Source organism: Fervidobacterium riparium, assembly GCF_025370035.1.
GTDB lineage: Bacteria > Thermotogota > Thermotogae > Thermotogales > Fervidobacteriaceae > Fervidobacterium > Fervidobacterium gondwanense.
Genome location: NZ_CP009277.1, coordinates 403700 through 461370 on the forward strand (window position 1 = coordinate 403700; position 57671 = coordinate 461370).

The 57671-nt window shown below is 41.9% G+C and carries 51 protein-coding genes and 1 pseudogene (2 of these 52 running past the window's edge); 33 read left to right on the forward strand and 19 right to left on the reverse strand.

Annotated features, from left to right (window positions below; genetic code table 11):
• The 6 genes in view from IB67_RS01805 to IB67_RS01830 are tightly spaced (at most 34 nt apart) and all read left to right on the forward strand, a layout consistent with a single transcriptional unit that may run on beyond the window.
• A protein-coding gene (locus IB67_RS01805) for an ABC transporter ATP-binding protein (RefSeq protein WP_072757171.1) crosses the window boundary here: on the forward strand, positions 1–483 show its end. 516 nt of this gene lie to the left of the window's left edge; 483 of the gene's 999 nt are visible here — the last part of the coding sequence; its start codon lies beyond the left edge, outside the window; its stop codon occupies positions 481–483.
• Positions 480–1433, forward strand: coding sequence for an ABC transporter ATP-binding protein (locus IB67_RS01810; RefSeq protein ID WP_072757169.1), 954 nt, complete (start codon positions 480–482; stop codon positions 1431–1433). Before IB67_RS01805 ends, IB67_RS01810 begins: the two co-directional genes overlap by 4 nt.
• A gap of 27 nt (positions 1434–1460) precedes the next feature.
• Positions 1461–3788, forward strand: a complete 2328-nt coding sequence (locus IB67_RS01815; RefSeq protein ID WP_072757167.1) for a glycoside hydrolase family 3 N-terminal domain-containing protein — start codon at positions 1461–1463, stop codon at positions 3786–3788.
• Between the two features lie 34 nt (positions 3789–3822).
• Entirely contained in the window at positions 3823–5124 is a 1302-nt protein-coding gene (xylA, locus tag IB67_RS01820) for a xylose isomerase (RefSeq protein WP_072757164.1), read from the forward strand.
• Positions 5125–5128: 4 nt separating this feature from the next.
• Positions 5129–6625 (forward strand): xylulokinase, encoded by a 1497-nt coding sequence (gene xylB / locus IB67_RS01825; protein ID WP_245789392.1) that lies wholly within the window; start codon positions 5129–5131, stop codon positions 6623–6625.
• Between the two features lie 31 nt (positions 6626–6656).
• Entirely contained in the window at positions 6657–7799 is a 1143-nt protein-coding gene (locus tag IB67_RS01830; RefSeq protein ID WP_084634268.1) for an ROK family transcriptional regulator, read from the forward strand.
• Between the two features lie 14 nt (positions 7800–7813).
• On the opposite strand, the gene IB67_RS01835 is transcribed toward IB67_RS01830, so the two are convergent.
• The 8 genes from IB67_RS01835 to IB67_RS01870 form a co-directional block, all read right to left on the reverse strand.
• Positions 7814–8560, reverse strand: a complete 747-nt coding sequence (locus tag IB67_RS01835) for a hypothetical protein (RefSeq protein ID WP_339745990.1) — start codon at positions 8558–8560, stop codon at positions 7814–7816.
• Positions 8487–9290, reverse strand: coding sequence for a Cof-type HAD-IIB family hydrolase (locus IB67_RS01840; protein WP_072757157.1), 804 nt, complete (start codon positions 9288–9290; stop codon positions 8487–8489). Before IB67_RS01840 ends, IB67_RS01835 begins: the two co-directional genes overlap by 74 nt.
• 25 nt (positions 9291–9315) lie before the next feature.
• A complete protein-coding gene (rsmA, locus tag IB67_RS01845) occupies positions 9316–10110 on the reverse strand; it encodes a 16S rRNA (adenine(1518)-N(6)/adenine(1519)-N(6))-dimethyltransferase RsmA (RefSeq protein WP_339745994.1) in 795 nt (264 codons plus the stop codon).
• Positions 10111–10128: 18 nt separating this feature from the next.
• Positions 10129–10767 (reverse strand): hypothetical protein, encoded by a 639-nt coding sequence (locus IB67_RS01850; RefSeq protein WP_498875395.1) that lies wholly within the window; start codon positions 10765–10767, stop codon positions 10129–10131.
• 46 nt (positions 10768–10813) lie between these two features.
• Positions 10814–12109, reverse strand: a complete 1296-nt coding sequence (gene miaB, locus IB67_RS01855; protein WP_498875396.1) for a tRNA (N6-isopentenyl adenosine(37)-C2)-methylthiotransferase MiaB — start codon at positions 12107–12109, stop codon at positions 10814–10816.
• A gap of 167 nt (positions 12110–12276) precedes the next feature.
• Positions 12277–12882 (reverse strand): uridine kinase, encoded by a 606-nt coding sequence (gene udk, locus IB67_RS01860; protein ID WP_339746003.1) that lies wholly within the window; start codon positions 12880–12882, stop codon positions 12277–12279.
• Between the two features lie 29 nt (positions 12883–12911).
• Positions 12912–14027 carry an ROK family transcriptional regulator gene (locus IB67_RS01865; protein ID WP_498875397.1) on the reverse strand — a complete coding sequence of 372 codons (1116 nt, stop codon included), beginning with the start codon at positions 14025–14027 and terminating at the stop codon, positions 12912–12914.
• Between the two features lie 71 nt (positions 14028–14098).
• Positions 14099–15319, reverse strand: a complete 1221-nt coding sequence (locus tag IB67_RS01870; RefSeq protein ID WP_339746009.1) for a glycosyltransferase — start codon at positions 15317–15319, stop codon at positions 14099–14101.
• A gap of 302 nt (positions 15320–15621) precedes the next feature.
• Here IB67_RS01870 and IB67_RS01875 point away from each other — a divergent pair, with 302 nt between their 5' ends.
• The 9 genes and pseudogenes from IB67_RS01875 to IB67_RS01915 form a co-directional block, all read left to right on the forward strand.
• A complete protein-coding gene (locus IB67_RS01875; protein ID WP_339746012.1) occupies positions 15622–16866 on the forward strand; it encodes an ABC transporter substrate-binding protein in 1245 nt (414 codons plus the stop codon).
• Positions 16867–17037: 171 nt separating this feature from the next.
• Positions 17038–17886, forward strand: coding sequence for a carbohydrate ABC transporter permease (locus IB67_RS01880; RefSeq protein ID WP_339746175.1), 849 nt, complete (start codon positions 17038–17040; stop codon positions 17884–17886).
• A 27-nt stretch (positions 17887–17913) separates the two neighbouring features.
• Positions 17914–18759: a carbohydrate ABC transporter permease gene (locus tag IB67_RS01885; protein WP_498875398.1), complete on the forward strand. Its 846-nt coding sequence runs from the start codon at positions 17914–17916 to the stop codon at positions 18757–18759.
• Positions 18760–18804: 45 nt separating this feature from the next.
• Positions 18805–19761, forward strand: a complete 957-nt coding sequence (locus IB67_RS01890) for a carbohydrate kinase family protein (protein WP_498875399.1) — start codon at positions 18805–18807, stop codon at positions 19759–19761.
• Entirely contained in the window at positions 19754–21160 is a 1407-nt protein-coding gene (locus IB67_RS01895) for a glycosyltransferase (protein WP_498875400.1), read from the forward strand. Before IB67_RS01890 ends, IB67_RS01895 begins: the two co-directional genes overlap by 8 nt.
• Before the next feature lie 146 nt (positions 21161–21306).
• Positions 21307–22800, forward strand: a complete 1494-nt coding sequence (locus IB67_RS01900) for a UDP-N-acetylmuramoyl-L-alanyl-D-glutamate--2,6-diaminopimelate ligase (RefSeq protein ID WP_498875401.1) — start codon at positions 21307–21309, stop codon at positions 22798–22800.
• A gap of 5 nt (positions 22801–22805) precedes the next feature.
• A complete protein-coding gene (locus tag IB67_RS01905) occupies positions 22806–24071 on the forward strand; it encodes a UDP-N-acetylmuramoyl-tripeptide--D-alanyl-D-alanine ligase (RefSeq protein ID WP_498875507.1) in 1266 nt (421 codons plus the stop codon).
• Positions 24072–24073: 2 nt separating this feature from the next.
• A complete protein-coding gene (gene mraY / locus IB67_RS01910) occupies positions 24074–24994 on the forward strand; it encodes a phospho-N-acetylmuramoyl-pentapeptide-transferase (RefSeq protein WP_424695369.1) in 921 nt (306 codons plus the stop codon).
• A gap of 50 nt (positions 24995–25044) precedes the next feature.
• A pseudogene (locus tag IB67_RS01915) lies at positions 25045–25593 on the forward strand (undecaprenyl/decaprenyl-phosphate alpha-N-acetylglucosaminyl 1-phosphate transferase); the annotation flags it as partial.
• Positions 25594–25824: 231 nt separating this feature from the next.
• Here IB67_RS01915 and IB67_RS01920 read toward each other — a convergent pair.
• The 3 genes from IB67_RS01920 to IB67_RS01930 form a co-directional block, all read right to left on the reverse strand.
• Positions 25825–26748: a DUF1385 domain-containing protein gene (locus IB67_RS01920; RefSeq protein ID WP_072757129.1), complete on the reverse strand. Its 924-nt coding sequence runs from the start codon at positions 26746–26748 to the stop codon at positions 25825–25827.
• A gap of 62 nt (positions 26749–26810) precedes the next feature.
• Entirely contained in the window at positions 26811–27068 is a 258-nt protein-coding gene (locus IB67_RS01925; RefSeq protein ID WP_072757127.1) for a hypothetical protein, read from the reverse strand.
• Between the two features lie 26 nt (positions 27069–27094).
• Positions 27095–27358, reverse strand: a complete 264-nt coding sequence (locus IB67_RS01930; RefSeq protein ID WP_072757125.1) for a stage V sporulation protein S — start codon at positions 27356–27358, stop codon at positions 27095–27097.
• A gap of 306 nt (positions 27359–27664) precedes the next feature.
• Between IB67_RS01930 and rplU the strand changes: the two genes are divergently transcribed.
• From rplU to IB67_RS01995, 13 genes are all read left to right on the forward strand, one after another.
• Entirely contained in the window at positions 27665–27982 is a 318-nt protein-coding gene (gene rplU / locus IB67_RS01935; protein ID WP_072757123.1) for a 50S ribosomal protein L21, read from the forward strand.
• A gap of 9 nt (positions 27983–27991) precedes the next feature.
• The gene (locus IB67_RS01940; RefSeq protein ID WP_072757798.1) at positions 27992–28315 is read left to right on the forward strand and encodes a ribosomal-processing cysteine protease Prp; all 324 of its coding nucleotides are present in this window, start codon (positions 27992–27994) and stop codon (positions 28313–28315) included.
• Positions 28305–28571, forward strand: a complete 267-nt coding sequence (gene rpmA / locus IB67_RS01945) for a 50S ribosomal protein L27 (protein ID WP_072757121.1) — start codon at positions 28305–28307, stop codon at positions 28569–28571. Before IB67_RS01940 ends, rpmA begins: the two co-directional genes overlap by 11 nt.
• Positions 28572–28621: 50 nt before the next feature.
• Positions 28622–29143, forward strand: coding sequence for an ECF transporter S component (locus tag IB67_RS01950; RefSeq protein ID WP_072757119.1), 522 nt, complete (start codon positions 28622–28624; stop codon positions 29141–29143).
• Between the two features lie 39 nt (positions 29144–29182).
• Entirely contained in the window at positions 29183–29626 is a 444-nt protein-coding gene (gene rplM, locus IB67_RS01955; protein WP_072757117.1) for a 50S ribosomal protein L13, read from the forward strand.
• 15 nt (positions 29627–29641) lie between these two features.
• A complete protein-coding gene (gene rpsI / locus IB67_RS01960) occupies positions 29642–30040 on the forward strand; it encodes a 30S ribosomal protein S9 (protein WP_072757115.1) in 399 nt (132 codons plus the stop codon).
• Positions 30041–30246: 206 nt separating this feature from the next.
• The gene (gene dnaG, locus IB67_RS01965; RefSeq protein ID WP_498875402.1) at positions 30247–31971 is read left to right on the forward strand and encodes a DNA primase; all 1725 of its coding nucleotides are present in this window, start codon (positions 30247–30249) and stop codon (positions 31969–31971) included.
• Between the two features lie 16 nt (positions 31972–31987).
• Positions 31988–33106 (forward strand): RNA polymerase sigma factor RpoD, encoded by a 1119-nt coding sequence (rpoD, locus tag IB67_RS01970; RefSeq protein ID WP_498875403.1) that lies wholly within the window; start codon positions 31988–31990, stop codon positions 33104–33106.
• Positions 33103–35808, forward strand: coding sequence for an ABC transporter permease (locus IB67_RS01975; protein ID WP_498875404.1), 2706 nt, complete (start codon positions 33103–33105; stop codon positions 35806–35808). Before rpoD ends, IB67_RS01975 begins: the two co-directional genes overlap by 4 nt.
• 176 nt (positions 35809–35984) lie before the next feature.
• Positions 35985–36389: a GntR family transcriptional regulator gene (locus IB67_RS01980; RefSeq protein WP_339746042.1), complete on the forward strand. Its 405-nt coding sequence runs from the start codon at positions 35985–35987 to the stop codon at positions 36387–36389.
• Entirely contained in the window at positions 36370–37224 is an 855-nt protein-coding gene (locus IB67_RS01985) for an ABC transporter ATP-binding protein (protein WP_339746045.1), read from the forward strand. Before IB67_RS01980 ends, IB67_RS01985 begins: the two co-directional genes overlap by 20 nt.
• 14 nt (positions 37225–37238) lie before the next feature.
• On the forward strand, positions 37239–38000 hold the full coding sequence (locus IB67_RS01990; protein ID WP_339746048.1) for a DUF2705 family protein: 762 nt from the start codon (positions 37239–37241) through the stop codon (positions 37998–38000).
• A 17-nt stretch (positions 38001–38017) separates the two neighbouring features.
• Positions 38018–38341, forward strand: a complete 324-nt coding sequence (locus tag IB67_RS01995) for a YbjQ family protein (RefSeq protein WP_339746051.1) — start codon at positions 38018–38020, stop codon at positions 38339–38341.
• 69 nt (positions 38342–38410) lie between these two features.
• On the opposite strand, the gene IB67_RS02000 is transcribed toward IB67_RS01995, so the two are convergent.
• The gene (locus IB67_RS02000) at positions 38411–39679 is read right to left on the reverse strand and encodes an SLC45 family MFS transporter (protein WP_339746054.1); all 1269 of its coding nucleotides are present in this window, start codon (positions 39677–39679) and stop codon (positions 38411–38413) included.
• A gap of 186 nt (positions 39680–39865) precedes the next feature.
• Between IB67_RS02000 and lpdA the strand changes: the two genes are divergently transcribed.
• A complete protein-coding gene (gene lpdA / locus IB67_RS02005; protein ID WP_339746057.1) occupies positions 39866–41233 on the forward strand; it encodes a dihydrolipoyl dehydrogenase in 1368 nt (455 codons plus the stop codon).
• A 32-nt stretch (positions 41234–41265) separates the two neighbouring features.
• Here the strand turns inward: lpdA and uvrB are convergent, their stop codons facing one another.
• The 7 genes from uvrB to IB67_RS02040 form a co-directional block, all read right to left on the reverse strand.
• On the reverse strand, positions 41266–43254 hold the full coding sequence (gene uvrB / locus IB67_RS02010; protein ID WP_339746060.1) for an excinuclease ABC subunit UvrB: 1989 nt from the start codon (positions 43252–43254) through the stop codon (positions 41266–41268).
• A 36-nt stretch (positions 43255–43290) separates the two neighbouring features.
• Positions 43291–44964 (reverse strand): Rqc2 family fibronectin-binding protein, encoded by a 1674-nt coding sequence (locus tag IB67_RS02015; RefSeq protein WP_072757096.1) that lies wholly within the window; start codon positions 44962–44964, stop codon positions 43291–43293.
• 33 nt (positions 44965–44997) lie between these two features.
• Complete coding sequence (locus IB67_RS02020; RefSeq protein ID WP_072757094.1) at positions 44998–45978, reverse strand: 2-hydroxyacid dehydrogenase; 981 nt, start codon at positions 45976–45978, stop codon at positions 44998–45000.
• A gap of 177 nt (positions 45979–46155) precedes the next feature.
• A complete protein-coding gene (locus tag IB67_RS02025; protein WP_339746067.1) occupies positions 46156–47364 on the reverse strand; it encodes an inorganic phosphate transporter in 1209 nt (402 codons plus the stop codon).
• Between the two features lie 119 nt (positions 47365–47483).
• On the reverse strand, positions 47484–48158 hold the full coding sequence (locus tag IB67_RS02030; RefSeq protein ID WP_072757090.1) for a DUF47 domain-containing protein: 675 nt from the start codon (positions 48156–48158) through the stop codon (positions 47484–47486).
• Between the two features lie 87 nt (positions 48159–48245).
• The gene (locus IB67_RS02035) at positions 48246–48968 is read right to left on the reverse strand and encodes an alpha/beta hydrolase (RefSeq protein WP_072757088.1); all 723 of its coding nucleotides are present in this window, start codon (positions 48966–48968) and stop codon (positions 48246–48248) included.
• A 5-nt stretch (positions 48969–48973) separates the two neighbouring features.
• Complete coding sequence (locus tag IB67_RS02040; protein WP_072757086.1) at positions 48974–51091, reverse strand: beta-galactosidase; 2118 nt, start codon at positions 51089–51091, stop codon at positions 48974–48976.
• 251 nt (positions 51092–51342) lie between these two features.
• On the opposite strand from IB67_RS02040, the gene IB67_RS02045 reads away from it, so the two are divergent.
• The 4 genes from IB67_RS02045 to IB67_RS02060 form a co-directional block, all read left to right on the forward strand.
• A complete protein-coding gene (locus IB67_RS02045; RefSeq protein WP_072757084.1) occupies positions 51343–52347 on the forward strand; it encodes a LacI family DNA-binding transcriptional regulator in 1005 nt (334 codons plus the stop codon).
• A gap of 199 nt (positions 52348–52546) precedes the next feature.
• Positions 52547–54631: a beta-galactosidase gene (locus tag IB67_RS02050; RefSeq protein WP_072757082.1), complete on the forward strand. Its 2085-nt coding sequence runs from the start codon at positions 52547–52549 to the stop codon at positions 54629–54631.
• A gap of 63 nt (positions 54632–54694) precedes the next feature.
• Positions 54695–57064 carry a glycoside hydrolase family 94 protein gene (locus IB67_RS02055; RefSeq protein ID WP_072757080.1) on the forward strand — a complete coding sequence of 790 codons (2370 nt, stop codon included), beginning with the start codon at positions 54695–54697 and terminating at the stop codon, positions 57062–57064.
• A gap of 37 nt (positions 57065–57101) precedes the next feature.
• Positions 57102–57671, forward strand: partial view of an ABC transporter substrate-binding protein gene (locus IB67_RS02060; RefSeq protein ID WP_072757078.1) — the beginning only. It continues 735 nt past the right edge of the window; 570 of the gene's 1305 nt are visible here — the first part of the coding sequence; its start codon is at positions 57102–57104; the stop codon falls past the right edge of the window.

The window sequence follows — 57671 nt, forward strand, 5'->3', positions numbered from 1 at the left end:
ACGATAGCCTTGGCGACGATACTCGCTCCGAAGATAATTGTTGCGGATGAACCGACTACCGCACTGGATGTCGTTACCCAGAGAGGTGTAATACAAGTTTTGAAAGATGTTCAAGCGAAGTACAAAAATACTATTGTGTTAGTGACGCACGATATGGGTGTTCACGCTAACATGACTGACAGAATAGGCATAATGTACGCCGGCAAGATCGTCGAAGAAGGAAAAACGGAAGAGATATTTGAAAAGCCGCTCCATCCGTACACGAAGTTCCTTATCGAATCTCTCCCTCAATTTGGTGAAAAGAGAAAAAGGGAGAGCGCACCAGGTTCACCGCCATCTTTGGCATCTCTGCCTTCAGGTTGCGCATTTCATACCAGATGCCCGTTTGCAATGCAGCAGTGTAGAGATTCGGTACCGCAGCTTGCAGAGGTTGAACGTGGACAAAAAGTGGCATGCTGGTTGCATTCGGGGGTGAAGGTATGAGCAACAGTCTTTTGAGGATTGAACACCTAACGAAGGTCTACAGGATAGGCAGTATAATAGGCGGAACGAAGATAACAGCTGTAGATGATGTTTCTTTTGAAATAAACGGAAGTGAGATCTTTACATTAGCCGGCGAGAGTGGCTGTGGAAAAACTACTATAGCAAAGATAGTCTTGGGTTTTGAAGATGTTACTCGCGGTGAAGTGTATTATTCTGGAAAGAGGATAGACAACCTCAAGAAAAGAAGTGAGATTTTTGAGGAGATACAGGCTGTTTTCCAAAATCCGTTCACAACGTTTAATCCGCTCAGGAGAGTTGAGAGCTATTTCTACGATACGCTGAAGAATTTTGAGATTTCAAAAAGCAAGGAAGAAGCGACTGCGATAATAACAGAGAAGTTGAAAACGGTGGGCATCGAGTTCGACGAATTTTACCACAAGTATCCAAGCGAATTTTCCGGTGGACAGCTGCAGCGAATTTCGATAGCCAAGAGCTTGCTTACAAACCCAAAGTTGTTAGTTGCCGATGAACCGGTGTCGATGGTCGATGCTTCTTTGAGAATGTCGATCGTTAATTTATTTAAGAAACTCGAAGAGCTCGGAATAAGCATCCTCTACATCACTCACGACTTAATGACGGCTTATTACCTCGGTGGCAGGATAGCCATCATGTTCAGGGGCAACATAGTGGAGACGGGTAGTACAGAGCGAGTGCTGTCTGAACCAAAACATCCGTACACGCAACTGCTAAAGGAGTCGATACCTCAGCCAGACCCAAAGAAAAAGTGGAGCACGAGGATAAAGCTCTCAGATTTAGAAGAGGTTGAGTACGTTTCGACTGGATGCAAGTTTGCGGGAAGATGCCCGTACGCAATGGACATATGCAGAAAAGAAAGACCGCCTTATTTTGATGTAAATGGTAGTAAGGTTATGTGCTATCTTTACAAATGATTTTGATAAAGATTGGGGGAGAGCGCTATGGAGATATATAAGGATTCTTCTAAGCCTATTGAATTGAGAGTTGAGGACCTGCTTTCGAGAATGACGCTGGAAGAAAAGGTTAGCCAGCTCGGTTCTGTTTGGAGTTATCAATTACTCGACGAGAACGGGAATTTCGATGAAGGGAAAGCATTTGAGCTGTTGAAGGACGGCATAGGTCAAATCTCAAGACCGGGTGGAGCAACAAACTTTCAACCCGAAGAAGTTGCTCAATTCGACAATAAAGTACAGAAATTCTTGATAGAAAATACGAGACTTGGAATACCAGCATTAATGCACGAAGAATGCCTAACTGGATATATGGGACTCAACGGTTCGAATTTTCCTGTGCCTATCGCGATGGCGAGTACGTGGGAGCCTGAACTGGTAAAGGAAGTTACGAAAGTGATAAGGCAAGAGATGAGGAATATGGGAATTCACCAAGGGCTCGCTCCTGTACTTGACGTTGCAAGGGACCCAAGATGGGGAAGGGTTGAGGAAACATTCGGAGAGTCGCCTTATCTTGTCGCAAGTATGGGGTGTGCTTATGTCGAAGGTCTGCAGGGAGAAGACTTGAAAGACGGAGTCATTGCCACTACAAAGCACTTTGTCGGTTACAGCGCGTCTGAAGGAGGGCGGAACTGGGCTCCAACTAACATTCCGCCACGCGAGTTGAGAGAGATCTTCATGTTCCCATTCGAAGCTGCCGTGAAAGTAGCGAAGGTTGGTTCTGTTATGAATTCGTACAGCGAGATAGACGGAGTGCCTCTTGCCGCTTCCAGAGAGCTTTTAACAGATGTGCTGAGGAAAGAATGGGGATTTGATGGACTCGTTGTCTCTGATTATTTCTCGGTGAAGTTGATCCACGAACATCACAAATTAGCAAGGGATAAAGCCGAAGCAGCAAAATACGCCCTTGAAGCGGGAATAGATGTGGAATTACCAAATACCGATTGCTATGCACATGTCTTAGACCTGGTGAAAAGCGGGGTTATTCCGGAAAAGTTGTTAGATCAAACTGTTAGAAGGATTTTGAAGATGAAATTTAAATTGGGCTTGTTCGATAAGCCGTACGTAGAACCTTCAAAAGCGAAGGTTGTAAAAAACACAGAGCTTGCTCTTGAAGTTGCAAGAAAGTCAATAGTGCTCCTTAAGAACGACGGTATCTTGCCATTGAAAAAAGATATGAAAGTAGCACTCATAGGACCAAATGCGGCGGATGTCAGGAACATGCTCGGTGATTACATGTACTTAGCACATATAAAAATAATGCTCGAGAACGTTAACTTGGCTTTTGATGCGCCTAAGTTCAATCTTTCAAGCGTGAAGAAATCGGTTGAGGAGAGCATGAACAAGATCAAGAGTATAGAGATGTTGCTCAAAGAAGAAAGTGTTCAATTCACATACGCGAAAGGTTGCGATGTCTTGGGAGATTCGAAAGAAGGGTTCAACGAGGCGCTCAAAGCAGTCGAGAATAGCGATGTGGCGATAGTTGTAGTTGGTGATAGGTCAGGTTTGACCATGGATTGCACAACGGGTGAGTCGAGGGACAGCGCGAATTTGAAGTTGCCCGGAGTTCAGGAAGAACTTATCATTGAGGTTTCAAAGGTTGGCAAGCCTGTGGTGCTCGCTTTGCTGAATGGCAGACCTTATTCTTTAACCAGGGTTGTAGACAAGGTTTCTGCTATTGTTGAGGCGTGGTTGCCAGGTGAGATTGGTGCAAAGGCAATAGTCGATGTGCTTTACGGCAAAGTCAATCCATCCGGTAAACTTCCAATGACTTTCCCGAGAAGTGCTGGTCAGATTCCGCTCTTCCACTACTTCAAACCGTCTGGCGGAAGGTCCAGTTGGCATGGTGACTACGTTGACGAGAGTGTCAAACCACTATTCCCGTTCGGTCACGGACTTTCGTATACTAATTTCGATTACAGCGGGTTAGAAATCTCTCCATCAAAAGTGCCAATGGCAGGAAGCGTCGAAATTTCACTTTATGTGGAGAACACTGGTGAAGTTGAAGGCGAAGAGGTTGTGCAGCTTTACATCGGAAGAGAATGTGCCTCAGTAACTCGGCCAGTTAAGGAACTGAAAGGTTTTGCGAAGGTGAATTTGAAACCTGGCGAAAAGAGGAAAGTTTTGTTCAATCTCCACACGGACGTGCTCGCGTTCTACGGACGCGATATGAAGCTCTGCGTTGAGCCTGGGGTTTACAACGTCATGATTGGAAGTTCTTCGGATGATATAAGGCTTAAAGGAAGTTTTGAGGTAGATGGAATGAGAAGAGAGGTATTTGAAGATAGAGTATTCTTTACAAAAGTTTACACTTTCTAATTATTTTTGATCATATCTATTGGAGGTGAAGTGTATGTACTTCAATGTTGAAAAAGTTGTCTACGAAGGTCCAAGTTCAAAGAATCTTTTAGCTTACAAATTTTACAATCCAGAGGAAGAAATCGCTGGCAAGAAGATGAGAGATTGGTTCAGGTTCGCAGTCGCTTATTGGCATACATTCAACAGCAGGGGAGAAGACCCATTCGGTTCTGCAACGTTTGAAAGACCCTGGTTTAAGAAAGATCCGATGGACACTGCGTTTGCAAAGGTAGATGCCTTGTTCGAGTTCTGCGAAAAGACGGGCGTCGAGTATTTCACGTTTCACGATAGGGACTTGGCGCACGAAGGTTTAACTCTAAGAGAATCTAACAAGATTCTCGACAAGGTCGTTGAGAAGATAAAAGAATATATGAAATCGAGCAACGTAAAGTTGTTGTGGGGTACTGCGAATCTTTTCTCGCATCCACGCTATGCGCAGGGAGCAGCAACTTCGCCAAATCCTCTTGTATTTTCGTATGCAGCAAGTCAGGTGAAAAAGATGCTCGATGTGACAAAGGAATTGGGAGGTCTTGGATATGTTCTGTGGGGCGGCAGAGAAGGGTACGACAATTTGTTGCTTACAGATAGTGCGTTAGAGGAAAAGCTGTTTGCAAGGTTCTTGGAGATGGTTGTTGAGTATAAAGAAAGGATAGGATTCAATGGAGTTCTTATGATAGAACCAAAGCCGAAAGAACCGACAAAGCACCAGTACGATTTCGATGCATCAACTGTTCTGTATTTCTTGAAAAAGCACAATTTGTTCGAGCATTTCAAGCTGAACATAGAGGCTAACCACGCAACACTTGCAGGGCATACTTTTGCCCATGAACTTAGAGTTGCAAGGCTGAATGGGAAACTCGGCAGTATAGATGCTAACCGCGGAGATTTGCTGCTTGGCTGGGATACAGATCAGTTCCCAACTGATGTGTACGAAACAACTTTTGCAATGTATGAAGTTCTTGAAAACAACGGTTTGGATTGCGGATTCAATTTCGATGCAAAGGTAAGGCGCGCTTCCATTGATCCGGAAGACATCGTTTACGCACACGTTAGCAGCATGGATGCGTTTGCACTCGGTTTAAAGCTTGCAGTGAAATTGAGAGAAAAGGTAAAACCGATGATAGAAGAGAGGTATTCGGAGTATAATTCTGAAATCGGAATGAAGATTCTGGAAGGCAAAACAACTCTTGATGAGCTGTCTTCCTACGTTGAGGATTTAACCGATGTGAGAGTCAAATCTCTCAAGCAAGAATTGCTTGAGATGGTAATTAACGATGTCATATTCGGCGGGAGGTAATACTGTGAGCAAGATATGCGTCGTTGGGCTTGATGTCGGCACCACCGCAATTAAGGGAATCTTGGTAGATGAAGACGGTAATATATTGACTAAATCAGATTACCCTCTGAAGCTGATATCTCCAAAACCAGGTTGGGCAGAAGAAGATCCGAACGAGTGGTGGAATGGTGTTAAGGTTGTATTGAAAAGCCTCTCGACATATGCCAGAGAGCACGGCATTAGAATCAGTGCGATTTCCACAAGTGGGCAGATGCACAGCCTCGTTGCGGTGGATAAATCGGGCGAGCCGCTCTTTAATTCGATACTCTGGTGCGATCAGAGAACAGGTAAAGAGTGCGATGAGATAACACAAAAGCTTGGCGGGGAGCACAAGGCTATAGAGATTACAGGCAACCCTATATTGACAGGATTCACAGCTGGGAAGATATTGTGGCTCTCGAGAAATTACCCGGAGGTTTTTACAAAATCACACATGTTCATGCTTCCGAAGGATTTTATAAATTTCAAATTGACGAATGTGTATTCAACTGAGCATTCCGATGCCTCCGGAACGGCGATATACGATATAAGAAAAAGGGAATGGAATAATGAGATTTTGGAGATTCTTAACTTAAAAGTAGAACAGCTTCCTGAAATCAAGAAATCAAACAGTATCGTTGGCAAGATTACGCCTGAAACAGCCTATGAGTTGGGGTTGGATGAAGAGATTATAGTAGTGCCAGGTGGTGCAGACAACGCTTGTGCAGCGCTGGGTGTAGGTGTTACGGATTATGATACGGCGATGGTGAGTGTTGGAACTTCTGGAACTGTGCTTGTTCCAACACCTACGGCAAAGCCGGATGAAGAAGGTAGGGTTCACGTCTTTGCACACGTAGTCGATGGTGTCAATTACTACATGGGAGTTATGCTGTCTGCTACGAATTCCTTAGACTGGTTCAACGATATCACAGATTTCAGAGATTATGATATTATTAATAGTGAGGTTGATAGAGTGCCCGCCGGGGCGCGTGGCCTTTTCTTTTTGCCATACCTTAACGGGGAACGCACACCGCACAGAGACCCAAATGCAAGGGGTGTGCTCTTCGGCTTGAGTTCGGCGCACAACCGTTTTGAGATTTACAAAGCTATATATGAAGGCGTTGCGTACGGATTGAAAGATTGCTACGTGCATATACCATCAGCGAACGTAAAAGAGTTTAGGATTACGGGCGGTGGGTCAAAGAGCAAGGTCTGGACGCAGATAATCGCTGATGTTATTGGAAAAAGACTCGTTAAAGTTTCAAGTAAAGAAGGCGGAGCTTACGGTGCGGCTATTCTTGCGTACTCAGCTGTAAGTGGGAATGCGCCCGATAAGGTAGCTAAGGAGTGGATTTCTATTACAGATAGCACAGAACCTAACAAGGAGAGGCACGAGATTTACGAGCGCAATTATGAGATTTTCAAATCGCTTTATCATTCATTGAAAGGTGCGTTCGAAAGTGTGGCAAGATCATACGAATAACCTAACAGAAAACACAACGAGGTGATAACCTTTGTCGATCAGCAAGTACGACAGCAGTAATATAAAGATCCTGAACAAGAAGATCATCCTGAGACTCCTTCATAGAAGAAAGCCGATATCGAGGAACGACATCTCAGAAGTGACCGGCTTGAAGGCAAGCAGTGTCACAAGGCTGGTCAACGAGCTCATAGCCGAAGGGCATATCTTCGAAGCGGGTGTTATGGTGAGCGATTCTCCAGGTAGAAAGAAGATATCGCTTAAGGTAAATCCTGATTATCATATCGCCCTGCTCTTCGATGTCGGCGTTACGTACTCAACAGCTGCGCTCGGGTTTTACGACGGAACGATAAAGGTTATTGAAACTTTCAAGACACCAAAGGATTATTCAAAATTCTTTGAGAAAGTGAAGTATTACTATCACAATTTGAAGAAGCTGTTCGATATATCGCTTGTCGTACTTTCTATTCCAGGTATCGTCGATACAGATAAGGGTATAATAATTACCGCGCCTAATTTGGAATGGCGTGATGTAGAGATTGGTAAGTACTTGGATATCGAAGTGCCGATAATGGCGGACAACGAGGCGAATCTTTCGGTCCTCGCTGAAAAGTATTATTCGAAGGCTTTGTCCAATGTGAACGACATAGTCTTCGTTCTGGTAAGAGAAGGTGTAGGTACTGGGGTTATGCTGAACGGCAAGCTCTTCCGAGGTAAGTTCTTTTCGGCTGGCGAGTTTGGACACATGACGATGGATATTAACTCCGATAAATCCTGCCACTGCGGGAAGACAGGCTGCTGGGAGCTGTACTCGTCCATCAGATACGCTTTGGGAAGAGCAAGAAAAGAACTGAAAAACCATCAAATCACCGATTTTAAGAGCTTGTCAAAGATGCCTGAAGCAAGACAGATATTGCTCGACATGGCTACTAATCTTGGTGAGGGTATAGTGAATATCATCAACGCGGTGAATGCAGAAGCTATAGTACTCGGCGGGGAGATTATAGGAATGCCTGAGTATTTCTATCGGCAGTTGATTTCTGTTGTCAGGAAGAAGGCTTTGAAACCTGCTGCGTCCAAAGTCATCATCATGCCTTCCATCTTTCGAGATATCAGCTCAAACTTAGTCGGTGCAAGCATCTGTGCGATAGAGTATGTTATAGACAATATAAGATAACGAGAAAAACTAATTCACCACGGCACCCTACCGGGTGCTGTTCTTTTTTCAAGTGCCTTTTTAGCTTCTGAGATTACAAATTCCTCATCTGAAAAGACAACAACGCCGGACGTTACGAACGATTTTCTGATTTGTACCTCGCCCGGTCCAAGGTATATTATTGAGTTCAGTAACACTTTTTTCCGGAGCTCTTCAGGGTTCTGAACAGGGATTTTCCAGTACAAGCTCACGGGAATACTATTGAGAAATTTGTACTCGCCGTTTTCTTCGACAATGAATACCGCCTTGTATCCCAATGCGCGCAACAAATTCGCCTTTCCTTCGTCTTCGACAAGGACGGGATATGTGAGTTTTCGTGTTACCAAGGAAGAGACGAGGTTTGTGTCGATTTTCCCTCTGCCGTCGAATACGGGTATTATCCCTGCGTTGCCAAGCCCAGTTGCGAATTTTTCGTATATGTCAGCGGTTATGAATGGCGATTTATTCACTCGGTAGAAATAGTCGTTGTCATCAACACTCAGTGTGTCGAGTGGTCCAATAAGATAGTAGCTGTAACCATCTTGTTTTGCAACACTTCCTACATACTGCCCAACTTCTTGGGCTAACGAAGTGTTCCCGAGACTTCCGAGCGTGAGTAGGCTCACGTCTTTCAGGAAATCTTCCAATCTATTTGTACACAGGAAATTCCTACCGTGTATACTCAGGGAAAAGAGTATTAAAAGCGTGAAGAACACCGTTCTCTTCATTCGACTTGCTGACAAAATCAGCCACCTCTTTCAATTTTTCAACTGCATTTTCAACCGCTATCTTCATGCCCGCTACGTTGAACATGTATATGTCGTTTTCATTGTCACCAAAGACTATTGTTTTCGACAAATCGAAATTGAGATGCTCAGCCAAGAATTGCAAAGCTATACCTTTGTTAGCATCGGACGGTACTATGTCGAGGAATATGGAAAAGCTCTTGAATACGTTTGCTCTGCCATCGACTATCGATTTCAGTGGTTCTATCATCAAGTCAAGCTTCTCAGCCTCGCCAACTGCCAATATTTTGATCGGAGGGTGTGGAAGAGCTTTCAAATCGTCGACCACGTAATACGGTACATCCGCGTGTTTTGAGTAGAGCTTTATTTCGTCATCGTCCTTTTCGCTGTACAGCAGGTCATCAACGTAGGTTTGAACGTGAGTGTTTCTTTCTCTGAGAAAATCGATGACTCTGTATGAGGTTTCCATGTCGAGCGTTTTTTCAAATATAAATCCCTTTTCAGGAAGATATATTACTGCTCCGTTGTATGAGATTATGGGGAAAATGTCTTTTCCAAATACGTTTTCTAAGAGTTTTTTTGCGGAGATGTGCATTCTTCCAGTTGCGAATACAACATTATCCCCGTTTTCCAGTATGTTCAAAACTATTCGCTTCGTTTCTTGAGGAAATTCGTTCTTTGAATTCAGCACTGTGCCGTCTAAGTCGAAGACAAATGTTCTTTTCAATCTGCTTCCCTCCAAAAATTTTCACCTATATTCTTTTCCATTCTCTCCACAGCGCTACGAACTGTTCTTCAGTCAGTCCTTCCGGTCTTTCGTTCGGCTGAACACCTGCTTTTAAGAGTATTTCCTCTATCTTTTGTTTATCGTCAATAAACGTCTTTAGATTATTGTAGATTGTCTTTCTTTTCTGAGAGAATGCGTTCGAAACTAAATTCCAGTAAGATTCAAGTTCATAATTGTCTGAAAATGGTAACTGTTCTTTTCTTGTCATTTTCAGTACAACGCTGTCGACATCTGGATTCGGCACAAAAGCGCTCTTTGGAACTGTAAGCACCTTTTGTACGTTTGCGACGGTTTGGAGCACGACAGTTAGAAATCCGCGGTTTGAGCTACCGGGTTTTTCAAGCAATCTCTCGCCAACTTCTTTTTGCATCATGATTGTGAGGGATTTGAAATTTGTGAAGAGTAATTTTTTGAGTATCGGCGCTGTAATGTAGTACGGGATGTTCGAGACGCATTTATAGCCATCAGGCAAGAAAGATGTATCTAACGCGAGAAAGTCTGAAAATATGAGGTGGACGTTTTCGTATGTGAGTAATCTTTCTTGGAGTATTGGTCGCATCCTCTCATCTATTTCAATAGCAAAAATAGTTGCACCTGTTTGTGCAAGTGCAACCGTTAATGTTCCAGCTCCAGCTCCTATTTCAAGGACGGTATCCGTTTTCTCGATTTCCGACAGCTGAACGATCTTTTCGGCGAATGTTTCGTTCGACAAGAAGTTTTGCCCGAGCGATTTTTTAAGCGTTACTCCGTACTTTTTCAAGTAGTCAGATGTTTTCAGTTATTTCTTCACCCTTTCAACAGTGATGCCGTTGGAATATTCCATCTTCACTATGCCATCTTTATCAGTTATTATCTTTATATCAGTACCTTCGTAGCTCAGCACGTAAATATCTTTTTCCAACCGTTTGAGTTCAGCGATGCCCGAAGCCTTCTCAGTTTTCGATGGATTGAAGAGAGCCTGCGGTATGAGAATCTGGAATTTTGGATGTGGCATTCTCAACATCATCTCGAAGTGTGGTATGATGAAGTTGTTGTCGAGAATCACTAGATTAGGCTCTGAGAAGTTGAAAGTTTTGACCGATGGGTTCTTCGGGTCGTAGTAAGCGTAAAGTGTTATTGTGGTTCTCATCATCTTTTGTGTTGCGATTATCTTCGCAACTATTTCTCCGCCTGTTTTGAAAGTAGCTTCGTAGATTTGGAACATTCCGTTCGCACCGTAAAGTGTCCGCGTCTCAACTAAGTACGTTTCACCGTACTGTATCTCGCTGACGCTTACCCATCCATTCTTCGTTAGCTGGGTCTTGATTCTGCCAAGCTCCATTTCGCCGATGCGGGCAACGTATTCTGCACCGAAGAATACGGAAGTAACTAAGAGAACGTTCAGTAGTAGGAAGAGTTTTAAGATGTATTTTCGCATATTACCACCTCCGCAGATATGATACACCAACAAACTTAGAAAATGCTTAGAAATCCAAAACTTTTTCGATAGTGCCGTACAGAGGACCTGCGGTTATCTTGTTTACCTTCACTAATACACTTTTCCCTATCAGTTCATTACTTCCTTCGAATGAGATGATTTTATTCCTGATATCTCGTCCGTAGAAAAGCCCGTTCTTTGCTTGGGCTTCTACAATCACTTCCACCGTTTTATCTTTGTACGCCTCATTGAGCTCTTTGTTGATGAATTTTTGCAAGTTTAGAAGGTAAGACATCCTTCTAACTTTTGTTTTGTAAGGTACATCGTCTTTGTAGTACTTCCACGCAACCGTGCCCTCGCGTGGAGAGTAGACTGCGAGGTTGAGCCTTTCGAATTTTAGTTCTTTCACAAGGTTAACAGTGTCTTCGAAGTCTTCGTCGGTTTCTCCCGGAAATCCTACAATTATATCACTCGAAATTGAGGCATCAGGAACTATTTTCCTTATATCCTGGATAAGTTGTATGTATTCTTCTCTGGTGTATCTCCTGTTCATTGCCTTAAGTATCTTGTTGCTGCCGTGTTGGACTGGCAAGTGCACTGACCTTGCTATTTTTTCGCTCTCAAGCATGGCTTGTGGTATTTCGAGTGAAAAGTCCGTCGGGTATGATGTGAGGAACCAGAGTCTTTTAATACGTTCTATCTTTGAAGCCTCTCTCAACAATTTGGCAAGTGATGTTCCATCGCCCAAATCTTTTCCGTAAGCATCTACGTTTTGGCCAAGGAATGTGAATTCTTTGTATCCCTTATCTACCAGTGCTCGAACTTCTGTCAAAACACTCTCTAACGTTCTTGATTTTTCCCTGCTTCTTGTGTATGGGACTATACAATAAGTGCAGAATCTATCACAGCCATAGATTATTGTTATCCACGCGTGGTGTTTTGAGCTCCTCGTTTCGACTTTGTGGTACTCTATTTCGCTCAACGTATCGTCAAAGTATGCGTGTCTACTACCATTCTTAGCATTTTGGACTGCCTGCGGAATCTCAGCCAATGCGCGCGTTCCGAGAACGAAAGAAACGCCTCTTTTGAAGAGGTTTTCCTTTTCCTTCTCCGCAACGCATCCCATTATTCCTATTTTCTTGCCCTTCTTCTTCAGTTTGCCTATGTGGCTATATACCTTTTCTTCCGATTTCTTCCTAACCGCACATGTATTGAGGATAACAACATCGGCGTCGTCTTCGCTGTCTGTTATTTCAAAACCTTCATTTAGAAGCAATTGCTTTGCGATTTCCGTGTCGTTTTCGTTCATCTGGCAACCGTAGGTGAAGATATGTACTTTCATGCAAGACCTCCTCGCGTTATACTTCTCCCAATTTATCAAAGTAATTATAGCCTAATTGCGAACGAATTTCAATGATTTACCAAGTTAAGAGATTAATAAGAATAGATAAATTAAAGAAAAAAGTGGGCAGGGTAACCTGCCCACATTCGTTTTCGTTAGTTTATATATCAGATGAGATTTTGTATGTACTCGACGACTACCTCAATCGCTTTGTCGTTGTAACCACCGCGTGGAATTATTATGTCTGCATGTTTCTTCGTAGGTTCAACGTAAGCATCGTGCATGGGTTTTACGGTGTTCAAGTATTGGTTGATTACGGATTCTATCGTTCTTCCCCTTTCGAAGATATCTCTTTGCAATCTTCTGATGAATCTCTCATCGCCCTCGGTGTCGACGTATATTTTGAGGTCTGCAAGTGCACGTAGTTCGTCGTAATAAAGTGCGAAGATACCCTCGATTAGTAAAATGGGTTTCGGATCGATTTTGATACTATTTTCCGTTCTTGTGTACTGTGCGAAGTCGTAGTCCGGAAGGTCCACTGACTTGCCTGTCAGCAGTTCTTTTACGTGCTTTACGATGAGCGTATGCTCGATCATGTCCGGGTGGTCGTAGTTGTATTTTTTTCTTTCTTCCAACGGAAGGTGCGACATGTCTTTGTAGTAATTATCCATAGGGAGCATTACGCATTTGTCAGAACCTATCGATTCCATTATGCGTTTTGCAACTGTCGTCTTACCAGAACCAGTACCGCCACCGACCAAGATGATGTACATAACAAAACCTCCAAATTCTTTCACATTCTCTATTTTGAGAATTTCCGTCTAACGAGATTGACCGCTGCTTCTAAGGATATGCCTCTTTCAACAGCGTCTGAAACACTACCATGCCTTACTGATACGTTGAAGTTCGGTGAAAGGCTATTAATCTTCTCTTCTAACGCTTCAGCCAGAAGAGGAGAACTGCCTTCTCCGTAGATTGCAATTTCGTCTACTTCCAAAAGCATCGATGCGTTGCCGAGCACGTATGCTAATTTTTCAACAACCTCTTTATATAGATTCCTATAAATTGCTATCGCGTTTTCGTCACCATTTTTGGTGATGCTTCTTATCTTTTTCAATTCACTCCAGTAATCTTCTTCGTGTTCGATGAAGTCAACGAAGCGAATGCCTTCCTTTGTGAATTTTTTGAATACAGCGTAGTCAGAAGCAACAGTTTCAAGACAACCGACCGCTCCGCAATAGCACTTTTCATTTCCGCCGTAGTACAGGTGGCCAAGCGGTATGTTTTTGAACTCGTCGCGGCTGAAGAGCGCATGATATTCGTAGTAACAAGCACCTATACCTGTTCCGTAATTCAGAACAAAGACTCTTTCCTTGCCTGAGGTTTTTGATTCGTACGCTGCGATGGCTTCTACGTCTGAGATTATAACATACGGTATGCCAAGTGATTTTAATTTCAGTGACTTAACCGGGTCGTAATTCTTCAATTTTAGTATCCGCGATTCCACTTTTCCATCCACAACGTTTCCAGAAAATGCGATGCCTACACTGTCGAAGTCGTAGAATTTCTCTATTGTTCTCTTTAGCAATTCACTCATTGCTTCATTGTTCAAGTGTTCACTCTTAACTCTATATTCAGCACTTTCGAGTTCTTCACCTTTTCCATTGTAGACAACTGCTCGAATCTTTTCTCTACCTACGCTGACGGCAAGTATAGTCCAAGCGTTTTTGGATATTGAAACAAATTGAGGAGGCTTCCCTATAGTAGGGAGCTCCTCCTCAATATCTATATAGCCTTGCAATTTGTCGAGCAGGTAAGTCATAGTGGAGGGGTTAACACCTATTATTTTCTCAAGCTCTTTGCGCCTTATCTTCTTGTGTCTCAAGATTTGCAGCAGTATCTTGGCTTCGTTTTTCAATAAAATACCTCCAATATGTTTCGAACAAGCTTTGCTTCATTTTCTGCTGTGGTTATTATACATCATATTTTTCATTTAACAACAGACTTTATAACTTCCAAATACCTCCTCACGTGGGCAGTTGACAGATATGTTCTTCTGACCTTTTCTTTCGCTTTCTTTCCAAATTCGTCAAGTTTTGTTTTATTTTCCAAAAGTTCTGAAATGGCGTCTGCCAAGTCGTTCACTTCGGTTCTGAGGTATCCGTTGACACCGTCATCTATCTGTATTTTCACTCCGCCAACTGGTCTTGCAACGACTGGATGTTCTTTCCACATCATTTCGCTGATTACAAGTCCAAAGCCCTCCCTCGTTGCTGTGTGCAAGCCAATGGTTGAGAGCCTTTGGATGGCGTTGACTTCAAGATGGCTCACGCCTTTGAGGTCAGTTAAGAAGAGTATATCTTTATCCGTACCAGCGTACCTGAGAACATCCTCGAAGAACAACCATCCTTCTGGATCGTCTTTTGCCATTGCAGACACGATTGCAAGCTGGACATCGTGTTTTTCTTTAACTTTTCTGTAAACGTCGATGGATGAGAAGAGATCCTTCCATGGGTCGAACCTTGCAACGACAGTGATGAGTGGTTTAGATGTGTTGATGTTGTACCTGTCAGCAACCTCCATCATCTCTCCATGGCTCATCTCTCTATTTTTCGGGCTGAGTGGGTCAATGCTTGGTGGAAACTCCACTGCTATCTTATCAAATGGAGCTCTTACATAGTCCATTATGTGGAAGAGCGCTTTCTTGTAAATGGTCATTTTAGATGTGAGCCTGTCCCATACCTTCAGATTAGGCGTGCTTGTGTCAATGTGACAGCGCCAGATGTATTTTGTATTCGAAGAATGTCTGTAAATCGGTATATATGCCGGCTGTGGGTCGTGGATGATTACCACGTCCGCGTCAAGATTGAGCTTCTTAGCGTTTTCTTCGTTGATTTTTTCATATAGCGCCCACTCTTCATCGGTTATTTCGATATCCGCGCCCTGCAATGTGTTGTGCAGCTTCTTCGTGACGTTGAAAAATTCCATAGGTGCTTCCAAGACTTCCCAAGTAGCGTCTAATCCTGCATCTCTCATCAAAGGAACAATTGTCATGAGCAGTTCGGCGACCCCACCGCCGTATGCGGTAGCGTTTACGTGCACAACTTTGAGCCCTTTGAGTTCTTTTCCAAGTTCGAATATTGCTTCAACATCCTCTTTCGCAAAAACGCTATAGTTAGAAAGTCTTTTGACAGGTAGTTCTACCGTCATATACCTTACCTCCTTCTGTTTGTGATTAGATTGGAAATTATTTCAATATTCCATGTTATATTCGAAATTCGAATATTATTTTCATCTTATTTTACCGCACGTTTGTATAAATTATCGATGGTTAATTTTGATGAAAATTGATAAAAAAATTCTTATAACTATCTATAGAGATACCAATCTTTTATAATCTTGTGAATGTTTTTTCGTTCTCACAAAAGCAATATTTTGTTATTCAAGATTGGCTATGATATACTGAGTTTGAATTTCGAATTTACCCACATCACATTTTGGGAGGTGTACGTATGAAGAAGTTTTTATTGGTAGCTTTACTATTGGTACTGTCTGTGGTAGCGTTTTCGAGAGTAACCATAACAATGACAGCGGGTGCGGTAGGTAAGGAACTTGAGGTATTGTATGCTCAGCTTGATGCATTTATGAAACAGAACAAGGACATCAAAGTTTCAGTTATGCCAATGCCAAACTCATCAACGGAAAGACACGACCTTTATGTCACGTACTTAGCTTCCGGTGAAAAGGAACCAACGATACTTATGCTTGACGTTATCTGGCCAGCAGAGTTTGCACCATACCTCGAAGATTTAACAGCGGACAAGGATTACTTTGAGCTCAGCAAATTCCTCCCCGGAACAGTTAAGGCAGCAACAGTTGGCGGAAAGATCGTCGCAGTTCCATGGTTCACAGATGCTGGTTTGCTTTACTACAGAAAAGATTTACTCGACAAGTACGGCTTCAAGAATCCTCCAAAGACATGGGATGAACTTGTAAACATTGCAAAAACAATAACAGCGAAGGAAAAGAACATCCAAGGATTTGTATGGCAAGGTGCAAGGTACGAAGGTTTGGTTTGTGATTTCATGGAATACTTGATTTCCTTTGGCGGAGATGTTCTTGATGACGCAGGAAATGTTGTAGTCAACAGCCCAGCAGCTGTAAAGGCTCTCCAATTCATGGTTGATTTAATTTACACACACAAAATCTCTCCACAAGCAGTCACAACATACATGGAAGAAGAAGCAAGAAGGGCATTCCAGAACGGTCAAGCAGTCTTTATGAGAAACTGGCCATACGCATGGGCTCTTCTCAACGATCCGAAAGAATCAAAAGTTGCAGGTAAAGTCGGCGTAGCTCCACTTCCAGCAGGTCCATCTGGAAAGTCAGCTGCAACGCTCGGTGGTTGGATGCTCGGCATCAACAAGAATGCAACACCCGAAGAAAAGGCAGCCGCAAAGAGACTTGTAAAGTTCCTCACAGGGTATGATCAACAACTTTACAAAGCAGTCAATGCAGGCCAGAACCCAACGATGATGGATGTCTACAAAGATCCAGCACTCAAGAAAGCAGCTCCATTCATGGTCGAATTGTACGGTATGTTCATTAACGCAGCTCCAAGACCAAGAACAGCAAAGTACAGCGAAATTTCCGATGTAATCCAGAAATACGTGCACGCAGCACTCACAAAACAAACAACTCCACAAAAAGCAATTGAAGACATGGCAAAAGAGCTTAACAAGGTGCTTGGAAAATAAGCAAGTCTCATATCCTACATCTTCCTAAAAATCTTGCAAAAAAGGGCTTTGAGAGTGATAAAATATAACCGGGGGAATACCCCCGGTTTTTCAAAAAAGTTCTTTTGTTCGAAATCCGGGAGGTGGATCTCTTTGAAGGTCAAAACGAGGGAAACAGTCGTCGCTTGGTGGATGGTGCTGCCAGCTTTGTTAGTTATATCTGTAATCGCATTTTTTCCACTTTTTAAGACATTCTATGACAGTTTTTACGAATTTGGTTTGAGACCAGATATAGAGAAGAAATTTGTCGGTTTTAAAAATTATGTTGATTTATTCCACGATGACAGATTCTTGGCAGCATTGAAAACAACTATCGTTTTTACTGTCGTCTCCGTTGCTTTAGAAACTCTCTTTGGACTGTTAATAGCTATCGTGGTTAATCAGCCATTCAAATTTAGAGGCGCAGTTAGAGCTGCAATGCTTATTCCATGGGCTATTCCTACTGCGATTTCTTCGCAGATGTGGAAGTGGATGTTTAACGACCAGGGTGGCATCATGACCAAATTACTTGAAACGTTACGTATAGTTGAACCTGGATTCCCGATTTTGGGTTCGCCGGATACTGCACTTTGGGCAATAATAGCAGTCGACGTGTGGAAGACAACACCGTTTATGGCACTTTTAATCTTAGCTGGTCTTCAATTGATACCAGAAGAATTGTATGAGGCGGCAAGAATCGATGGAGCGAATTTGTGGCAGAGATTTACGAAGATCACTTTGCCAATGCTGAGCTCAACTATAGCGGTTGCTTTGATATTCAGAACGCTTGATGCTCTGAGAGTATTCGATGTTGTGTTCATAATGACGCGCGGAAGCGTCGGAACTGAGACATTAGCTGTTTACAACAGGGTATTGCTTATGGATAGGGCGTTCACTGGCGCATGGTTCGGCTACGGTTCTGCACTCTCTGTGGTTATATTCCTACTGATTTCAATTTTCGCAATTATATATATAAAGTCTTTAAAGCTTAAGCTCGATTAATTGGTTTGCATTCGAGAGGTGATCAAAATGACAACTAAAGCTAAGAGAAGTACGATGAAATTTTTGCTTATATTATCTGTTATTTTTATCTTGGTTTGGTGTATCTTCCCATTTTACTGGGCTCTTATTTCTTCGCTTAAGCCGAATATAGAGCTCTTCGACCCTAATCCGACGTTGCTTCCAAGAAATCCAACATTTTCTAATTACGTGAAGGTCTTCCAGGAGAGGCCATTCCACGAAAACATATGGAACAGCATCGTTGTATCTGGTATAACGACGCTGACGACGCTTATCTTTGGCTCATTTGCAGGGTACGCGATTGCACGTTTGCACATGAGGGGAAAAGCTATCGTGATGGCTTTAATTCTCGCAGTGAGTATGTTCCCGCAGATATCTATACTCGGTTCGCTTTTCGTTATTCTAAGAAGACTTGGGTTTATTAACACATATCAAGGTTTGATACTACCGTATGTAGCTATCACGCTCCCGCTTACAACGTGGATACTGCAGAATTTCTTTAGAGACCTTCCGAAAGAGGTCGAAGAAGCTGCAGCTATAGATGGTTGTTCAAGACTTCGCACTCTCTTTCAGATTGTGTTTCCAATGTCAGCTCCGGGTCTTGTTGCAACTGGGCTTTTGACGTTTATAACCGCTTGGAATGAGTTCCTCTTTGCATTCACCTTTATGCAAAAGCCTGACTTTTATACAGTACCTGTCGCAATAGCGATGTTCGCTGGTAGAAGTCAGTACGAGCAACCGTGGGGACAGCTCATGGCCGCTGCGGTTATCGTCACAGTGCCGCTCGTAGCACTTGTACTTATCTTCCAGAACAGAATTATCGCCGGTCTTAGTTCGGGTGCGGTGAAAGGATAAAGAAACGGTTGCAGAACGGAGCAAATTTAGGTTGGTGAATTGTTGATGGTATTGTTCGTTGGTGAGTTGTTAGCCGATATGATTACCGAAGAGCTTTTTCAAGAGGCTGAGAATTTTGTTTTGAAGATTGGTGGTTCTCCGGGGAATATAGCGCGATACAGTGCACAACTCGGCGTACCTTCAAGGATGCTTTCGAGGGTGGGAAATGACCCGATCGGAGGAAGAATTCTGAAAAGGCTCGCAGAGTCCGGGGTGGATGTGTCTTTTGTTCAAGAAGATAATATCCACGGAACTACTTTGGTGTTCGTTCAGAAAACGCCTGGCAGTCCTGACTTTTTCGTCATCCGCGGTGCAGATCAATACCTCGAATTGGCGGATGATGAAATTGAAAGGGTCCTTGAAGGAGTAAAGGTTGTGCATTTTAGCTGTTGGATGCTGTCGAGGTGCAATTTGTACGAGCTTACGATGAGAATTGTCAAAGTAGCTTCTGAAAAAGGGATATCAGTAAGTTTTGATCCAAACTGCCGTGATAAGTTGTTCGAATGTGGAAAAGTTGATAGCGAAAAGGTTATGAGTATACTTCAGTATGCAACATATTCAAAACCTTCGCTTGATGATTGTGTTGCGATTTTTAAGGACGAAACTGATATGAACTCTCCTATTGAAAACGCAGTCAAATACTATGTAGAGAGATTTCATCAGTTAGGTGTGAAATACGTTGTCTTAACCGCAGGTAAGCTCGGTGCTTACGCGTCTGATGGAAAAGAGCTTGTTCATATACCGCCTTCCGCAAAAAGAGTTGTTGATGCAACGGGTGCTGGTGATGGTTTTTGGGCAGGCATGTACTATGGTTTAACGAAAGGATACGACTTTTTCAAGGCTTGTGAACTTGGAAGTAAGGTAGCAGGTCATATCGTTGGATTTGTAGGAGCGGATGTGCCACTAAACGAACTTGGCTTGAGTGATAAGAATTATTATGAGAAGGGGTTGGAATATGATTAGGAAAGTCGCTTTTTTTAATCCGCAGGGCAATTTCGACAGGAACGACAGCCACCTTACCGAACACCCAGATTTCGGAGGACAGTTAGTATATGTGAAGGAAGTTGCCAAGGCGATGGGTGAACTTGGCGTGGAGGTTGATATAATCACAAGGCAGATTATCGATGAGGATTGGTCAGAATTCGCAGATGCCTATGATTATTATCCCGATGCGCCGAACGTGCGAATTGTGAGAATACCTTTCGGTGGTGAAAAATTCTTAAGGAAGGAAGACTTATGGAAATTTTTGCCTGATTACGTTGAAAAAATATACGAGTTCTACAAGTCTGAAGGAAAATTTCCCGATTTTGTGACAACGCACTACGGTGATGGCGGTATAAGTGGAGTGCTGTTCTTAGAGAAATCTGGTATTCCATTTTCGTTTACAGGTCATTCACTCGGTGCTTGGAAGATGGATAAAATCTTATCTTCTGGTATTTCTGTTGAGAAAGCAGAAAAGAAGTACAGGTTTTCTGTAAGACTTTTAGCAGAAAACCTCGCTATAAAGTATGCTTCTTTCGTTGTTTGCAGCACAAGTCAGGAACGATACGTCCAGTATTCGCACAAAGCTTACAATGCTGATCCGTACAGCGATAAGTTCAAAGTTATTCCGCCTGGGATTAATAGCTCTATATTCAACACTGAGAGCAAACAAGAGGACGAGTACGTGAAGAAATACTTAGACAGCATCATTTCAAAAGCTCCTGTAAAGAGGCAAAAATTGCCTTTTGTAATCATGTCGAGCAGGTTGGACAGAAAGAAGAACCATATCGCTGTCGTGAAGGCGTTTATGAAAAATGAAGAACTCAGAGGTTCCGCAAATTTGCTGATAGTTGTTCGAGGAGTTGACGATGCCTTTAAATTTGTAGACACACACAGCACCGAAGAAGCAGAGATCCTAAGGGAAATATTAAATGTTGCAGGAAATGAAGTAGGTATTAGTGTATTTTTTGCGAACATATCTGATCAAAGAAACTTAGCAGGGCTTTACAGAACCACCGCACAGAGGGGTTCTGTTTTCGTACTTCCGGCGATATATGAGCCATTCGGGCTTGCAATAATCGAGGCTGCCGCCTGTGGGCTTAAAGTTGTTGCTACAAAGAACGGAGGTCCATCTGAAATATTCGCTAATGGTGAGGGGTTGCTTATAGATCCGGAAGATACTCACGATATCGGACACAAAATATATGTAGCTTTAACTCAGTTCGATGCGCAAAAATCATTAGAAACTGCAAGAAAGTACAGCTGGAAAAATACTGCTCTCGGGTATTTAGAAAACATCCAAAAGGCTCTTGAAAACAAACGAACATCGATAGATGAGGGCGACATAAAAAGATTTTTTGAGATAATCAAGTGCATATAGGGTATTTAAAAGAATAATATTCTTTAAGAAAGGGCAGAACACTTTCTGCCCTTTTTATTTTTACAACAGCTTGGTTGAATTATTAAAGCATGGATGATAAAATATTAGAGTAAGCTACTACTCGGTATTTCAAAGAGGTGAGGAGTTTGAAATTAGGGCACCTTTTAAAATCGATAGGTAAGTTCATAGTATTTGAGAATATTCCTGAAGAGCTTAAAAACGTTGAAGTTACGGGCATTTACAACAACTCGACTAAGGCAAAACCCGGTTCACTGTTTATCTGTAGGCAGGGAAGGTCTTTTGATTCGCACACGATTGTTGATACGATATATCGTGAAAACGGTGTGCTAGCTTTTGTCACAGAAAAAGAGATAGATTCGAGATTTCCATATGTACAAGTTTACGATTCAAGGCTCGCGGAAGCTTTTCTTGCAGATGCTTTCTTTGAAAGCCCGTACAAGAAACTGATAGTTTTTGGCGTAACTGGGACAAATGGTAAAACTACTTGCGCGCACCTCTTCCACCACGTGATGCAACAACTTGGCTTGACTGGAAGCCTTTCTGGCACTGTGATTAACGATATAATGGGGGATAAATTCTACATACACAACACAACTCCTGATGCACTAACGATCATGGAGAATATGGTTAGAACAGCGAAAAACGGCGGGAGTTATTACTCAATGGAAGTATCTTCGCATTCGCTTGATCAAGCGAGAGTTGAAACTATCAGATTCGATGTTGCGGGTTTGACGAATATAACTCGAGACCATCTCGATTATCACCCGACTTTTGAGCACTATGTCAATGCGAAACTGCACCTTTTTGATCTCTTAAAAAAAGATGGAATAGCAGTTGTGAACGAAGATTACGCATCTTTGGCTGCTTCCAAGACAGTTCCGCGACTCGTAACATTCGGTACGAGCGAAAAAGCTAAGTACAGGATTTCAGATGTAACAACATCGCTAAACGGTACGACTTTCATGCTAAGTTCCCCGTTTGGCACGAAAAAAGTCTACACCCAGATGATTGGCGAGTACAATGCTTATAATGTAACCTTGGTTCTTGCTGGATTGGTTGAAATGGGCTATGAAATAGATGAAATAATAAGCTATATCTCGACTTTCAGAGGGGTCGACGGGCGATTTGAACCCGTCCCTGAAGCTAAGAAACTCGGAATTGACGTGATAATAGATTTTGCTCACTCACCAGATGCTCTGGAGAAGGTAATTCTTAGTGCTCGTAAACTTGCAAAGGGAAGGGTAATAGTAGTATACGGTGCAGGTGGACAGGCTGATAGAGGTAAAAGACCCATGATGGCAGAGGTCGTCACGAAACTCGCAGACATAGCAATTCTGACAACGGATGACCCACGCGGCGAGGATCCAGAGCAAATTATAAAAGAGGTTGAAAAGGGAGTTCAACCGAACTCACTATCTTTAACCGTTATGGATAGGCGAGAGGCAATAGATACTGCCATAACTCTCGCAACGCGTGGAGATATAGTCCTGATAACCGGTAGAGGCCACGAGCCGTATCAGATCTTCACAGATACGCTCAAGATACCGTTTAAGGATAGGGATGTAACGCTCGATATAATACTTTCAAAAATCAACAAAAATCACGGAAGGGATAGTTGAGAAAGATGATAAGTCTCAAAGAACTCGTTGGTCACAGATTTGTTATAGATTCCCGAGAAGTTAAGCCAGGAGATGTTTTCATCGCTATAAAAGGCAACCGAGTTGACGGGCATGATTTTGCAAAGCAAGCAGTCGATGCCGGTGCTTTTGCAGTTGTCGTTGAAAGGGATGTTGGACTTGAAAATCAGGTTGTGGTCCCAAATACGATCGAATTCTTAGGACAATATGCGAGTAAGATTATAGGGAATTTTAAACCCAAGATTGTAGGTATCACTGGCTCAAACGGAAAGACAACAACTAAGGAAGTGGTTGCGGCAATTCTTGGCGCGGAAGTTCAAACATTTAGAAACGAAGGAAATCTCAATTCAGAGATAGGACTGCCTCTTGCGATAATAAACAGCTATAAAGGAGAGCCTTTGCTCGTTCTTGAGATGGCTCAGAGAGTTGTTGGTGATATTGAATATCTTTGTAAGCTCTTCCCACCTGATATTGGGGTGCTTCTCAATGTTGGCAGTGCCCATGTTGGTGTCGCAGGAAGCTTGGAGAAAATTTTCAAAGGTAAGTGGCAGATCGTTGAGAATTCGAAGCAGAGCTTAGTAAACTACGATGACGAGAGAATGAGATGCGATAAGTGTAGATATTTCGGTACAACAGGTGGGGATTACGTCTTGAAAGATAAGAAATTCGACGGAGAAAATACGATTCTAACGTTTGAAACTTCAGAAGGTGAGTTCTATTATTCTTTGAAAGGTTACTGGACAAAGGCGATGGCTCTGTCTATTCTTGTTGCCTTTGGTGTTTCTGACATGTTAGATATTTTCTTCAATCCTACTGCACTGTACGGTTTTAAACCGTTGAAGGGCAGGTTCAATGTCCATCATTATCAAAATGGATATCTTATCGACGATACATACAATGCAAGTTATGAGTCTTTCAAGATAGCGATTGAAGAACTCGTCGAAAGTTTTCCAAGACCAATATACGCTGTAGTCGGCGCGATGAAAGAGCTCGGTGAATTCTCAAAGCAATACCATGAAATGCTGTCAAAATTGTTAGAGAACTTGGACGGTGTTGTAGTCTACGACAAAGAGGAAGAATCGAAAGATATTCAACCTTCTAATCTGATGTTCAGGAGCGCTGATTTTGATGAAATTGTAAAGTTCATCGAAGATAAAGTCATTTCCAATGAATTCAGCGGGACTCTCTACTTCAAAGCATCTCGAGCTGTGGAGCTTGATAAAGTCGTTGAAAGTATACTGAGGAGGCAATAAAGATGATAGTTCTTTACAGCATAATTTTCTTTATCGAATTCATCGTCGGGCTCTTAGTTTATCCAAAATTCATCGATTACATGAAGAAATTGAAACTCGGGCAGTATATAAGGCAAGAAGGACCAGACTTGCACAACTACAAAGAAGGCACACCAACTGCCGGTGGTATCGTTTTCCTTTCGATTGCGATCATAACGAGCTTCTTGCTTGGCTTACCTAAGGAGCTCGTATTAACGCTTATATTCTACGGATTCATAGGATTCCTTGATGATTTTGTGAGTATTAAAAAGAAGAGGTCTTTAGGGTTGAAAGCTTGGCAAAAACTCGGATTGCAGATGCTCTTTTCGATCTGGATTGCCTACAGCGTTCTTCAGTACAGGGAAAGTGCGATTTTTGGGCTAGAAGTGCCAAAGTGGGTCTTTTACATATTCACAATGCTCCTCATATCGGGCTATTCTAACGCCACCAACCTCACAGATGGTATCGACGGGCTCGCAGGTTGGGTTTTTGTAACGAGTGCCCTGCCGTTCGCATTCTTTGCAAAGAACAGAATCGAGCTTGGCGCGATATTTGTACTCGTCATGCCAGTTCTCGCATTCTTGGTTTACAACACAAGGCCTGCAAAGGTGTTTATGGGAGATACGGGTTCGCTCGCGCTTGGCGCTTACATCTCAACTTACGCGCTCATGACAAGCAATGAGCTTGCACTGTTGTTCTTCACTTCGATATTCTTACTTGAGACGATAAGCGTTATCTTGCAGGTAAGCTCTTTCAAGCTCAGAAATAAAAGAATTTTCAGAATGGCGCCTATTCACCACCATTTTGAACTGCTCGGGTGGAAAGAAGAGAAGATAGTTGGAGTCTTCAGTGCTTGGAATTTGGCGATAGCAATACTTTACATTGCAAGCTTTTTGACATTCTAACGTTTTATGTGATTTTGGATGCTTGTTTTCTGGGGGGTTAACTGAATTAGATGGACAAGATAATTTTAGATACATTTTTTGCAGTTATCGTCACCCTATTTTTTATCGCACTTTCTCGCAAGACGAAGATATTGTTAGAGTATCCTGACAAGAGGAAGAACCACAGCAAGCCTGTTCCACTGGTCGGGGGATTAGTGCTTTACACGTGGGTCATATACAAAAGTGGTAATGGTTGGAGTTTGACGGAGAGTTTACCGGTACACTTAGCTTTCGCCATAGGGCTAATTGACGACTTACTTGAGATACCTTATTATGCAAAGCTGTTTTTCCAATTTTTGCTTGGTTTCTTCTTTATACAATCCACGCACTTTTCGCTTTTTGGGAATGTTGTTGTTGATAAGATTTTGACATTTCTCTTTTTTGTAGCACTGATGAACGCATTTAACTTGATTGACGGCATAAATGGTTTGCTCTTGACCGTTTCTATAATCTACTTCTCATTCACGCTTAATTTTTCAATGCTTCTGGTATTAGCTATCTTATTAATCTTCAACATGGCAGAAAAACTCTTCATGGGCGATTCGGGAGCGTTTTTGACAGCTTATCTGCTACTTTCGAGCGATAGATTACCAAATGAAGCAATTAAGATCGGTGTATTTTTCGGTTACCCGCTATATGAAATAGCCTCCTCATTTCTGAGGAGGCTTGTATTTAAACAAAACCCATTTAAGCCCGACAGGTTTCATCTGCATCACATAGGTTCCAAACTTTTTGGACACACGTATTTCTTGATTATCGCGGCATTCTTGACCATTGGCTTTTGCAGGTTGTCATCCAAGGAATTCGGGCTGGTTTTCTACGTTGCTATATCCCTTCTGATTTTCGCCTTCCAAATTAAGAGTATCAGAAAGTTCAGGAACCTCGACAAGGTTGAGAGCGTGTCTGAGCGAGACGAGAGCGACCTCAAGTTGTGAATCGTTTGGCTCAGCTGTTGTGAGTTTTTGGAGTATCATTCCCGGTAATGCAAGAAGTCTGAGTTTTGGGTACTTGTCAAACGCTCTCAAAAGCTCATATGACACACCTGCGACTACAGGCAACACTAAAATCCTCAGGAGTATCCTCGAAAGCATATTCAATGGACCAAATATGCCGAAAAGGCTGTGGATAATGATAGCTATGATTAAGAATATCATTACGAAGTTTGTTCCGCACCTTGGATGGATTGTCGAGTATTTTCTTGCATTCTCGATAGTTAATTCTTCGTTGTTCTCGAACGTGTGTACAGCCTTGTGTTCTGCACCGTGGTATCTGAAGACGGTCTTGACGTCTTCAAACAAAGATATTACGTAAACGTATATCAAGAAGAAAGCAAGTCTGATGAGACCATCCACAAAAGAAAACATAAATTCGTTATCTCTAAATCCGAGCCATTTTGTCAGATAAGCTGGCAACACTATAAATAAACCTATTGCCAACGTCAAAGCTGTAAGGATAGAAAAAAAAGATTCTCCCTTCTTCATTTCCTCTCCTGTTGACATTTCAGCACTTAGATTTAATGCCTTTATGCCAAAGTAAAGTGAATAGAACAGACTTATAAATCCTCTAACGAACGGGATTTTAAACCATTTGCTGTTCGTCTTTGGATAGCCGAGTTCTTTAACATCGATGCTGCCGTCTGACTTTCTGACAGCGACAACAACTCTCTTACCCATCATCAAAACACCATCAATTACCGCTTGGCCACCGACTTTCATCCTTTTCACCTTCTTTAACATCGATATAAAAAAATCTGTTGAAAAAAGGTGCCGAAAGGCACCTATATCGAATTATTGCTATTGTTTTTTATCTCCTCATAAAATTCCAGAACCTTCTTTGCGTTCTGGTCTTCAAGCAAGATCCTGTAGAATCTGTAAGCTTCCTTGTCTTCCGGAGAATTCTTCGTCATAAAATAGCTTATAACCTTTGTGCGAAATTGTGATAATTCATCGTCTGACATCTGTGCTACGGAAGATACGATTTCATATATTCTCTCGTCGTTTGTACAAGTTTGTGCGATGATTTTTAGTTCCTCCAAACGTTCACTCATCCTTCATTTGTTGATTACTTCTTCAAGAAGACTTTGAACGATATACCTGTCCTTGTTTCGTTTCCAATTTGGATTTCGATGAATGCTGGCACTGCGTAAAGGTCCAAACCTTCTTGCTCCAAAAACCTTCTTGCGATCGCTAAGGACTTAGATGCCTGATTAACTGCCCCTGCACCTATCGCTTGAATCTCAACTTTTTCGTTCTTTTTCAATGAACCGACGATAGCGCCCGCAACTTTGTTTGGGCTTGACTTCGAGCTGACTTTTAGAATTTCCATAAGACCTATCCTCCTTGTACTATGAAGTGATATGATAGCATTGAAGGTAATTCTCAAATATATTTTACCACATATTTTTTGAAAAATCAAATTTTCAAGTCTAATGTTATGGTACTGAATGTTACGAACAGTAAAAATAGATTAACAAAAAATTATTTGACAAATTCAGAATAAGTGGTAAAAATTTATTGTCTTATTGTAAGACGAATTGGCACATAAAACGCGTCGTAAACGGTTGGGGATACCCCGCACGTCTCCAACCTACGTTGTTTTAGTGCCTGTAAATCATTCAGGGAGGTGAAGTTTGTGTACGCTATCGTGGAAAACGGTGGAAAGCAGTACAAGGTAGAAGTTGGACAACTCTTGCACACAGAAAAGCTCAACGCAGAACAGGGAGCAACTGTCACACTCGACAAAGTAGTCATGGTTAAGACGGACGATGGGAAAGTGCTCGTCGGCAAGCCGTACTTGACGAATGTAACGATCACAGGAACAGTGGTTGAACACGCAAGAGCAAGAAAAGTTCTTGTTGGTCAGTTCATTCCAAGAAAGGGCCACAAGACTATAAAGGGCCACAGGCAATGGTACACCACCGTTAAGATTGAAAAAATTGAAGTAAAGTAATTGACTGAGATGATAAGCTGCAAGTTTGTGAAGGAAGATAATCTCTACAAATCATTCGAAATAAGCGGACATGCATTATATGCGAAAAAAGGAAAAGATATAGTCTGTGCAGCGGTGAGTAGTGTTTCTCAGCATACGGCAAGGGTTTTAGAAGTAGAAGGAGCAGTAGTTAAGATAGAGGAAGGGTATTTAAGAGTTGAGAGGATTTCGAAAAATGAAATTTCACAGCGATTCGTTGAAGAATTGGTTGTTACGCTTAAAGATATCGAAGAACAGTACCCAAGGTACGTGAAGGTGGATGTAAGAGTGGAGGTGAGCGATGATGCGCATTAATATACAATTGTTTGCAAAGGCAAGCGGCGCAGGAAGAAACGGAAGAGACAGCAATCCAAAGTACTTGGGATTCAAGAAGTACGATGGACAGCAAGTAGTAGCTGGAAATATAATTCTCAGACAGAGGGGTACAAAGTTCTGGCCTGGTCAAAACGTTGGAATGGGTAGAGACTTCACACTCTTTGCTCTTAAAGATGGTGTAGTCAAAATAGTAGCAAAGAACAACAGAAGATACGTTACAGTCGTTGAGGAGTAACCTTTGAGGATCTCTAATGGGTATCGAAAGTGGACCAAGGGGGTGTAGCTATGAAAAAAGCAACAAGGATAGCAACGATCGGAATAATGTCAGCACTCGCAACGGGCTTGATGTTCTTAGAATTCCCAATTTTCCCGGCAGCAAATTTCTTAAAATTCGATCCAAGCGATATACTTCCACTACTCTCTGGTTTTATATTTGGTCCACTTGATGGTATACTCGTTTTGTTAATAAAAGATTTGCTCTTTTACTTGCTAAAATCGGGCGACATAGTTGGAATAGCGATGAACTTTGCAGCAGGCGTTTCTTTTTTACTTCCAGCTGTATATATTTATAAAATACGCAAAAATAGGGTATTTGAAATCATGGGTTACGTTGTCGGAGTCTTATCGGTAACTGGAATCATGACGGTCCTCAACATGCTTGTCGTTCCGCTATACTGGAAGATTCCGATGAGCGAAACGGTGAAACTTTTACCATACATAGCTGGATTTAATGCAATCAAATTCTCGATCGATTCAGTTGTAAATGGGTTAATAAGAGAGAGAATATCGAAGATATTCGAAAATTGATAGAATTGAATAAGTAAAGAAGCGAAGGGAGGAAAGAAAATGGCAAGGCCATTACCTATACAAAAAACCGCTTTTCCAAAAGTAGAGAGAAAATGGTACCTTGTTGACGCGGCAGACAAGCCTCTTGGAAGGCTTGCGACAAGGATTGCTCTCTTACTCCAAGGGAAAAATGAACCAACATGGGCACCTCATCTTGACAACGGTAATTACGTTGTTGTTATAAACGCAGATAAGGTTAAATTAACAGGTAAGAAAGTCAATCAAAAGGTTTACTATCACCACTCAGGTTACCCAGGTGGTTTGAAGGCACAGACTGCAAGGCAACTTCTTGAGAAACACCCAGAAAGAGTTATTGAACTTGCAGTTAAGAGAATGCTTCCAAAAACGGTAGTTGGTACGCACCAATTCAAGAGATTGAAAGTTTACGCTGGAGAGAACCATCCACACGAAGCACAAAAACCTGAGAAGGTAGAACTTCTCTAATGGGGAGGGAAATAAATGGCAGAGATTTACATGGGAACAGGTAGAAGAAAGACGTCAACTGCCAGAGTTTACCTTAGACCTGGCTCAGGAAAGATAGAGATAAACGACAAAGTTTACAACGATTTCAATGAGTACTTTGAGAATAAAGTTTGGACAATGCACGCAATTGAACCACTCAAAGTAACTGGTCTCGAAGGTTCATTCGATGTTCAGATCAGAGTCGAGGGTGGTGGAAAGAACGGACAAGCAGGAGCAGTTAGGTTGGGTTTGGCAAGAGCACTCGTCGCGTTCAACCCAGACCTCAGAAAGACTCTCAGGGACAAAGGATTCCTCACAAGAGACCCAAGAATGGTCGAAAGGAAGAAATACGGTCTTAAGAAAGCAAGAAGGGCACCACAATTCTCCAAACGTTAATCTTTCTCCGATTATTCTTCAATACAAGGTGGCGGATGGTTATTTCCATCTGCTACCTTTTATTATCTTTCGTTATCGCTTTGAGATATCAGCATCCTCACCCTGAAATTCAGTAATTCTGTCCCAGTACGCATTTAAACCCCGCACTTTCTTAATTCAGCCTCATCTATAACAAAAGTAAAGATGAGGTGCTGGGAGTAGTATGTATGATCCCAAAGGATGTTATCGAAAAAATAAGAGATAAAAATGACATTGTTGATGTCATTTCAGAATATGTGAGCCTACAAAAAGTAGGTTCGAATTATCGTGGCCTGTGTCCGTTTCACATCGAAACATCCCCATCATTTTATGTTAGCCCTGCGAAGAAGATTTACCATTGCTTTGGCTGTGGCGCGTCAGGCGATGTGATAAAATTCGTTCAGGAGATCGAAAACATCTCATATGTAGAAGCTATTAGAAAACTTGGCGAGCGAGTAGGGATATCCGTTTCTTTCACTGAGGAAGATGAAGAGAGAAATAAATACTACAACTTCTATAGATCCCTTCATGAACTTTACAAGTCTGAATTGAATAAAAGCCAGATAGCGCTCGATTACCTGAAAAATCGAGGTTTCTCACTCAGGGAGATTTTGCTATACGAATTCGGTTTTTCTCCAGCTAATTCTAAACTTCCACAATCTATTGCCCAACGCCTTGGCATTTCAAAAGAAGAGCTCGAAAAGTTTGGATTTTACGGCACTGACCCGTTCGCTGGAAGAATAATAATACCAATAAAGGACGATTACGGACGAGTAATAGCATTCGGTGGAAGGTTGATAGGAGAAGGCGTGCCGAAGTATCTCAATTCGCAAGATACGCTCGTTTTCAAAAAATCCACAACATTCTTCATGTACAACTATGCGAAGGAGCACATCAAAGAAGTGGACTACGCAGTGATATGTGAAGGGTATTTCGATGCACTCGCATTCCACAGAGCAGGTATAAAGAACGTTGTAGCTACGCTTGGGACAGCTCTTACGCGCTCACACATGTTCAAAATCAAGCGTCACACGACAAACATCGTGCTCGCGTTTGATTCCGATAGTGCAGGTATAAAGGCGGCGTTTAGAAGCATAGAGATGCTGATTCCAGAAGGATTCAACGTTGCTGTTGCGCAGTTCAAAGATGCAAAAGATGCTGACGAAACGTATTCAAAATTCGGAACGTCTGGGCTTGTTAGTGTGTTGGAAAGTGCGATAAATTCTGAGACTTTCGTCGTTCAAAGTTTGTCCAAGCAATTCGATTTGAAGAATCCCAACGGATTCAACCTTTTTATCAAGTCGTTGAAGATTTGGGAGAGATTGTTCTCTAACAACCCAAAGAGTTTAGAGACGTTCTACGAACAAATTTCAAACGTCACAGGGATGGGAACCGAGCAGATCAAGGATATACTTAGCAATGAATCATTAAGCAAAAGCGGACAGCAAGATATCCAAAGAGACGTCCAAGTCGGGACGCGATACATTAGACAAAGTCAATTCAATGAACGAAAATCAGCTAAGAAACTACCGACAACCGAAGATTATCTTGTTTACATATATTTCAACTACCCAGAGCTCTTTAAACAGATTGATTTCTCGCCGGATATACTTGAAGGAAAAGCGAGAGAATTCTTTTTAATCGCAAAAGATTTGAACGTTTCTTTAGATGGGCTGTCTAAAGATATGGTGGCTTTTGTCAAAGATGCATTTGAAAAGATCGAAATAGAAGTCGATGATAAAGTTTTGGAGTACATAAAGAGGAATTTAGAGGAGAAACGTCTTGAAAAGAGAATAGCAGAAATAGACAATCTCATCTCTGCATCTAAGAGTGAAGATGAGAAAAGGGTGCTTTTGAAAGCAAGGATGGAATTAGTCAAACAAGTGCAGAAATTGAAAAGGTCCTCAAAATAAAGAGGAGGTGTTTTTGGTGTCTAAAACTCTCTCTAAGGATGATTTGGAACTTCAAAAGAAGCTCGAGAAATTGGTGGAGCTTGGGAAGAGGAAGGGTTATATAACTTACGATGATATCGACCGCACGTTCCCACCGGGGGAACTATATATGACCGAAAGCAATGTCTTAGACGTTGTTTATGAAACGCTTGAAAAGAATAGGATTGAAATTCGCGATACGAGCGATTTTTCTAATATCGAAGAAGAGGTTAAGGCTTATCTGAGCGAAGGACCTGAGATATTCGATAGCACCGAGCCAAAAGATTTGATCAAAATGTACTTGAGAGATATAGGAAAGATCAGATTGTTAACACCGTCTGAGGAAAGAAAGCTCGCACAAAGAGCTCAAAAAGGCGATAAGAGGGCGAAAGAAGAGCTCATCATTTCGAACTTAAGATTGGTTGTCAGCATGGCGAAGAGATACCTCGGTAAGGGGCTTTCGTTCTTAGATCTCATTCAAGAAGGTAGCTTGGGATTGATAAAAGCCGTTGAGAAGTTCGATTGGTCGAAGGGGTACAAATTCTCAACATATGCTACATGGTGGATAAGGCAGGCTATCACAAGAGCTATCGCAGACCAAGCAAGGACGATCAGGGTGCCAGTCCACATGGTTGAAACGATTAACAAGATACAGAAAATAAAAAGGGAGTACATGCAAGAACATGGTGAAGAACCACCTATCGAATATCTGGCTGAACAGGTTGGAAAACCTGTCGAGAAGATAGAAGAGATATTGCAGGCAACACCAGAGACTCTATCATTGGAAACGCCAGTTGGTGAAGAAGACGATTCCTCGATGGCGGATTTCGTAGCTGACGAAAGCATCGCATCGCCAAAAAAAGAGGCAATTAGAACATTGATGAACGAGGAAATAAGCAAGCTTCTTGAGACACTCAATGATAGGGAAAAAATGGTAATAAAGATGAGATACGGGCTTTTAGATGGTAAGTCGAAAACATTAGAAGAAGTTGGTCAGTACTTTGGCGTCACGCGTGAGAGAATCAGGCAGATAGAGGTTAAGGCGTTGAGAAAACTGAGACATCCATCAAGAAGCAGGTACTTGAGGTTGTTGCAGAAACTTACGGAAGAAGATTGAGAAGACTAAAAAATGATTTCGGTAATGCAAATTCAAAAAAAAGGACTGAAAATATGATATGGACAATCTCTTTTAGAAATTTTGTCAAACATTGGAAAATAGGATTATTAGCAATTCTTGGAACAATGGTGGCCACCATGCTCTTAGTCGGTGGCCTTTCTTTGAATGACTCGGTCAGTAGCTATTTGGAAGAGAAGATAAGCAAAAACTTCGGTGAGGTTGACTTCATACTCAAAGACAAAGCCGATACGATCTTCTTGCCTAAGGCGCTCGATTTGGAGCGAGTTACTGAATTTCTCAAGAATTATCCGGAGATCAAGAAATTTGTAACTGTTAAACTCGCCTCGGTAACTGCAAAGATAAACGGTAAATATGTTGATTTATTTGCGATAGCAATAACGGATGAGCTTGAAAAATTCATTGGCAAGAGGATAGATGGAATTACAATCAGTTCTGACACAGCGAAGAGTTTTGGAATTGATGTTGGCGAAGAGATAGAGATAATAACTGCAAAGACAACGTTCAAAGTGAAGATTCAAGCACTCGGCACCGGTTTGATGAATTTCCGAGGCGAGACGGCATCGGCTAATGGTACTATATTCCTTCCGGAAAGTATGTTTGAAGAATACGGCGTTTACCCGCTTAAAGAGGCAAACTCTATCTTTATAGCATCTAATTTGCCTGTTGAGAAGCACGCAGAATTTGCACAGAAGTTGGCGAAAGAAGGTAGTGTGCGCGTAGTAGCCGGCAAATACAGACTTTCCACTTCACCGCTGAATAAGATAATAGGTTACTTGTTTATTGGTTTTTCCGGATTCACCGTTATATCAAGCTTCCTCTTCGTTTCTTCCTTCTTTGGCATCATCGTTGAGGAGCGAAAGCGCACGCTTGGTGTTCTCAGAGCTCTCGGTTATAACTCCTTCCAGATGTTCTCCGTGCTTTTCATAGAAGGATTTATGTATTTAATCTCGTCTGAAATAGTAGGTGCTGGCGCCGGGATATTCTTCGGCAGGTATCTGCTTTATAAGATAAACAGCTTCAGACGTGAAGACGACTTATTCGCATTTGTGCAAGATAAGATACCGTTCGATATAAGTTTCAGGAGTATAATCATCGGGATAATTATCGCTATGATAGTGCCGGTGATTATCCTTATCTACAGGAGTTTGGATTTTGCAAGGACGTCTGCATCGGTCTTGTACACTGGAAGAAGTCAGGAAGATGTGAGTCCGAAGTTACAGAAAAGAAAGAGAATAACATTCAAGATAGTTTTATTCGTAATTGGGATACTGATTATACTCGGATTGACATCAAGAATATCTTATTCTTATGCGCTGCTTGTTGTTCTCGCTCTCTTACCTTTGTTGCTGAGAAAATCGGTGACGAATCTTGTTGTGTTCGTCTATGGCGTTTCTATACTTGCAGGCGTGTATCCATTGTTGGGTACAGGTGGTGCACGAGAACTGCTTTTGAGAGCCGGGTTAATTCTTGCTGGAAGTATATATTCGATTTTTGCGTTCATACCGTACATTAAGAGCTTCTTCGAACGCATAAAAAGTGTACCCGTTGTCCTTGCTTTATCCTACATCGACCGGCACAAGATGAGAAACTTCACGATGTTCGTCATATATTCCGTCACACTTATACTCATCCTGATCAGTGCAATTGTTCCAACAAGCATTTCAGAATACATCGCTTCGAAAAAGGAAGAAGGAGCTTTTGGTTATAACTTCATAATAATCGAAAATCCGATAAAGACGTTCTTCGGGTCTTATAAATATCTCAACGATGCATCTTTCACGGCCTATTTTGAGAATCTCGTTCCTGTGCAGCTCGTAGAGGCATCGTTCTTAGACAAGAAAGAGAAATATACGTTTATAGTCTCAGACGAGAGGATCTTTAAAAATCTTGTTTTGCCAAATGAAAAATTGATGGCGAAAATTAAAAAGGAAAGCTCGCAGACAGTTCCGGATAAGTCACTGTATATATCTAACAAGATAATGAAAGAAATTGATAGAGAAGTAACGATGGTTCTCAAGGGTGTACTACCCGGTATTTCACCAAAGACAGTGGAAACGCTTTTCGTCAGAGACGTATACGATCCAACGGAAGCCTTACTGCCCATGGACGGTGTACTCATATGGAGCAACAAGAAATTTTTTGGAGCTATAAACGGATATGTTGGAGTTGTGAGAGATCCGAAGAAAGCCTTGGAAGCGCAAGAATTTGTTACGAGAAAACTCGATGGGGCGTTCTACATAACCGGCGAAATAGAAAAGATATACGCATCGATAAACAACCTTGTTAACCTTTCACTCCAACTCTTCCAACTTGGATTTGTGGCGGGATTTGCAGGCTTGGCGATAATAACCTTCAGGAACGTGTATGCAAGAAAAAAAGAAATCGGTATGCTTAAAGCGGTTGGAGCAGAAGGTAGCGTGGTCTATAGAATGTTCATTTATGAAGCACTGGCGATAGTATCTATGGCAACAGTCGTTGCGATATTGGCAAGCGTGTTTGTGGTAAGAGATTTCTCCGCATTCATTGAACCACTACTCCAATCTTTCAAAATCGTAGTTCCTGTTTGGAAAGTACTCGCAACGCTTTTGGGTGTTTTTGCTATAACAACGATATTCGTATCGATACCTGCAAACGTCTCCCAGAAAATTCCACCTTCGGAAGCGCTACGAGTTTTTGATTAGTCCTCGGAAAAAACTCAATTTATTCAAATTGTTCAAAAGGGCAGATGAAATCTGCCCTTTTATTTTCTTAATCTCCGAACAACAGTATTGACAACTGTCAGCTGTAATAGTACAATATTACAGTAGACGAAGGTAGCATAGTTTGGGATTGACGTGGTCGAAGAGGAGAGGTATGGATGTGGTTTGCTATTGATTTTCATTCACACGTTCCAGTTTATGTCCAGATAAAAGACAATATCAAAAAGCTAATAGTGAGCGGGAAGTTTAAAGAGAATGATTTTCTACCTTCGATAAGAGTTCTCTCAAAAGATATAGGTGTTAATGTGAACACCGTAGCACGTGCGTACAGAGAGCTTGAAGCAGAAGGGATTATAAAGCCAGAACGAGGCGAAGGATACATCGTCGTTGGAGTGCACAGCGAGAAGTTGAAATCGGAAGAACTAATAGAACTCGAGAAGATGCTCCACAAATGCAAAGATATTGGAATCACAAGGAAAGAGATAATTGATATTCTCAATACTGTGTACGAGGTTTCTATGGAAAGTAAGGAAGGTGGAGAGGATGGAGAAGGTAGAAAGTAAAAACGTCTTGGAGATCAAGAATTTGAAAAAGTATTATGGAAACATTCATGCAGTTGACGGTATATCTTTTGAGGTTGAGAAAGGCGAGATATTCGCACTGCTTGGTCCAAACGGTGCAGGTAAGACAACGACGATTAAGTGTATTCTCGGCCTTAGAAAGAAGGACGAGGGGACTATAAACTTGCAAGGTAGCATCGCTTACCTTCCGGAAGGTAAAGAGCTCTATGGAAGCTATACAGTCAAGAAGATGATAGAAGTCACCGCAGATGTGACAGATGAGTTCGACAAAGAGAAGTGCTGGACATATATCGATAGATTCCAAATTCCGCTCGATGAGAAGGTGTCGAACTTGTCGAACGGACAGACAACTCAGCTGTACCTTGCGTTAGTTCTTTCGCAAAGAGCAGAGCTTTATATCTTCGACGAACCAACCTGGGGACTCGATCCTATAGTAAGAAATCAGGTGCTTGATATGATAAGAGAAATACCTCTTGCGGGAGCAAGTGTGCTTTACACAAGTCACATACTCGGTGAGGTTGAAAAAGTCGCTGATAAAGTTGCGATTATGAACAGAGGGAAGATCCTCGAAGTTGGGTATCTTGATGATATAAAGGAAAGGTACTGTGCGATAAGTGTACCGTCGAGCGCAAAGCTCGAAAATATTAGTGGGTATAGATACAAATCTACTGAGAGTGAAAATATCTATATAGTTAATAAAGAATACGCTCTGGTGAATAACTTCGAATGTTCACCAGTAACTTTTGAAGCAATTTTTGAGGCTCTAGTGCTTAACGATGGTAATTTGAGTAAAGAGCAGAGAGCTCAGAATAAGTAAGGTGGTGTTTGGCTATGATTAAAGGAATTAGGAAAGAATTCAATGATATGAAAGTAAGGTTCTTCGGTACTCTTATAGTTATACTCGGACTTTTCTTCATACTTGCACCTTTCCAAAAATTCACGGTTTCGATGCTTGAAGGATATATGGGCAATCCGCAGGTCGAGAAATTCCTGCCTGGGTCTATGATTGAAAGGCTGAAAGAATGGAATTTCTACATCAACACCCAGTGGTACGGAAAGAATTTTGGTCAGATCATTCCGATTATAGGCATACTGATGGCATTTCCACTCTTCGCTCGGGAATACGAAAACGGAACGATCGCCTTCCTTTTGGTGAGAAGGAGTAGAAAGGAGATTTACACAACGAAGGTGTTGATGGGACTTATGGGTACAGTCTTGCTTGTAATGATAGGAGGTATTCTTCCTGCCATCTTTTCGTCAATTGCACAAAAGTCTTACGAATACTCCGTAGTTCCAAAGTTTATAATTCACAACATCTTCGGTGCGTTGATATGGTATACTTTAAGTGTGATTTTCTCCGTGCTCTTCAATGATCAAGTCAAACCGTTGCTTGCTTCACTCGGACTTCTTGCCTTGACGACGACAGCTGGTTTGATAAAGTCGTTGAAATTTCTTAATACGTTCAGTTACGCTCTTGGAATGAGCGTTTTCAACCACAACAAAGTTGATATAAAATACACGATAGGAATAGTTATCTTGAGTGTGCTGTTCATTTTCTTTGGATATCTTATCTTCGATAAGAAGGAAATCTGAGAAGGGAGGGGCAGATGATGATAGTCGTGACGACCGATTTTGTTCCGGGGTACGAGATTGTTGAAACTTTGGGGATTGTTACTGGAAGCATAGTAAATTCAAAGCACGTTGGAAAAGATATAGCAGCAGCGTTTAAGACACTTGCGGGTGGGGAAATAAAGAGCTATACTGACTTGTTAATAGAGAGCAGAAACATCGCACTTAAAAGGATGATAAGTGAAGCTGAGAGGCTTGGAGCGGACGCCGTAATTGGATTGAGATTCGGTTCTTCATCGGTGATGCAGAGTGCTGCTGAGATTTTGGCTTACGGTACTGCGGTGAAGTTGAGGAGAAAAGAGTGAGAACTGAGAACAGCAATTTCTAAATAAAAGAGGCGGTGTCTTCAACCGCCTCATTTTGTTTTTCTTACTCTATTTTGGATTGCTCTGCTTGATGTCTCCTCGTTTCACGAACTGTAGTGTTATCGTTGCCAGTACGAAGAATGTTATGGTGAACGCAATTAAGGTATTGTAACCGATTTTATCTATGAAGAAACCTGCAAGCGGTGGAGCTATTATGTTCGCTGCCATCGAGAAGAAATAGTAAAGCCCCGTGTATCCGCCAACCTTTTCTTCTACTGTCATATCCACAATCGTTGGCAATGAGTTCACGTTAACCATAGCCCATCCGAAACCACCGAGTGCAAAGAGTACAAAGAAGACCTTGGTAAGCAACCCTGGATCTTCTATAACTAACGATGAGACGAAGACACCGACAAGTATAGCAAGAACAACGATTAAGCCTATTGTCATTGTTTTCTTCCTGCCTATCTTTGAGCCGATGAATCCCGCAGGTATTGCAAAGAGCATAAACGTTAGCGAGAAGAACCCGAGCACGAGAGCGCCCGTGCTTTCTTTTATGCCCATCTGGAACTTCGCATAGCTTGTAAAGAAAGTTTCCAATCCATTGTAGCCGATGAACCAGAGCAGAATCGATAAGAGCATCATTAGAAGGCTCTTTTCTTTTGACTTAAATACGTCTTTTAAATTCTCTGATAGTTCAACCATCGTCTTTTTGTAAACGTTCTCGAATTTTATCTTCTCACCCGTTTTGATTCTGTATTTCTCATCTTCTTTTATGAACAGTACGACGAGCATCTGTGAAAAGACCATGACGATAGCGCCGACATAGAACGGGAGTGCGTAGTTTTTGTCATAAAGCGGTTTACCTGCGAAAAACGCAAGGAGTGCGCCAACTCCACCCATGAAGTTTATAACCCCATTTGCTTGGCTTCTGTACTCAGACGGGGTTATGTCTGGCATGAGTGCGATAACGGGAGATCTGAACAGAGCCATGAAGAAGTTCATGAAGATGATGTTGAGCATCATCAGCCACAGCAGTTGCCAAGATCTCGTCAAGGGTATGAGCGAAAACGTGATTGCCGCAAGCGGAGCACCAACGAGGATGTACGGCATACGCCTTCCAAGTCTTGTTCTCGTCTGGTCGCTGAGTACACCTAAGAGTGGCAGCATGATGATTGCGAAGATATTGTCGATCGTCATCACAAAACCGATGAGCGTGGACGACAAGTTGAAGTCTTTAAGAAAGATGGGAACATACGAGTTGTACAGTGGCCAGAGCAGGCTGATGCCGAAAAATCCAAAACCTAACAACAATAACCTTTTAAATGAGAATTTCACTTGCCTCCCCCCTATCTTTAAAAGAAGTGAAATAAACAAACTAAATTTATTATACAATAGTTTTGTTAATTCTGTTATAAGCAAGTACCGATATTCAAGAAATCTTGCAATTTGAAAACTTCTGGCATCTAAGTTATAATCATTTTGTGGTATGCAAAAATATTAAATACTGAAGGAGTGAGCCATATGTCGTTCGATGCAATCGTTATCGGCGGTGGTCCTGGCGGTTATGTCTGTGCTATAAAGCTTGCTCAGTACGGGAAGAAAGTTGCACTCATAGAGAAGGAAAATCTCGGCGGAACTTGTACGAATTGGGGCTGTATTCCCACAAAGGCTCTTTTGACAGCAACACATCTACTCGATGAATCGAGAGAGAAAGCAAGTAAATTGGGGTTGAAGATAACCGTTGAGGGATTCGACCTTTCACAAATTATGGCTCATGCGAATAAGAGCATCACACTGTCGAGAAAAGGTATTGAATTTTTGATGAAGAAAAATAACATCACGGTTGTAAAAGGTACTGCTGAGGTTGTGAATAAGAACAAGGTCAGGATTAAAGAAACCGGCGAGGAAATAGAGGGCGAAAATCTCGTTCTTGCTCACGGTTCAGTGCCAACGATATTCCCACCGTTCAGCGATGTGGAGGGTATATGGACAAGCAACGATGTGTTCGTAATGAAGGAACTACCGACTTCTTTGTTGATTGTCGGTGGTGGTGTCATCGGTGTTGAGTTTGCAACGTTCTTCAGCTCACTTGGTGTTAAAGTTAAGATAGTCGAGCTTGCAGATCACATCCTGCCTTACGAAGATGACGATGTAGCGGACGAGATTAAGAAATCATTTGCAAGAAGAGGTGTTGAGATAAAGGAAAAGTCAAGAGTGACAGGCGTGAGGAAGGTTGATGGTGGTTACGAAGTAACTACCGTTGACAGCGAAGGGAAGGAAGAAATTTCCACCGTTGACAGAGTCCTTGTTGCAATCGGAAGAAGACCGAATATTCCGGAAGATGTGAAGAACCTCGGAGTTGAAATTGAAAGAGGAATTAAGACGGATTTAAGGATGAGAACGAATATAGAAGGTGTGTACGCGATTGGTGATGTGCGAGGACAAGTGATGCTCGCACACGTTGCAATGTACGAAGGTGTTGTCGCCGCGAAAAATATAGCAGGTATAGAAGCGCAGATGGATTACTCGGCGATTCCGTCGATTATCTTCACGAATCCGGAAGTAGCTTCAACAGGTCTGAGAGAAAAGGATGTGGACAAAGACAAAGTCAAGATATTCAAATTCCCGCTCTCAGCGAACGGAAGGGCAAGGACTATGCTTGAAAATATAGGATTTGTAAAAGTGATTGCAGATAAAGACGATGAAACGGTGTTAGGTATGTCGATTATCTCGCCTGTTGCAACCGAACTCATCATGGAAGGCGTAATAGCAGTGAGAAATAAATTGAAAGCATACCAGCTCGAAGAATCAATCCACCCGCATCCAACACTCAGTGAAACGCTTTTGGGCGCACTTGAGGGGATAACAGATAAGCCGGTGCATTTGTGATTGAGAATGATTAAAGGGGCAATTGCCCCTTTTTATTTTTTGTTCTTCAGTTCCTCTTTCACTTTAAAAAGTTCATCTCTGATTTTAGCTGCGTCTTCATATCTGAGTTCAGATGCCGCTTTGTACATCTCTTCTTCTAAGAGCGCAGCGTAGTCTTCTAAGGAAAGCGATTCTCTGAGACTGAAAACGCTGTCTTCGTAGACTTTGTAGTATTCTTCCTCCTTATCTTTGAACGGGGCGAAGATGTCTTCCATCATCGGCTTTATTATGGTCTGCGGTTTTATGCCGTGCTTTTCGTTATACTCCATCTGGATCTTTCTTCGCCTGTTTGTCTCGTCTATTGCTTTTTGCATAGCCGGTGTTATCCTGTCAGCATACATCAGGACTTTTCCATTTTCATTTCTGGCAGTCCTACCTATAATCTGTATCAGTGTAGTTTCGCTGCGCAAGAAGCCTTCTGTATCAGCATCGAGTATTGCTACGAGCGAAACTTCCGGCAGGTCCAAACCTTCCCTGAGCAAGTTAACACCCACAACGACGTCGATTTCACCTGAACGTAATTTTTTAAGAACCTCAACGCGTTTTATCGCATCGAGTTCCGAGTGCAAATAGAGGGCACGTATGTTGAATTCAACAAGGTATTCTGCAAGCATCTCCGCGGTCTTTTTCGTAAGTACCGTTACGAGCGCTCTTTCACCACGCTTTTTGACCTCTACAATTTCTTTTACAAGGTCGTCGACCTGATATCTTGTGGGTCTCACTTCAACAAGCGGATCTATCAATCCGGTTGGGCGTATTATCTGCTCCACAACTTGTTCTGAGACTTCCATTTCGAAAGGTCCCGGCGTTGCGGATACGAATATCACCTGGTTGACTTTGTTCAGAAACTCTTCGAACTTCAACGGTCTGTTGTCGTATGCACAAGGGAGTCTGAAACCGTAGTCGACAAGACTCTTTTTGCGCGACATCTCTCCGTGATACATAGCCCTGAGCTGTGGTATCGTTATGTGCGATTCGTCTATTATCACCAGATAATCTTCATCGTAGTAATCGAGGAGCGAGTACGGCGGTTCTCCAGGTTTCCTTCCATCGAAGTGCCTTGAATAGTTCTCTATACCCGTGCAGTACCCAAGCGTAGAAAGAAGCTCAATATCGTTCATAGTCCTTTGATAAAGCCTTTGCGCCTCGAGCTCTTTACCATGCCTTCTTAATTCCACAAGGCGTTCTTGGAGTTCTTCTTCAATATTCTTCACAGCGATAGCAATCTTTTCTTCGGTTGTCACGTACTCTTTTGTTGGATATATCGTTATTCTGTCGAGGCGTTCGAGTATCTCCCTGTTCAATCTATCGAACGTGTAAATCCTGTCGACTTCATCGCCAAAAAGTTCGATGTGTATGCCCTCGTCCTGATAAGTTGGGAAGATCTCGAGCGTATCGCCCCTTATTCTAAAACTCCCAGTGAGTCCGACGTCTTCTTTGCGTTCGTAACCTATCCTTACAAGGTGTTTGAGCAGTTCGTTGAGGTTAACTCGCTCACCTACGGAAAGCTTTACGTTGAGCTTGTCGAAATCGCGTGGATCACCGCAGGCATAGATTGCGGAGACGCTCGCTACAACGACTACGTCCCTTCTCGTCATTATTGATTTAATCGCACTCATCCTCATCCTTGCAATAACGTCATTTATATCTGCACTCTTTTCTATGTACAAATCTTTCGTTGGTACATACGCTTCTGGTTGGTAGTAGTCGTAATAGCTTATGAAGAATTCTACTTTGTTGTTTGGGAAAAACGATTTGAACTCTGTGTAGAGCTGCGCTGCGAGTGTCTTGTTTGGCGAAATAACAAGGACGGGTCGTTCTATCTCCTTTATCACATTCGCCATTGTAAATGTTTTACCGCTTCCAGTCACGCCTATGAGCGTTTGGAATCTGTGACCTCTTCGTAAGCCTTCAACAAGCTTCTCTATCGCTTGAGGCTGGTCACCGGAAGGTTTGTAATCGCTCACTAATTCGTATAACATACTTCCACCTTCTTTGGTTTCGATTAATTCAGGCAATTATTCAGTGGGAGTGACGAAGAGAGTTTTGAAGTTCGAGTACAGCACGAGTCCGGGTTTAAAGCCTCTTGGTTTTTTTACGTACTTCACCTGCGTGTAATCGACAGGTACTTTGGTCGAGTATTTGCCTTTGCTGTAGTATGCGGCCAGTTTTGCGGCGTACTGCAGTGTTTCATCATCAATGGGCTTTCCATTAGTCTTTACAACTACGTGAGCACCGGGCATGCCTTGGACGTGTAGCCACAAATCGTGTTCGCTCGCCTTCCTAACGAGTTCATCGTTCTGTCTGTTGTTTCTGCCGACAAATATCGTAAATCCATTGAATGTATACCTTCTTGGTTCTGAATGCGTCACAACCTTTGTATTTTTCTTGCCTTTGTGCTTCTTTATCAATTCACCTTCAACCATTTCTTCCTCGATATCGAGCAAATCGTCAAGTGTCTCAGCGTTCTCTATCGTATTTTGAAGCTGTCTCAAATACGAAAGCTCACGCTCGAGTATTTCCTTTCTCTCGCTGAGTCCTTCGAGTTTCTTTTTCAGCTTGTTGTACATCTTGAAGTATTTTACGCTGTTTTCTATCGCTGAAAGGTGTTTTTCAAGCGGTATTCTAACTTCTTCGTTCGTCTCCCAATCGGTGAGAGTAACTTCTTCAAGCCCGTGTCCTATTTGATAGCTGTACGCTTTGAGCAGCTCGCCGAATTTTCTGTATTTTTCAGCATTCTTACACTCTTCGACTTCCTTCTCGATGCTATCTATTAACTTTTCGTATGCTTCAATTTTGCTATTCACTATACTCAGCAGCTGGTTCTTTTTTTGAGTCAATTTATCTTTCTTCTCAACGAATTCAAAATATTCGTTTACACACTCAACGGGATTCTCGCATCTTTTGAAATCTGTGTACTTGTGCAATCTGAAAACGGATATATCGATTGGCATGTCGTTTTCGTAATACACATACAGCTGGTTTTCGCTGAGCTCCCGTCTAATCGAGGCTATGGCTTCAAGGAGTGCATTTAAATGCTCGTCGCTTATCTGACTTAGCGCCATATCATCCAAATCTGCTCTGAAAAGCAGCTCCTCAGCTGTAAGTCTCGAAAAGCCTTGGATGGTAGAATAGATAAACTCAGAAATTGCCTTCTGTTTCGGAAAATGCTCTAACGCAACGCTAAGGCTATCAGCAGTTACCTCTTCTATATTCATCTTATTGGACGCAAAGAGGACAAACTTCTCACCAGGGTTGATATTTCTAAATCGCGTCTCAATTCTTTTGTATGCGTCTAATATAACACCGTTCTCCACTAAGATAACATTTGAATGTTTCCCCATGATGTCTATGTAGAGCTTATATTCGTGCTTCTGACCTATTTCGTCAGTCTTCTTTAATTCAAGAACAACCGTTCGGTCATATCCGATTGATGAGAATTTGGAAACTTTTGCTCCTCTGATTCTGCTTCGCAAGAAGTCTACAAATGTCTGTTTTTCGGGTTCTTTTACTATATGTTCTGTGAAAGAGATGTGTGCAAAATTCGGATTCAACGAAATCTTCAAATCACCAGCGTCAAATGAAAAGTAGAGAACTTTGTCTTCTAAATATATGTTTCTTAAGTTCAGTCCGTTTATGTGTTCTTCAATCTTTCCAGCGGTGATTCTCATGACAAAGCCGTCAAATGCCATCGAAGTACTCCTCTCTTAGAGTTAACTTGTGCATCAGTACCCGCTTTTCGGGTCTATGATATTCTTTGGAAGACCACCTGAGAGAATAAGCCGGATGTTTTCTACCGTCTCATCTATCCTTCCAACTTGCCCTTCTATTGTAAATCCTCCTACATGCGGTGATATAACCACGTTTTTAAATCTGTGGATTGGGTAGTGAGATGGGAGTTGAACAGTGTGAACAGCATCTGGGTAGAGATACCATGTATCTATGCCAGCACCTGCCAAAATTCCATTCTTCAAGCCGTAATACAGAGCGTGTTCGTCTATAATTTGTCCTCTGCCTACATTTATTAAGAATTTTCCATGCATCATTTCAATACGTTCTTTGTTTATCAGTCCATAGGTTTCCTTCGTCAGCGGTAGGGCAACGAATATGATCTTTCCAAAGCTAATAGCTTCATCGAGGTTGTTCGTCACATAATGCACATTCTCAACGGGCTCAACCGTTTTCTTGTACCCCATAATCTGGCAGTCAAAGCCGGACAACAGCTTTGCAATGTTCCTTCCAATAGCTCCAAGCCCGAGAATTGAAACTTTCTTGCCTTGGAGCGAAAACCAAAAATCTTCAGGATGAGAACCGGCCTCGTATCCGTGCCAAACACCTTCAGCCAGGTCGTTGTGAAACTCAACAATCCTTCCGAGCAATGCAAGTGCAAGTGCAACAGCCCTTTCAGCCACTATCTTCCCGTTTCCGTGGTTATTCGCTACGATTATACCTCGATCGTTCAATAGCTCCAGCGGAAGCCCGTTGACACCAGCCCATGGAACGAGGACAAATCTGAGATTCTTCGCTTTTTCGACTTGTTCTCTTGAAAGTGAACCGGTTACTATCACATGAGCATCCTCGATGTGTTTCTCAGCTTCTTCCCTATCTTTTGGGATGACAAATTCGTCGTTTGGAAATTCAGATTTGAGGTCCATCACCCGCTCTTTGAAGTAATCAAGCATTTTGGTAAGAAATAGTATTTTCATATGCTTCCCCCTTGCACGAAGTTGTTATCTGTTCTTTGATTATTATACCATAGTATACGAGTAGTATACGTACATTAGCATGTTAAAAATGGTCCCTGCGTTTTTGCGAGGGACCTCGATTTTTCTAATTAAGTATAAGTTCTTTACTGAATTGTGTGTTAAAAGGTGGTTTAGAACTTAGAAGAACGTTGAAAGTGTAAGGTAAATTATCGCACTTACTCCTGCTGCGAATGGGACGGTGATGAACCAAGATATGATAATTTCTTTAAGAACACCGAAGTTAACGACTTCTATACCTCTTGCAAGTCCAACGCCCGTAACAGCACCGACGACGGTGTGTGTAGTACTGATTGGGAAGCCGAATATTGATGAGAGAAGCACTGTTGTCGCTGTACCGAAGTCAACAGAGAATCCTCTTGTATTGTTGAGTTCGGTTATATTATGCCCTATCGTCTCCATGACTTTGTATCCGTAAAGAAGCACGCCAAGAGCTATACCGAGCCCACCAATGAAGAGTATGTATTTTGGTATCTCGACGCTTTGGATGTTTGTAATTTCCGCTTTCTCGAGCATGAATATGAGGGCGATTGGACCAACCGCGTTAGCAACGTCGTTTGCACCGTGAGAGAAACAGACGTACGCAGATGTCATGACTTGAACCTTCTTGAAGATATTCTCGACGGCATCGTATTCATCGGATGAGTTTTTCTTGATATAGCGCCTTATCAAGACAAGAGAAACTGCGAACGAGAGAACAAATAAAATTGTCGAATAAACGAACGCAACTGAGTATGTTTGTTTCAGGGTCTTTATTATGAACAGTAAGGAAATGAAGAAGAAGGTAAATCCAATCATAATCGGGGCAACAGTTTTTGCGGCTTCCAGTGGACTTTTCCTGTGTAATATGCTCACAACTATGATTTTGAATACGAGATAGGCAAGAATTCCACCAACAACAGGGGATATGAACCAAGAGAGGACGATTTTAAGGAGCTTTGACCAGTAAACAACTTTCATTCCACCACTTGCCAAACCGAAACCGATCATACCACCGATTATCGAATGTGTCGTCGAAACGGGCATACCGTAAACGGTTGCGAACATAACCCAGATACCAGCAGCAAATAGAGCTGATATAGCACCGTATATAACGAGCTTTGGGTCTTGAAGGTGATCAATTGCGACTATGCCGCTTGCTATTGTCTTCGTAACAGCCGCACCGAACATAACAGCGCCGAGGAACTCAAGGAAGGAAGCCATGAACGCAGCTTGCTTGGGCGTTATAGCCTTTGCGCCAACAGCAGTTGCCATACCATTAGCGACATCGTTCGCACCTATTGCGAAAGCCATAAACATCCCAACGAGAATCGCAATGAATGTTATCATTTTGCTTTACCTCCTATGGGTTTTTATATGTTTATATACCTAATCGTTTGAGGGGGCAAAGTGATTTTTTCACATTTCAGAAACTTTCATCAAGATGTTCATGAAGATAATCAAGAGTGTCAAGAATGCGTTATCATCCTTATCCTTTCGACAGCATTCTTAGCCCTATCTTCTATTCTCATGAGTAGTATGACGACGCTATTCAAGAACATTATGTCCACCGCATTCATTTCGTTCTTCTTTGCAAAGAGTTTCTTGCCAATCAATAAACCAAGCTCATCAGACGAATGTTCTTCGCTTTCAACGACTGCAACACTTTCATCCTCAAGCTTTATTTCCTTTTGCGAAAATGCAGATTCAACTATAGTCCTGAGCCTTTTAACGGTTTCAGACATGTGCTCAACACTCTTGTCAACCACATCTGCGAGCCTTAAAATATCATTTTTTATTTCTTCTGAAACGTTTTCAACCCGATTCATCGTAAGCATCTTCACAATATCGTCCGTCAAATCTATGATTGTATCAACATTGTGAAGAATATCTAAGAAATCCGATTTGTTAAAATAAGTCCACTTGAGCTTTCCGTATATTTCCCGAACCTGAACCTTGATATGATCAGCTTTATCCTCTAACTCATCTATTCTTTTTGATTCTTCATCTACAGTCTGAAAATCGAGATATTTACCCAACGCATCTTTCATTATCTGAGAAGCTTGAGAGCACAACACAGCGTGTTCACTAAGCATTTCTAAAGGTGACTGATAGGGTATCAGCTTTTTGAATATATTTGCCATTCGAACACCCCTTTCCAAGTCTTTTTCGCTTTCTTTCGAAAACCTCGTAAATTATAGCATAGAATGAAAAAAATACAATATTGGTGGTTATTCTTTTATAAAGTCAATTATTGACTTTACAATAATGCTCATCTGTTCTTCTTTTGTTATTTTAGCTTGTTTATCTCCTTTTTGGAAGCCGTAATATCCAAACTGAGAATGGTTTCCACCGTCAATCAGTACATACTTCGTAATGCTTGGATGCAATGGCTTTTTTTCCTTTATTTTCTGTGGTGTAGCAAGTCCGTCCTCTGACGCGTATATCGATAATACTTTCAAGTCCAGTTTCGAAACGTCTTTCGCTGGATAGGATGCCATCAGTATCAGCCCAGCAACATCATCTTTGTACTTGTACACAAATTCTGATGCAGCAACGCCACCTAAGGAATGCCCTGCCACGTACCATTTTATATCAGGGAATTTCATTATCACATCAGATGCGGCCTCTGTGTCAAATATGGCGAAGTTCATCGGAGCTTCGAGTACAACTGCAATTATACCTTTCTCAGCTAATCTGTACCCGATTGGCGTGTAAGCTCTATTTTCAACATGCCCACCAGGATAGATTATAACCCCTACCTCAGGTGCATCGGTCTTAGGGATAAAGTAAATATGTTTATCGACCAAGACATCAACCATATTTGATGATTTTAAATACTCGCTGACTTCTGGTAGTGCCTTCATAGGACTGTAAGCCCATGTTATGAACACAAACAATGGAATTGAAAGAAGTAAAATCAACCAACTTATTAAAGAACCGTATTTGTTCATCCTCTTCACCTCAATGCGATCTCTCGAAAAACGATTTCCTTTGGCTTGATTCTGTAATTTCCTATATTTTTACCTTCGAACAAAATCTCAACATTCTTCTCGTAATTGTCATTGTTGAGGACTACTAAAAACTTATTATTTTCATTCTCCAACAAGAACGGGAATGTCCCTATAACATCTTTTCGAGTGCCTGTTAGCTTTATTTTACTATAAAATCCGAGACTGTGTAAGATATACTCGAAGAATTTCAAATTTCCATTGAATTCGGTCGATATTACTGTTATGTTTCCCTTTCTCACTGCGCATGGCTTTTCAATCTGTGAAATACATGCAAGTTTCTCAGTTTCATTATCGGTAGGTTCAAATTTCAATTCTCTAGCCCAATATGTTCTGAATTCTTTAAAAATCCCCTTAGGAGAATATACCGACAGGAAGAACTTGTGAGAAGCATTATATTCTTCGCCGGGAGATATTTCAAGATTGTTGATCAAATATGTGCAAGGTGAACCGTCTGAAGAATACAGCGGGAGATCACCATAAAGGAGTACTTTGCCGCCTTTATTCACAAAGTCAACAATCTTTTTTTGAATTGAAAAAGACATGTATCTTGCTGCAGGGATGATTAAGAGTGCATCGCCTATGGGTTCTTTTTTCTCTAAGTCGATGAATCTGTACCTATAACCCATAATCAACAAAGATTTTAGGAAACTGTCCCAGAAGTTGTAACCTCTTCTGATTTCTATGTTCGGTCTTTTTTTGTTATGGAACGTGTACTCAGTTCTGTAATATTCGTCCAAGTATGCCACGTAAATGTCATCGTATACCAATTTAAAATTGCCGGCTGTCTGCTTCTCAATGTTTTTCAAAGGTTCGTTTGCTAATTTGATGTATTCGTATGGATAGTCTGGTGTGCCATCTGGAGATACAGGAGCGGCAAAGCCATGCAATTCTCCTGTGAACGCTATCCTACCATTTCCATCGAAAGGTTCTGTGTCAAGTTTCCAGTTCGTTCCTCCACTGAAAAGGTAATAATTCAGAAATCTGTTACCTTGAATATAGCACAAAGCTGCCTTTTGTATTGTAGAATTCGGGTCAATCCTCTGACCGAAGTTGTCGCCGTAGTCACCGCTGCCGCATTCAAACTCCATACTCCCGTATACCTTATCTGAGGTAGCATTCATCATCTCGTTTATGTTCCACAAGTCGTGGAAGTTGTGTAGAGAGTACTCGCCAAGATAAATGTCGGTCGATGGAAAAACATTAGACAGTGGGAATGTTTCTTTTAGTTGTGATATGCCGATAGGAAAAGTATGACCACGACCACCCGATGTTCCATGAATGTTTACGATGAAGTTAGTATCGATTCCAAGATTTTCGAAGATGCTCTTCAGTTTCTCCACGTAAATTGCATATTCCTGCCTAATGAAAATCGAATAATCTTCAACGAACTTTTCCGAATATTCTTGAGAAGGACTCCTAAGTAAAGAATAGACGTGATCATCCTTTTCAAGTTCAAAACCGTATCTAAGCTTGTCGTGGTACTTTTCTGTGAGCCAATCTATGAACCTATCGAGCGTGAAGTCCGAAAGGTCAGGTGAGTTGTTCACCCAGTGCAACATTCCTATCTCGTTGTCAAGCTGAATCGCTATTATATTGCCGCAATTTTGTATCAATCTTGGCTTGATGATTTTTGACAACTCGGCGTACCATCTCTCAACTTCAGAGATGAAGTCGGGATGATTGTAGACAAGAATCGCACTTTCAACCTTCTTTGAATTCCAGCTAACTGGTATTAAGTGAGGCTTCTCTTCGTATATCCAGTACGGTATACCTTCGTTTTTCAATTCCGCCATTACGAAAGGTCCTGGCCTCGCTATGAAATACATGCCGTAATTTGCCACGAGGTCTATGAATTTAGCTACATCGTAATTTCCAGAAAAGTCGAACGAACCTCTCTTTTGTTCGTGAACAAGCCAAGGAATGTAAGATGCAATTGTGTTGCAACCTGCGTCTTTTGCAAGCTCTATCCTCTTTTCCCACTCTTCTTGTGCTAAGCGGAAGTAATGAATCTCCGCCGATACGATAAGTTCCTCACCCAATATCCTCTGTTGCCTATTAATCATCTCCACACCTCTTTTCCAATTTTCTAATGATTTCTAATAAACTTCGCATTTGGTTTTAACCTCGAACATTGTTTGTTGAAACATTTCAATGAAGTTCCTTAAGTCCGCTCGTAATATATTTTACCATATTCTACTACAAAACTTCGGAATTGGATGTTTTTGAAAATGAGAATTCTGTTGAATCTTTTTCAAATCAATGTGGTAAAATTAAGTGAAACGTTTAATGAAAAAAACAGTGGGGAGGATTAGGTATGGCAACCATAAAAGACGTGGCAAAACGAGCGGGGGTTTCGATTTCAACAGTCTCGTACGTGTTGAACAACACGGGAAAAATAAGTGAAGAGACTCGGCAGAAGGTTCTAAGAGCAATTGAAGAACTGAATTATGTACCGAACAAATTTGCAAAGCATCTCAAAAAACAGCAGTATGATTTGGTTGCACTTGTCGTTCATGAGATAAAGGGTCCTTTTTACGATGCACTTGTCCGTGGCATACAGGACGTGCTCCATTCGTTTGGATACAACCTCTTGATTTACTGTACTTTGGAAAACAGGCGCCAAGATGTCGACAAGTTTCTCAGAACCGGTATTGTAGGCGGTTTGCTGGTGATGACGCCTGCTGTGAAGAACGAGGACATTGTAAAGTGGTCCAAAGAAATCAGCATTGTGACACTTGATAGGGCACTTAAAGAAAAGAATGTAAAGAGTGTGAGGGTTGACAACGAAAAAGGTGCTTACGAGGTTGTGAAGTATCTCTATTCAAGCGGACATAGAAGGATAGGATTTATAAAAGGTGCAAAGGATTCTTTGGATGCAAAGGAAAGGTATAAAGGATTTGTTCGGGCTATGAATGAGCTGAAGCTTGAGATAAGAGATAGCGATGTGCTTGAGGGTGATTTCACAGAGGAATCTGGCTATTCAGCGATGCTTGAATACCTTTCAAGTAGGAAAAGAAAGGACTTACCAACTGCGTTTTTCTGTTCAAACGATGAGATGGCAATCGGGGCAATGCAAGCACTTAAAGAGAATGGATTAAAGATACCAGACGAAGTGTCTATTGTAGGATTTGATGACATAGAGCTCGCATCTTACGTGATCCCTTCGCTAACAACAGTCAGAAGACCTATGTACCAGCTTGGATCATTTGCCGCCCACATGCTTCTTAGTGTGATTCAAAATAAGGAAGCTGATATATCGAACGTTGTCCTTGATGTCAGCCTCGTTATAAGAGATTCAACAAAGAAGATAGGAGGATAAGTGTAGAAAATCGTAGCAAAAAATAGAAAAAAGGTGAATAATTAGTGTCCGAGTCTTTATTCTTTTCCAGAAGTGACTATTTGCTTTTCGCTCATAAAAAGGATTGTGTTATTATATCTTAGTGAAATATGGTGAAACGTTTAATCGATATTTCAATTCAACAATTTGAACATGCGGTTAGCCTATGGGGTGGATAGCATTGAGAAAATTGGGAGAGGTTAGAACTCGAAGATTAGAAGTTAAAGGTGCAAAGTTTGTACTCGACGGGAAAGAAAGGGTATTCTTCTCAGCTGAACTCCACTATTTTAGGGTAAATCCATCAGAATGGGAAGATAGAGTGATTAAGATAAAGGACGCAGGATTTGACAGCGTAAGTTCTTATGTTCCTTGGTTTTGGCATGAATACGAAGAGAGAAGGTTCGATTTTTCAGGTGTTACTGATCCAAGAAGGAATTTAATCGGCTTTCTTCGATTGTTAGAAAAATACGATTTGGGTTTAATCTTCAAGCCAGGACCATATATAATGTCGGAACTTAAAAACGAAGGCCTCCCATTTTGGATCTACAATGCTGTCCCGCAGGCTATTGCAAGAACTATGGATGGTAAACAGCATCCGACGAAAGTCTTTTCATATCTCCATCCAGATTACTTGAGATTTGTTGAAAGATGGTACAAGAACGTTGCAGAGATTATAAGAGCTTTCAATAATGTCTGGTTAGTGCAGGTCGACAACGAGGTCGGGATGTTGCAGTGGATCACAACACATGGCGATTACAATGAGAATACTATTCGAAAATTTCGTGATTATCTTGAAGAAAAAGGATTAGTTGAATGTGTATATGAGATAGATAACTGGTCTTATGGCAAGGCTTTTTCACAGAGGCTTATGATTGAGTATCATGTCTTTATCAGGCAGTATTACAAGGAATACCTCGAAACGCTTAAGCGGTATCTGGAAGAATCCGGAATCGATTTGCCAGTTATCGTAAATATCCACGGGTTCGATATGGTAGAGTACGCCAAAAGGGGCAAGAGGTATCCAATCGGCGTATCACAGCTCTATTCGTGTGGCGTGTCAGAAAACGTCCTTCTATCAGGAGATTATTATATCGGGAATGTAGTTCATGAGAATTTCAGTGATTTGGCTATAGCGAATGCCATTATGTACGCTGTTCAAGATAGGAATCAGCCTCTTTTCTCAGCGGAGTTCCAAAGTGGGTTTCAGCTGGACAAGCCTAAGCTCTTGCCATCTACCCTTGAACTGACATCGTTGCAGTGCATCGGTAACGGCATGAATGGGGTTAATTACTACATGTTCGTTGGTGGGACTAATCCAGAAGGCTCTGCATTGATGGGAAGTTACCACGATTGGCAAGCACCTATATCCTTGAACGGAGAACTTAGAAGAGGGTATTTTGTTCTCAAGAATTTGATTGCTAAGGTGCGGCAATTCGAGCCCGATATTGCGAAATCAAACCCTGTTTTTGATACTTATTTTGGATTCATACCAGAGTATTATTCGACAGAACATTTTAAAGAACACGGCTTCGATATTTCTGATTTGGAATTTAAAAGGGATGTGTCCATATTCGATGGAGTTATAAGGGGATTGAAGTTGTTAAATTACAACTTCGGTGGGATTAACTTAAGTAATACAGCAAGTGTGTTAGATCCGTCTTCGGTTAAAAGCCTTTGGGTATTTTCATACAAAAGAATGCCACTGCGTATCCAAAAATCTCTCGTAGATTACATAATACACGGCGGTAGGCTCGTAATCTTTCCTGAGATTCCAGTAGAGGATGAATTCGGTAATGAATGTAGAGTGCTTATGGATGTGCTTGAAATAGAAGAGATTGCAAAATCTGGATGGAATATGGTTCAGTCTTTCGGTATAGAAATCAACGCGTTCCATGTAGATACGTATAAACTCTCAGGTGAATACACTGCTTTTGCACACAATGAAGATTCAAAAGTTTGTGGATTTGCAAAAGAAATAGGGAAGGGGAAGGCTGTTATCTTGGGATTTGGTTTGGAACTTGAACGGGAATACAAGTTGGGTGTCGTGAGAAGAGTTTGTGAAATGCTTAATATAGAAAGAAGCTTCGAGGTTGAATGTCAAGATTTTGTGGATGTGTACGTTCGAAGGAGCGACAGTAAATGCTTCATATTTGTAAATAACTACGATGAATATGACAAAGATGCTATCGTTTCGATTAATGGACAGAATGTGAAGGTAAGGTCAAAGGCAAGAAGTGGGGAGATCATATCACTTGACTTGGACTAAGAGAGAAGATTGAGACGGGGATAGCGAATAAATAACTAAGATAACGAAGGGAGCTGGATTGGTGTGGGAAAGCTATTTGAGAGTAAGTACGGGTATTTCACTGAAGATGGAAAGGAATATGTTATAACCAACCCGCGTACACCGCGACCCTGGGTGAATGTGATAAGTAACGGTGACTACTCCATCATAGCTTCGCACACGGGGAGTGGATATTCTTGGAGAGGAAATGCTGGTCAGAATAGGATCACGAGACTTTACCAAGATCTCGTAAAAGATAACTGGGGAAAGTATTTCTACATCAGAGATCTTGAGAGTGGAAAATACTGGTCCGCCGCATGGAAGCCAGTCATGTCGGATTATCAACTTTACGAAGTAACACACGGCATCGGCTATACGGTTTATCGACACAAGGTAGAAGATATCTATTCAGAGATGAAAGTCTTCGTGACCGTTAAAGATCCAGTTGAAATAATCCATCTAAGATTGAGAAACGACAGCAGTAAGACGCGAAGATTGGACGTTACATCCTATTTTGAATGGGTACTTGGCAACTTCCCAGACGAACATCGAGAGTTTCACAAGCTCTTTATAGTCCCCGAGTTCAAGGGTAATACGATATACGTGCGCAAGTATTTGGGTCAGTTCCCCGATGAAAAGGGCAGATGGAACAATACGAATTGGGACCATGTAGCATTCCACAGCGTCAGCCTCCCTGTAAAGTCGTTCACGTGCGACAAGGAATCTTTTGTTGGTATGTACAAAGATGAAAAATTCCCAATTGCAATGACGATCGAAAAGCTCGACAACAAGTGCGATAGATTTGGCGATGCGTGTGCATCTTTGCAGGTAGAACTTACGCTTGAACCAACGGAAGAAATAGAAATAGTCTTCACAGTCGGAGCAGCTAAGATCGGTGAAGAAGATGCTGAAGAACTGTCAAAAAGATACACAAATGTGGAGAGAGCGAGGGAAGAATTCGAGAATGTGAGAAAGTTCTGGCTGGATTTGCTCGAAAAGGAATTGGTCGAGACACCGGACGAGGGTCTTAACATAATGACGAATTATTGGGTGAAGTATCAAGCGATTTCTGGGAGAATATGGGCAAAGTCGGGATATTACCAAGTTTCAGCAGGGTATGGCTTTAGAGACCAACTTCAAGACTCTCAGATTTTCTTCTCGCTTAACCCTGAACTCGCAAAAAAGCAGATACTCTTACATGCCGAGCACCAATTCCAAGAGGGTGATGTACTACACTGGTGGTTCACTATCAGAGGTGGCGGACCAAGAACTCACTGTTCGGACGACTTGTTGTGGTTGCCATTCATCACGCAAGAGTACATAAAGGAAACGATGGATTATTCTATTCTCGACGAAGTTGTACCTTACGTTGATGGCGGAAAAGGTACTTTGTATGAACACTGCAAGAGGGCAATAGAGAAAGCGTTCAAAAGATTTTCACCGAGGGGATTACCGCTGATAGGAGAGAACGATTGGAACGACGGGATGAACGCCGTTGGTACCGACTGGAAAGGCGAGAGTGTCTGGCTCGCTCACTTCATGTACTTGCTGCTTAAAGAATTCATACCGTTGATCGAACTCAAAGGCGATTTGAGATTCGCAGCGAAATGCAAAGATACATTGGAAGTTTTAAAGGAATCGGTCAATAGATACGCATGGGATGGTGAATGGTTCATAAGGGCAACGAAAGACGACGGGGAGGAGATAGGTTCGAAGAAGAACGAAGAAGGTTTCATCTTCCTGAATGCGCAAACATGGGCGGTAATAAGCGATATTACAGATGAAGAGAGAAAGATACGTGCTATGGAGTCAGTGAAGAAATATCTTCTCAAAGATTACGGTGCACTACTTCTATATCCAGCTTATACGAAGCCAAGGAGCGATATAGGTTACATAACAAGATACGCACCTGGATTGCGAGAAAACGGTGGAGTTTATACTCACGCTGCAACATGGGCTGTCTGGGCGTTTGCTTTGATGAGAGATGTTGAGGCGATGTACAAAGCGTACAGAGGTATATGTCCGCCTTACAGAAGTGAGGACATCGATAAATACTGGGCAGAACCCTACGTCACGTGTGGCAATTCCGACGGACCGATATCTCCACACTACGGTCGTGGGGGCTGGACGTGGTACACAGGCTCTGCACAGTGGTTGCACAGAGTAGCTACTCACTGGATTCTCGGTATAAGGCCAAACTATGGATATCTCGATATAGATCCCGTCATTCCATCGAATTGGTCTGGATTCACTTACAAGCGCTATTTTGGCAATACGCTTTACACTGTTTTAGTGAAGAACCCAAATAATGTGAGTTATGGAGTTAAGAAGCTTTTATTAGACGGAGAAGAAGTTGAGAAAGTTCCAATACTTAAAGATGGTAGAGAGCATACGGTTGAGGTTATCCTCGGTTAATTACCTTCAACTACCTTATGAAAGGGAGGGAAGCTGTATGAAAAAGGTGTTTTTGGCGGGTTTACTCTTAGTTCTTGCCGTAGTATCGTTTGGAAAAGTAACGATTACTTACGTCAACTGGAACCTCGGTCTTGATATCGAAAGGGACATGGTCCAGGAATTCATGAAGCTCTATCCAGACATCGAAGTGAAGATTGTAACAGCGGAAGGCAACTACGAAGACTGGCTCATTGCTCAAGCGGCTGCTGGTAAATTACCAGATGTGATAATGATTCCAAACATACCGATGGCGTTGACGAACGACTGGGCACTTGACCTCACGAAAATGGCATTGGCTGACCCAGAATGGAAGAACATCCCAGCGCCTCTTAGAAACGCTACCGTTTACAACAACAAGATCTACGGTGTGCCAGCAGGTCTTTACTTCATGGGATATTTTGTAAACGACGAACTCTTCGAGAAGTACAACGTCAAACCATTGAAATTCGCACCGTCGTGGGCAGAATTCTTGAATGCGGTAAAGAAACTCACCATTCCAAAAGATGGAATCATCGGTCTTGCCGAAGAAGTACAGATTCCTGAATGGTATCCAGCGATGAAGAACTTG

Bases quoted from the DNA above. Each gene is read 5' to 3' on its own strand.
- IB67_RS01920 (WP_072757129.1), bottom strand. From the start codon at position 26,748: ATGAAAGTCGGTGGCCAAGCGGTAATTGATGGTGTTTTGATGATGGGT.
- IB67_RS01880 (WP_339746175.1), top strand. From the start codon at position 17,038: ATGGTGCTGCCAGCTTTGTTAGTTATATCTGTAATCGCATTTTTTCCA.
- IB67_RS02035 (WP_072757088.1), bottom strand. From the start codon at position 48,968: ATGAACAAATACGGTTCTTTAATAAGTTGGTTGATTTTACTTCTTTCA.
- IB67_RS01995 (WP_339746051.1), top strand. From the start codon at position 38,018: ATGATAGTCGTGACGACCGATTTTGTTCCGGGGTACGAGATTGTTGAA.
- udk (WP_339746003.1), bottom strand. From the start codon at position 12,882: ATGTACATCATCTTGGTCGGTGGCGGTACTGGTTCTGGTAAGACGACA.
- IB67_RS02015 (WP_072757096.1), bottom strand. From the start codon at position 44,964: ATGGCATTTGACGGCTTTGTCATGAGAATCACCGCTGGAAAGATTGAA.
- IB67_RS01905 (WP_498875507.1), top strand. From the start codon at position 22,806: ATGATAAGTCTCAAAGAACTCGTTGGTCACAGATTTGTTATAGATTCC.
- lpdA (WP_339746057.1), top strand. From the start codon at position 39,866: ATGTCGTTCGATGCAATCGTTATCGGCGGTGGTCCTGGCGGTTATGTC.
- IB67_RS01870 (WP_339746009.1), bottom strand. From the start codon at position 15,319: ATGACGGTAGAACTACCTGTCAAAAGACTTTCTAACTATAGCGTTTTT.
- IB67_RS01810 (WP_072757169.1), top strand. From the start codon at position 480: ATGAGCAACAGTCTTTTGAGGATTGAACACCTAACGAAGGTCTACAGG.
- IB67_RS01850 (WP_498875395.1), bottom strand. From the start codon at position 10,767: ATGCGAAAATACATCTTAAAACTCTTCCTACTACTGAACGTTCTCTTA.
- IB67_RS02030 (WP_072757090.1), bottom strand. From the start codon at position 48,158: ATGGCAAATATATTCAAAAAGCTGATACCCTATCAGTCACCTTTAGAA.
- IB67_RS02025 (WP_339746067.1), bottom strand. From the start codon at position 47,364: ATGATAACATTCATTGCGATTCTCGTTGGGATGTTTATGGCTTTCGCA.
- IB67_RS01890 (WP_498875399.1), top strand. From the start codon at position 18,805: ATGGTATTGTTCGTTGGTGAGTTGTTAGCCGATATGATTACCGAAGAG.
- IB67_RS01985 (WP_339746045.1), top strand. From the start codon at position 36,370: ATGGAGAAGGTAGAAAGTAAAAACGTCTTGGAGATCAAGAATTTGAAA.
- IB67_RS01885 (WP_498875398.1), top strand. From the start codon at position 17,914: ATGACAACTAAAGCTAAGAGAAGTACGATGAAATTTTTGCTTATATTA.
- IB67_RS01990 (WP_339746048.1), top strand. From the start codon at position 37,239: ATGATTAAAGGAATTAGGAAAGAATTCAATGATATGAAAGTAAGGTTC.
- IB67_RS02020 (WP_072757094.1), bottom strand. From the start codon at position 45,978: ATGAAAATACTATTTCTTACCAAAATGCTTGATTACTTCAAAGAGCGG.
- dnaG (WP_498875402.1), top strand. From the start codon at position 30,247: ATGATCCCAAAGGATGTTATCGAAAAAATAAGAGATAAAAATGACATT.
- rpmA (WP_072757121.1), top strand. From the start codon at position 28,305: ATGCGCATTAATATACAATTGTTTGCAAAGGCAAGCGGCGCAGGAAGA.
- xylA (WP_072757164.1), top strand. From the start codon at position 3,823: ATGTACTTCAATGTTGAAAAAGTTGTCTACGAAGGTCCAAGTTCAAAG.
- IB67_RS01940 (WP_072757798.1), top strand. From the start codon at position 27,992: ATGATAAGCTGCAAGTTTGTGAAGGAAGATAATCTCTACAAATCATTC.
- IB67_RS01815 (WP_072757167.1), top strand. From the start codon at position 1,461: ATGGAGATATATAAGGATTCTTCTAAGCCTATTGAATTGAGAGTTGAG.
- mraY (WP_424695369.1), top strand. From the start codon at position 24,074: ATGATAGTTCTTTACAGCATAATTTTCTTTATCGAATTCATCGTCGGG.
- IB67_RS01950 (WP_072757119.1), top strand. From the start codon at position 28,622: ATGAAAAAAGCAACAAGGATAGCAACGATCGGAATAATGTCAGCACTC.
- IB67_RS01895 (WP_498875400.1), top strand. From the start codon at position 19,754: ATGATTAGGAAAGTCGCTTTTTTTAATCCGCAGGGCAATTTCGACAGG.
- IB67_RS01980 (WP_339746042.1), top strand. From the start codon at position 35,985: ATGTGGTTTGCTATTGATTTTCATTCACACGTTCCAGTTTATGTCCAG.
- rpsI (WP_072757115.1), top strand. From the start codon at position 29,642: ATGGCAGAGATTTACATGGGAACAGGTAGAAGAAAGACGTCAACTGCC.
- uvrB (WP_339746060.1), bottom strand. From the start codon at position 43,254: ATGTTATACGAATTAGTGAGCGATTACAAACCTTCCGGTGACCAGCCT.
- IB67_RS02045 (WP_072757084.1), top strand. From the start codon at position 51,343: ATGGCAACCATAAAAGACGTGGCAAAACGAGCGGGGGTTTCGATTTCA.
- IB67_RS01875 (WP_339746012.1), top strand. From the start codon at position 15,622: ATGAAGAAGTTTTTATTGGTAGCTTTACTATTGGTACTGTCTGTGGTA.
- IB67_RS02040 (WP_072757086.1), bottom strand. From the start codon at position 51,091: ATGATTAATAGGCAACAGAGGATATTGGGTGAGGAACTTATCGTATCG.
- IB67_RS01930 (WP_072757125.1), bottom strand. From the start codon at position 27,358: ATGGAAATTCTAAAAGTCAGCTCGAAGTCAAGCCCAAACAAAGTTGCG.
- miaB (WP_498875396.1), bottom strand. From the start codon at position 12,109: ATGAAAGTACATATCTTCACCTACGGTTGCCAGATGAACGAAAACGAC.
- rplM (WP_072757117.1), top strand. From the start codon at position 29,183: ATGGCAAGGCCATTACCTATACAAAAAACCGCTTTTCCAAAAGTAGAG.